The sequence below is a fragment of the Citrobacter sp. wls708 genome, from assembly GCF_005281255.1.
Classification (GTDB): Bacteria; Pseudomonadota; Gammaproteobacteria; order Enterobacterales; family Enterobacteriaceae; genus Citrobacter; species Citrobacter werkmanii.
Window position 1 is genome coordinate 1 of record NZ_SZXE01000009.1, and the last position, 56298, is coordinate 56298.

Below are 56298 nucleotides of genomic sequence, written 5' to 3' on the forward strand. Positions count from 1 at the left end.
CTGTGTGAAATGAAACCTGCCGGATGCGGGGCACCGCCTTATCCGGCCTACGTTATACTGAACGTATTTTGTAGGCGCTGATAAGCGCAGCGCATCAGGCACATTGCGGCACCGTGGTTATCTTCTTACCCATTGCATAACAAAATCAGCAATTTGCTGTATATCATTAATATCTAATGATGGAACATCCACAGGTAACGGAACATCACTGGCAACCGCGATAACAAACTCATCCATCGCCAACTCTTTAGAACTATGCCCGCAGCCCTCGCGAAAAAGCAGGATCTTCGCAACAGGTTCATGCTTAAATCCCTCAACCAGTACCATATCCAACGTCGAAGCATCCATCCTGCTTACCAGATACGCTAAATCCAGTTCGGGTTCTTCCGGTGTTTCTACCATTAACGCCCAACGTTGCTGACTGGCGACCAGTGTTTGTGCCGCCCCTGCCTTGCGCAGCTCATAGCTATCTTTGCCGGGCTTGTCGATATCCATATTATGGTGAGTATGCTTAATCAATCCGGGTCTAATACCTCTGGCGCGCAGCTCAGGGATCAGTTTCTTTAGCAGCGTGGTTTTTCCCGTACCGCTCCATGCCGCAATGGCAAGTAATGGGATCATGATTTTTCCTGCCATTTTGCGAGTTCTTCAGGTGTGTTCACGTTTACGAATGCATCTTTATGATCGCTGAAATCGACGGCATGACCGCCAGCCTGACGCATAAAAATCATGACGCGTCGTTCACCTGACTGAAGATAATCCTGTAGCAAGGGCTGCAAGGAACGGTGCATCAGGGCAATGGTCGGGTGATCTCTTTCCCCATCATGCACCCAGACGATTGGTGCAGCTTTGCGCTGCTCTTTTAAACGAGAGACCAGATCGTGAGGAATATAGGGCATATCGCACGGGCAGAACAAAAACCAGTCCCCCGCTTGCTGCAGGAATACCGACAGCATCCCGGCCAGTGGGCCAGGGAAATCGGCCAGGGCATCGGGAATCACTTTCAGGCCGCTTTGTTGGTAGATATCCCGGTGGCGATTGGCATTAACGACTACGGTTTCGACCTGCAAAGCGAGGGTATCGGCTACATGCCGCCAAAGCGGTTTACCGTCCAGCTCAAGCAAACCTTTATCCGTTCCGCCCATCCGTCTGGCCTTACCGCCCGCCAGCACAACCCCTGTTATTGCACTATCCAGAATCACTGATATCGCCTCTTTTAATGTGGGATTGACCCTGCTAACGTATCCGTATTGAGCCTAAGGAGCACAACCATGAAATGTAAACGCCTGAATGAAGTTATTGAACTCCTCCAGCCAGCCTGGCAGAAAGAACCCGATCTTAACCTGATGCAATTTTTACAGAAACTGGCGCAAGAGTCAGGTTTTGACGGTGAACTGGCGGATTTAACTGATGACATTCTGATCTATCACCTGAAAATGCGTGACTCGGCGAAAGACGCCGTCATCCCAGGTATTCAGAAAGATTATGAAGAAGATTTTAAAACAGCCCTTCTCCGCGCACGTGGCGTAATTAAAGAGTAAAAGCTTGTAATCGCCGCCACCGAAAGCGCTGCGAAATGATATCCTGAATCATTCGTAGTATTTTCCGGATGATGGGATGAACGACAACGCTTTTACTTTCCAGACGCTACACCCGGATACCATCATGGATGCGCTGTTTGAGCAGGGGATCCGGGTGGACTCCGGGCTTACCCCGCTTAACAGCTATGAAAACCGTGTCTATCAGTTTCAGGACGAAGACCGCAGACGCTTTGTCGTTAAGTTTTATCGCCCTGAGCGTTGGTCCGTCGATCAGATCCAGGAGGAGCACCAGTTTGCTCTGGAGCTGGTGAGCGATGAAGTGCCGGTTGCTGCGCCGTTGGTACTGAATGGCCAAACGCTGTTAAGCCATCAGGGTTTTCATTATGCGATCTTCCCAAGCGTCGGCGGGCGCCAGTTTGAGGCAGATAACATCGATCAGATGGAGGCGGTTGGGCGCTATCTGGGGCGTATGCACCAGACTGGCGGCAAGCGTAATTTCGCTTTCCGTCCCACGATTGGCCTTGAAGAGTATCTGACCGAACCGCGTAAACTGTTTGAACAGGCCCAACTTATTCCATCAGGGCAAAAAGCAGCCTTCCTGAAAGCAACGGATTCACTTATTACAGTAGTTTCCGAATGCTGGCATACGCGTTTTGCCACGTTACGCCTGCACGGTGATTGTCATGCCGGCAATATTCTGTGGCGTGACGGCCCAATGTTTGTCGATTTAGATGATGCCCGCAATGGTCCGGCTGTTCAGGATTTATGGATGCTCCTCAATGGTGATAAAGCTGAACAACGCATGCAGCTTGAAACCATTATCGAGGCTTATGAAGAGTTTAGTGAGTTCGACACGACAGAAATCGGACTGATCGAACCTTTACGTGCTATGCGTTTAGTTTATTATCTTGCATGGCTGATTCGACGTTGGGGTGACCCTGCGTTTCCAAAAAACTTCCCGTGGTTAACCGGGGAAGATTACTGGCATCGTCAGACCGCAACTTTTATTGAGCAGGCAAAAATTCTGCAAGAGCCCCCCTTACAATTAACGCCAATGTATTAATCGGAGAAACTTGAACATGAAAAAAATATGGCTGGCGCTGGCTGGTATGGTTTTAGCTTTTAGCGCATCTGCGGCGCAGTTCCAGGATGGCAAACAATACATCACTCTGGAAAAGCCTGTTGCGGGTGAACCGCAAGTGTTGGAGTTCTTCTCCTTCTACTGCCCGCATTGCTACCAGTTTGAAGAAGTGCTTCATGTGTCTGATAACGTGAAGAAAAAACTGCCGGAAGGTACCAAGATGACCAAATACCACGTCGAGTTTCTTGGGCCTTTGGGTAAAGATCTGACGCAGGCCTGGGCTGTTGCTATGGCACTTGGCGTTGAAGATAAGGTCACTGTTCCGCTGTTTGAAGGGGTTCAGAAAACCCAGACCGTTCAGTCTGTTGCAGATATCCGTAAAGTGTTTGTCGACGCGGGTATTAAAGGTGAAGACTACGATGCGGCATGGAACAGCTTTGTGGTGAAATCACTCGTGGCGCAGCAGGAAAAAGCGGCGGCTGATTTACAGCTGCAGGGCGTTCCGGCGATGTTCGTGAATGGTAAATACCAGGTAAACCCGCAGGGCATGGATACCAGCAGCATGGATATCTTTGTACAGCAGTATGCGGATACCGTGAAATTCCTGGTTAGTCAGAAGTAAAAGCGAAAGCCGGTCATTGACCGGCTTTTTTGTTTGTGGCTTTAATCGCATCTATTTGCGCGTCTTTCTCGCTCCAGAGCGTATTCAACCATAGCTGAAACCGACGCTTGAAACCTTTATCGTTCACGTAATCACCGTGCAACTCTTCTTGAATTTGCTCCAGGTTCACCCGCACGACAATACGCGTTAATTTGCCGCTCAGCATATCGTAGAAAGGGCGGCGGCTATTTTCCGGGTAGCACAACGTGACGTTCAGCAACTTATCAAACTGCGACCCCAGTACATTTAATGCCATAGCGATACCGGCCGCCTTAGGTGGGAGCAGGTTTTGATAGGGGGAGCGGGTTTGCTCACGTTTCTCGTTAGTAAAGCGTGAACCTTCGACAAAATTCACGATAGTTGTCGGGTGTACGCGAAACTTCTCGCAGGAACGACGCGTTGTTTCCACATCTTTACCGCGCCGTTCCGGGTGACGGAGCAGATAGCCGCGTGAATAACGTTTCATAAACGGCATATCCAGCGCCCAGCAGGCCAGGCCAATAAACGGCACCCAGGCCAGCTGTTGTTTGAGAAAATATTTATTCATCGGGATGTGCTTACGGAACAGAACGCAAAGCACAACGATATCGGCCCAGCTGTAATGATTACAAATGAGCAGATACCAGTTTTTTTTGCTAAGACCTTCCAGCCCTTCGACGTCCCACTTCAATCGTGGATTGAGGTGTAGAAGTAGCGCCAGACCTTCACACCAGCAATACATCATGAAATTACAGAAGATGGAAACCTTGCGCCAGACGACAGGAACAGGCAAAAGGAGTTTTACAACCCCGGCAAGGATGATCGGCACAGAACAAAAAATCGTGACCAATATGGTCAATACGATACTCAGCAACAGCGTTATCGCAGCGAGTATTCTTGTCATAATTAAATTATTCAAAAGGTTAGCCATAGACAGTGCGCTAAAGAGGCGCAAGGGGCTAATTTTATCAGAAAACGAACCAAATGATGGATCTTCCCTGAATAGAAAAAAAAGGAATATCTATCCACATCAGGAGACAAGCGATAAAAATGGGATAAAATGCTGTAAGTTTCTTTAATTAACTGAAATATATGAAAAAATGTAATTGTTCAATAATTAACTTGCTATATTTAAAGCGCTGAAAATTATTTATTCACAAAGTTATCCACAGTTTGATTTGCGATCAAAGCAGAAGAACTGCAAAAGTTTTTCGACAAAAACGGCGAAAAACTCATGTTTTCATCCCGTCTGTGGCATCCTTTACCCATAATCTGATAAACAGGCACGGACATTATGGTTCAGATCCCAGAAAACCCACTTATCCTTGTAGATGGCTCATCTTACCTTTATCGCGCATATCACGCGTTTCCGCCGCTGACTAACAGCGCAGGAGAACCTACTGGTGCGATGTACGGTGTTCTCAACATGTTGCGTAGCTTGATTCTACAATATCAGCCGACCCATGCTGCTGTGGTATTCGACGCTAAGGGTAAAACCTTCCGTGATGAATTATTCGAGCATTACAAGTCACATCGCCCGCCAATGCCTGACGATCTGCGCGCGCAGATTGAACCTCTGCATGCGATGGTAAAAGCGATGGGGCTGCCATTACTGGCTGTTTCAGGCGTGGAAGCCGATGATGTTATCGGTACGCTGGCGCGTGAAGCGGAAAAGGTTGGTCGTCCGGTATTGATCAGTACCGGTGATAAAGACATGGCTCAGTTGGTGACTCCAAACATCACCCTGATCAACACCATGACTAATACGATCCTCGGCCCGGATGAAGTGGTGAATAAGTATGGTGTGCCGCCTGAGCTGATCATTGATTTCCTGGCGCTGATGGGCGACTCCTCCGATAACATTCCAGGCGTTCCTGGCGTGGGTGAGAAAACGGCTCAGGCTCTGCTTCAGGGGCTGGGTGGGCTGGATACCCTCTATGCAGAATCAGACAAGATCGCGGGGCTGACTTTCCGTGGCGCAAAAACCATGGCGGGCAAACTTGAGCAGAATAAAGAGGTGGCGTACCTCTCTTATCAATTAGCGACCATTAAAACGGATGTGGAACTGGAGTTAACCTGCGAGCAACTGGAAGTGAAGCAGCCCGCAACAGATGAACTGCTTGGTCTGTTTAAACAGTACGAATTTAAGCGTTGGGTTGCAGACGTAGAATCCGGTAAATGGCTACAGGCGAAAGGAACGAAGCCAGCGGCTAAACCGCAGGAAACAATCGTCGTCGAGGCTACGCCGGAAGAACCTGCGACGGCTCTTTCCTACGATAACTACGTGACGATTCTGGATGAAGCGACGCTGGAAGAGTGGATCGCAAAGCTGAAAAAAGCGCCCGTCTTCGCCTTTGATACAGAAACTGACAGCCTGGACAATATCTCCGCGAATCTGGTTGGACTGTCTTTTGCCATTGAACCGGGCGTGGCGGCGTATGTTCCTGTTGCCCATGACTACCTGGACGCCCCCGATCAGATCGCGCGCGACCGCGCGCTGGCGCTGCTGAAGCCGCTATTGGAAGATGAGAACGCGCACAAAGTTGGGCAAAACCTGAAGTACGATCGCGGTATCCTGGCGAATTATGGCATCGAGCTGCGCGGCATCACCTTTGACACCATGCTCGAATCCTACATTCTTAACAGCGTTGCCGGTAGACACGATATGGACAGCCTGTCGGACCGCTGGCTGAAACATAAAACTATCACCTTTGAAGAGATCGCCGGAAAAGGCAAAAACCAGCTGACCTTTAACCAGATAGCGCTGGAAGAGGCCGGTCGTTACGCTGCGGAAGACGCCGACGTTACGCTACAGCTGCATCTGAAGATGTGGCCAGAATTGCAGCAGCATAAAGGGCCGCTGAACGTCTTTGAAAATATTGATATGCCGCTGGTGCCGGTTTTGTCTCGCGTTGAGCGCAACGGTGTGAAAATCGATCCGGCTGTTCTGCACAAGCATTCAGAAGAGCTGACGCTGCGTTTGAACGAGCTGGAGCAAAAAGCGCACGAGATTGCCGGCGAAGCGTTTAACCTCTCTTCCACCAAGCAACTGCAAACCATCCTGTTTGAAAAGCAGGGCATTAAGCCGCTGAAGAAAACGCCTGGCGGCGCACCATCAACGTCGGAAGAGGTACTGGAAGAGCTTGCGTTGGATTACCCATTGCCGAAAGTGATCCTGGAATATCGCGGGTTAGCAAAACTGAAGTCGACCTATACGGACAAGCTTCCGTTGATGATTAACAAGAAAACCGGGCGCGTACATACCTCCTATCATCAGGCGGTTACCGCGACCGGACGCTTGTCTTCAACGGATCCGAACCTGCAAAACATCCCGGTACGTAATGACGAAGGTCGTCGTATTCGCCAGGCGTTTATTGCCCCGGAAGACTACGTGATTGTTTCCGCGGACTACTCGCAGATTGAACTACGTATCATGGCGCACCTCTCGCGTGATAAAGGCTTGCTTACCGCATTTGCCGAAGGGAAAGATATTCACCGCGCAACGGCCGCTGAAGTCTTTGGCTTACCGCTGGATTCAGTAACTAACGAACAACGCCGCAGCGCGAAAGCTATCAACTTCGGTCTGATCTACGGGATGAGCGCCTTTGGTCTTGCTCGCCAGTTAAATATTCCGCGCAAGGAAGCACAGAAGTACATGGATCTCTACTTCGAACGCTATCCTGGCGTGCTGGAATATATGGAACGCACGCGTGCACAGGCAAAAGAGCAGGGTTACGTTGAAACGCTGGAAGGTCGTCGCCTCTATTTGCCGGATATTAAATCCAGTAATGGCGCTCGTCGCGCGGGTGCTGAACGTGCCGCAATCAACGCCCCGATGCAAGGTACTGCCGCAGACATTATTAAGCGAGCCATGATAGCCGTAGACGGATGGCTGCAAACCGAGCAACCGCGCGTGCGCATGATCATGCAAGTTCACGATGAACTGGTGTTTGAAGTGCACAAAGATGACCTGGAAAGTGTGTCGAAAAAGATCCATCAACTGATGGAAAACGAGACCCAGATTGACGTGCCGTTATTAGTGGAAGTCGGTAGTGGTGAAAACTGGGATCAGGCGCACTAAGGGGTGACTGAATAACGGCCATTTTTCGTAACTAAGCAACATAAGATAGAACTTTTTGTGATGTCCATTAGAATTCCCTATGTAAGGAATGAAAAAAAATTACAAAAAGTGCTTTCTGAGCTGCTCAAAAAAGAGTAAAGTTATTCTCGTAGGGTACAGAGGTAAGATGTTCTATCTTTCAGACCTTTTACTTCACGTAATCGGATTTGGCTGAATATTTTAGCCGCCCCAGTCAGTAATGACTGGGGCGTTTTTTATTGTGCGCAAGAAAAGTTTCGCTCACGCCGTAGGCCGGATAAGACGCGCAGCGACGCCATCCGGCATAGCGGGAGATTATTCCCCGTCCTGAATCTCTTCAACCGGTGCCAGTTCACTAAACCAGCTATCCAGCTTCTGACGCAGTTTGTCTACGCCCATTTTTTTCAGTGATGAAAAGGCTTCTACCTGCACATCGCCATTAAATGCCAGCACGGCTTCACGCACCATATTCAGTTGAGCTTTGCGCGCGCCGCTGGCCAGCTTGTCTGCTTTGGTCAGCAGCACCAGAACCTGAACGTTGCTCTCTACCGCCCATAGGATCATCTGCTGGTCCAGATCTTTAAGCGGGTGACGAATATCCATTAACACGACCAGGCCTTGCAAGCTCTGACGCTTTTCCAGATATTCCGCCAGTGCGCGCTGCCATTTGCGTTTCATCTCTTCCGGCACTTCGGCGTAACCGTACCCCGGCAGGTCAACCAGACGTTTGCCGTCAACGACTTCAAACAGGTTGATGAGCTGAGTACGGCCCGGTGTTTTAGATGTACGCGCCAGACTCTTTTGATTAGTCAGGGTATTTAGCGCACTGGATTTGCCTGCGTTGGAACGGCCAGCAAAAGCCACTTCGATTCCGGTATCGGAAGGTAAGTGGCGAATATCAGGCGCACTCATCACAAAATGCGTCTGTTGATAATTCAAGTTAGTCAAAGCGGTCCTCTCCATCAATCAAGGCTTTGCAGCGATTATACCTGAACACCAGCAAAAGGCTGGTTTTTCGACGCGTAGCCAGTGTAAGTAAAAACCACTCACTTTGTGAGACATTGCCGATAGTATCTATACGAGATGACAGGGTAAAAAATGACATAGCCTAAATAAATCATAGTGTTACGGTTAGGCGGTATTCTTAAAATCCGAAATTGTTACCTTGGTTACTTGTACGTTTAAGCCAAAACGGTAAAGTAGTGTCCATAGCGAGGAAGCTGACAGGATAGACGACTCAGGATGAGGGTCAGGAGCGCCAGGAGGCGAAGACACAGGATTGTCAGGAAGACAAACGTCCGGAGACGTTAGTAAAAGGAAATGGAAACAACACGGAATGTTTCAGGCTAAGGGAAAAACAGGGTGTGTTGATAGCCAACAGGGATAGTAGAGCCCGTAAGGGTTGAGAGTCAGGAAAAAAGGCGACAGATTACTCTGTCGCCTTTTTTCTTTATTTCTGCTAGATTCCGGCGCAAATATATACTGAATAAAAACAGCCAAAGACGAATCATGATGAAACCAACTTCTACACCACGCGGTAAAGGTCCTGCAAAAGCGCGTCGTAAAACACGCGAAGAAATTAACCAGGAAGCTCGCGACCGTAAGCGCCAGAAAAAACACCGTGGCCATGCGGCGGGTAGCCGTGCGTCCGGAAGCGATGGCGCATCTGGTGGCGGAAAGCAAAATAAGCAACAAGATCCTCGTATTGGCAGTAAAACCCCCATTCCATTGGGCGTGACCGAAAAAGTCACCAAACAGCACAAACCGAAGAGTGAGAAACCTATGCTTTCACCACAGGCTGAGTTGGATTTACTGGAAACGGATGAGCGCCTGGATGCGCTGTTGGAACGTCTTGAAGCAGGAGAAACCCTGAGTGCGGAAGATCAGACCTGGGTTGATGCCAAGCTGGATCGCATTGATGAGCTGATGCAAAAGCTGGGTCTCTCTTACGATGATGAGGAAGACGAGGAAGAAGAAGAAAAACAGGAAGACATGATGCGTCTGCTGAAAGGCGGCAACTAACGGTTTTACACCGTGGGTCTTCCCGTCCTGCTTATAACCCTTCCGGTTATATGTTATCTGGTGTGGTTATTCGTTAAACTACAGCGGTTGTCGCGGCGACAGAAGTGGCTGCGCAACCGGCTTATTACTCGCACAGGGGTTAAGCCGGTACGCCGTACCCGCCAGAGACGCCATCGGAAGGAGTGAGCATGTCAGAGCAGCTAATAGACTGGGACCTGGCCCTGATCCAGAAATATAACTATTCCGGGCCACGATATACCTCGTACCCAACCGCGCTGGAGTTTTCTGAAGACTACGGCGCCGAGGCGTTTTTAAACGCTGTGGCGCGTTACCCTGAGCGTCCGCTCTCGTTGTACGTTCACATCCCGTTCTGCCATAAACTGTGTTACTTCTGCGGCTGCAACAAGGTTGTGACGCGTCAGCAGCATAAAGCCGATCAATACCTCGATGTGTTAGAACAAGAGATCATTCATCGCGCACCGCTGTTTGCCGGACGCCATGTCAGCCAACTGCACTGGGGCGGCGGCACGCCAACGTACCTGAATAAAGCGCAAATCAGCCGTTTGATGTCGTTGCTGCGTGGCAACTTCAACTTTAATGCGGACGCGGAAATCTCGATCGAAGTTGATCCACGTGAAATTGAGCTGGATGTACTCGATCACTTACGTGCTGAAGGTTTTAATCGCCTGAGCATGGGCGTACAGGATTTCAATAAAGAAGTTCAGCGTCTGGTTAACCGTGAGCAGGATGAAGAATTTATCTTTGCGCTGCTGAATCATGCGCGGGAGATTGGCTTTACCTCGACGAACATCGATCTGATTTATGGCCTGCCAAAGCAGACGCCGGAGAGCTTCGCCTTTACCCTGAAACGTGTGGCTGAGCTAAATCCAGACCGATTGAGCGTTTTTAACTACGCGCATTTGCCAACGCTGTTTGCTGCTCAGCGCAAAATCAAAGATGCTGACCTGCCCAGCGCGCAACAGAAGCTGGATATCCTGCAGGAGACCATCTCGTCACTGACCGAAACCGGTTATCAGTTCATTGGCATGGATCACTTTGCTCGCCCGGATGACGAACTGGCGGTTGCTCAACGCAAAGGTGTGCTGCATCGTAATTTCCAGGGGTATACCACCCAGGGGGATACCGATCTTTTGGGGATGGGCGTATCGGCCATCAGTATGATTGGCGACAACTACGCGCAGAACCAAAAAGAGCTGAAGCGCTATTATCAGCAGGTAGACGAGCAAGGGAACGCGTTATGGCGTGGAATTGCGCTGACCCGCGATGACTGTATTCGTCGGGATGTGATTAAGCTGCTGATCTGCAACTTCCGCCTCGACTATGCCGCCGTGGAACAGCAATGGGATCTGAATTTTGCTGACTATTTTGCCGAAGACCTGAAACTGCTGGCGCCGCTGGCGAAGGATGGGCTGGTGGATGTGAATGAGAAGGGGATTCAGGTTACGCCTAAGGGCCGCCTGCTGATTCGGAATATTTGCATGTGCTTTGATGCCTATCTGCGCCAGAAAGCGCGGATGCAGCAGTTCTCACGCGTCATTTAGCCGGGTTGCCCGGTGGCGCTGCGCTTACCGGGCCTACGAAATATCAATACGTAGGTCGGGTAAGCGCAGCGCCACCCGACAAACCCACTAGCTGAACAGTCCAACCAGCGCCGCGCACAGCACTGCGGCAACCGCAGTTTGTGGCGTATGGCTTTCGACCGCACCGCTCGACAGCAGATTAATCATTGATTCCAGCATGATGACTTCCCCCCGTTAGCCGGGCACGATCATACTTAACTCATCGGAACAGTAAAGCGCAAAATAGCAGCAATTTGCGCTCAATTATCAATCTTTACACAGCGACCGATCGTCACTCCATTCCGAGTTCTTTTAACTTACGCGTCAAGGTATTACGGCCCCAGCCGAGCAAACGCGCTGCTTCCTGTTTATGCCCCTGGGTATGACGCAGCGCGGTGGTCAACAGCGTGCGCTCCATCTCTGGTTGAGCTTCAGAAAGCAAGTTTTGATGACCGGAACGTAATGCCCGGTCTGCCCACTGCGCTAACAGCGTTGCCCAACTGTCCGGCTGCATAGTGGACGGCGCGTCTGGCACGCTGGTTTCAAAAAGCTCGGTCGGCAAGTCCTGAATCAATACTTCCTGTCCGGCAGCCATGACGGTTAACCAGCGGCAGGTGTTTTCAAGCTGGCGTACGTTGCCTGGCCAGGCCAGACGCGTAAGCGCTGCCTCGGTTTCGGGATGTAATTGCTTGGCTTCCACCCCCAGCTCGCGGGCCGCTTCCTGCAGGAAATGACGTGCCAGGCGAGGGATGTCTTCCCGACGTTCACGCAGCGGGGGCAAATGAACGCGAATGACATTCAGACGGTGGAATAAATCTTCACGGAATTTGCCTTCCTGTACGCGCAGTTCCAGATTCTGATGCGTGGCGGCGATGATGCGAACATCCACTTTCACCGGCGCATAACCGCCCACACGGTAAAACTGTCCATCGGCTAATACGCGCAGTAAACGCGTTTGCACGTCCAGCGGCATATCGCCGATTTCGTCGAGGAACAGCGTACCACCGTCAGCCTGCTCAAAACGCCCCTGACGAATGGTATTTGCCCCGGTAAACGCCCCTTTCTCATGACCGAACAGTTCAGACTCGATCAAATCTTTCGGGATAGCCGCCATGTTCAGCGCGATAAACGGCGCTTTGACGCGTGGGCTGTGGCGGTGTAGGGCATGAGCGACCAGCTCTTTACCGGTGCCGGACTCTCCATTAATCAATACGCTGATTGAAGAACGTGAAAGCCGGCCAATAATGCGAAAAACATCCTGCATCGCCGGCGCTTCGCCAATGATGTCGGTCGTTGGACCGTGGATTTGTACATTACGCGGCTGCTGCTGTTCCTGATAATGACTGATGGCGCGTTCGACCAGCGCCACAGCTTCGTCAATATCAAAAGGTTTGGGCAGATAATCAAACGCCCCTTGCTGGTAGGCGCTGACGGCGGCATCCAGATCGGAATGCGCCGTCATTATGATGACCGGAAGCATCGGATGACGCTGTTTGATCTGTTTTAGCAGGGTCAGACCATCCATACCCGGCATGCGAATGTCTGACAACAGTACGTCCGGTGTTTTGCTGGCCAGTGCATCCAGTACTTCTTTACCGCTTTCAAATGCGGTACAGCTCAGACCAGCTCCTGCGAGCGCACGTTCTAGCACCCAACGGATGGAACTATCGTCATCAACGACCCAGACTATTCCTCGTTGCATAAACGTCACCTTTATTTCCTGATAGGCAGGTAAACCGAGAACTCGGTATGACCCGGCCAACTGGTAAATTCAATTTTGCCGGAATGCTGATCAATTAAATTACGGGCGATGGATAACCCAAGGCCGGTACCGCCCTCGCGACCGCTGACCATTGGGTAGAACAGCGTGTCCTGCAAATGAGGGGGAATACCCGGGCCGTTATCCTCAACATCGATCCGCGCCGCCAGACGGTAACGCACGCCGTGCAGCGTGAGCTGAAACGCAGTGCGGGTACGCAGGACGATCTCGCCGCCTTCCGGCCCTAACGCTTGCAGGGCATTGCGCACGATATTCAGCAGGACCTGTTCTATCTGGTCCGGGTCGTGCAATAACTCAGGCAGGCTCGGATCGTAATCACGAATTAGCGTAACGTTTTCTGGCACTTCCATCGAAACCAGCGCCACCACACGCTCCGCCACTTTGTGAATACTTTCCGTGATATGCATGCCCGGTTGTTGCGGTCCTAATAGACGGTCGACCAGATTACGCAGGCGATCGGCCTGCTCAATAATAACTTTGGTATATTCGGTCAGCGCCGGGTCCGGGAGCGCTTTACTGAGAAGCTGCGCCGCGCCGCGTAAACCGCCCAACGGGTTTTTAATTTCATGCGCCAGACCGCGTACCAGATCGCGGGCGGCAATTTGCTGGGCATGCTGGAGCTGTTCCTGACTCAGACGGCGCTGGTTATCCATTGGCGCCATCTCCAGCAGGATAAGCCCATCAGGCAGCCTCTGGGCGGTCACAGAGAGGATATGCGAGTGGCTGTCTATCACCAGCGTCACTTCGTTATCCGTAAAGCCCTGACCAGCTTCCAGGCTCTCACGCATCAGTCCGATGTTTAACGAAAAATAACTCAACAGATCGGGCAGCGGTGTACCAAACAGTTTGCGGGAGCTTTGGGCGAGCAGTTGTTGCGCCGCCGGGTTGGCGTAATGTATCGACAGCTCATCGTCGACGAGTAAGATGCTATTGATTAAAGAATTGAGGATCTGCCCAGCATCGGGCAGCGTGCCGGTTGCCATTCAGCAGTCTCCTGAAAAGTGTTGCACCATTTTAGTGCATTATAGCTTTTTATGGATAAAAAGCGCGAGAAAGCAGGTTGTTAGTGGAGAAAAAAGCCCATCCAGAGATGGGCTAAAAGTTCCACGGCAACTAAAACCTTCGTCTTTCTCCCTACAGCTGTGTTGGCTGCTTTCGCTCACCCCAGTCACTTACTTATGTAAGCTCCCGGGGATTCACTCAATTGCCGCCTTGCTGTAGCAAGAAATCCATTGGTTATTACACCCTCTGCACGTTTTTATGTGAGAGTGTAAAAGTTAAATTAAACGCTGTAGTACAGCTCAAACTCTACCGGGTGCGGCGTCATGCGCACACGGTCATCTTCTTCACGACGCAGCGCAATGTACGCATCGATCGCTTCATTGGTGAACACGCCGCCTGCAGTCAGGAACTCGCGGTCCAGATCCAGTTCTTTCAGTGCTTCTTCCAGAGAACCTGCAACCTGTGGGATCTCCTTCGCTTCTTCAGGCGGCAGGTCGTACAGGTTTTTGTCCATCGCTTCACCCGGGTGGATCTTGTTCTTAATACCGTCAAGACCCGCCATCAGCAGCGCGGCAAAGCACAGGTACGGGTTAGCAGCCGGGTCCGGGAAGCGCACTTCGATACGACGTGCTTTCGGAGAAGCCACTACCGGAATACGGATAGAAGCAGAACGGTTACGGGCAGAGTAAGCCAGCATTACCGGCGCTTCGTAACCCGGGACCAGACGCTTGTAGGAGTTGGTGGTCGGGTTCGCCAGGGCGTTGATCGCTTTAGCGTGTTTGATAACGCCGCCGATGTAGTACAGCGCCTGCTCAGACAGACCCGCATATTTGTCACCGGAGAATAGGTTTACGCCGTTCTTGGACAGGGACATGTGGCAGTGCATGCCGGAACCGTTATCGCCAAACATTGGTTTTGGCATAAAGGTCGCGGTTTTACCGAAACGGTGAGCGACGTTGTGAACCACATATTTGTAGATCTGAATTTCGTCCGCTTTTTTGGTCATGGTGTTGAAGCGGGTCGCGATTTCGTTCTGACCAGCAGTCGCTACTTCGTGGTGATGCGCTTCAACGACCAGGCCCATTTCTTCCATGATCAGACACATGGTTGAACGGATGTCCTGAGAAGAATCTACCGGAGGAACCGGGAAGTAACCGCCTTTCACGCCCGGACGGTGACCTTTGTTACCACCTTCGTACTTGGTGGAGGAGTTCCATGCGCCCTCGATATCATCGATAGCCACGTGGGAACCGGAAATGGACGCGCCGAAACGGATGTCGTCAAACAGGAAGAACTCTGGCTCTGGCCCGAACAGAACGGTGTCTGCGATGCCGGTAGAACGCAGGTACTCTTCAGCGCGTTTAGCGATGGAGCGCGGGTCGCGGTCGTAGCCCTGCAGCGTACCGGGTTCCAGGATATCACAACGGATGATCAGGGTGGACTCTTCATAGAACGGGTCAATGAGTGCAGTAGACGCATCTGGCATCAGAACCATGTCTGATTCGTTAATGCCTTTCCAGCCACCGATTGAGGAGCCGTCAAACATTTTGCCTTCTTCAAAGAATTCGGCATTTACCTGATGAGCAGGAATAGTGACGTGCTGTTCTTTACCTTTAGTATCAGTGAAGCGCAAATCAACAAACTTCACTTCGTGTTCGTTCAGCATCGTCAAAACGTGTTCAGCGGACATACTTACTCTCCCGGATTGGTCATGGTCGTCGTGGTAACGAAGTCTTCAATTCTGCAAAAAATTGGCCGTGTCGCCGTAAAAAAGATAAAGCGAAATCTGTGCCAACTTTTAAATTGCCCCTAAAAGGCGTTATCATGCGCACTATCGTGCAAAGGGGCTGCACCATGAAGGATGCATTGCACCATTATAGTGCTTTAATGTGAACATTAAGCACCATATTGGTGCAACGCACCCCAGATTACCCCTTTTAACGCTCCGTGAATGTGATCACAAAGAAACTCTGCAATACTTGTTTGCGGAGGATGTTTGTGATCCTGTTTTGTACTGCGATTAATCCGTGTACAATAACGCGCTATTTCTAAAATGCCTGAGGCAAAGTTGTGATCGAAAATTTGCGTAACATCGCCATCATCGCGCACGTAGACCATGGTAAAACGACCCTGGTAGACAAGCTGCTCCAACAATCCGGTACGTTCGATGCACGTGCTGAAACCCAAGAGCGCGTGATGGACTCCAACGATTTGGAGAAAGAGCGTGGGATTACCATCCTCGCTAAAAACACCGCTATCAAATGGAATGACTACCGTATCAACATCGTTGACACCCCGGGGCACGCCGACTTCGGTGGTGAAGTTGAACGTGTAATGTCCATGGTCGACTCCGTGCTGCTGGTGGTGGATGCAATGGATGGTCCGATGCCGCAGACGCGCTTCGTGACCAAAAAAGCCTTTGCCCATGGCCTGAAGCCAATTGTTGTTATCAACAAAGTTGACCGTCCTGGCGCGCGCCCTGACTGGGTTGTTGATCAGGTATTCGACCTGTTCGTTAACCTCGACGCTACCGACGAACAACTGGACTTCCCGATCGTTTACGCTTCCGCGCTGAACGGTATCGCAGGTCTGGATCACGAAGATATGGCGGAAGACATGACTCCGCTGTATCAGACCATCGTTGATCGCGTACCGGCTCCGAACGTAGACCTTGACGGCCCGCTGCAGATGCAGATCTCTCAGCTGGACTACAACAACTACGTTGGCGTTATCGGTATCGGCCGCATCAAACGCGGTAAAGTTAAACCGAACCAGCAGATCACTATCATTGATAGCGAAGGCAAAACCCGCAACGGTAAAGTCGGTAAAGTTCTGACCCACCTGGGTCTGGAACGTATCGAGAGTGATATTGCCGAAGCAGGCGATATCATCGCGATCACCGGTCTGGGCGAACTGAACATCTCCGACACCATCTGCGACCCGCAGAATGTCGAAGCGCTGCCGGCTCTGTCCGTTGATGAACCGACCGTAACCATGTTCTTCTGCGTAAACACCTCTCCGTTCTGTGGTAAAGAAGGTAAATATGTTACCTCTCGTCAGATCCTTGACCGCCTGAACAAAGAGCTGGTGCACAACGTTGCGCTGCGCGTTGAAGAAACCGAAGATGCGGATGCGTTCCGTGTGTCCGGTCGTGGTGAGCTGCACCTGTCTGTTCTGATCGAAAACATGCGTCGTGAAGGTTTCGAAATGGCGGTTTCCCGTCCGAAAGTTATCTTCCGCGAAATCGATGGCCGTAAACAAGAGCCGTTCGAAAACGTAACGCTGGACGTTGAAGAGCAGCATCAGGGTTCTGTGATGCAGGCTCTGGGTGAGCGTAAAGGCGACCTGAAAAACATGAATCCAGATGGCAAAGGCCGCGTACGTCTTGACTACGTGATCCCAAGCCGTGGTCTGATCGGCTTCCGTTCAGAATTCATGACCATGACCTCCGGTACCGGTCTGCTGTATTCCACCTTCAGCCACTACGACGACGTCCGTGCGGGTGATGTGGGTCAGCGTCAGAACGGCGTACTGATCTCCAACGGCCAGGGTAAAGCAGTTGCGTTCGCACTGTTCAGCCTGCAGGACCGCGGTAAGCTGTTCCTGGGTCACGGTGCTGAAGTTTACGAAGGCCAGATCATCGGTATTCACAGCCGCTCTAACGACCTGACCGTAAACTGCCTGACCGGTAAGAAACTGACCAACATGCGTGCGTCCGGTACTGACGAAGCAACGGTTCTGGTTCCGCCGGTTAAGATGACTCTGGAGCAGGCTCTGGAATTCATTGATGACGACGAACTGGTAGAAGTGACTCCAACCTCTATCCGTATCCGTAAGCGTCACCTGACTGAAAACGATCGTCGCCGTGCAATGCGTGGCGCGAAAGAAGAGTAATTAACGCTCTTTCTCAGGTAAGCATAAAAAAGCCGCTGGTTATCAGCGGCTTTTTTTTATCTCGGGAGCATCAGAAGAAATACTTTGCCCCAATACGAATCTGATTTTGCTCGCGATGATAGGGTTCCACATTGCGATCTAACCAGCGTAATTCCAGATAGGGTAGCCAGTGTTCATTGATACGATACTTAAAGGTATTTGTAATTTCCCAGTGATGATCTTTTCCGTTACTGCTGTTGAAGTCATTAACTCGTATAAAATAGTGCGGCTCAAAGGTATAGGAAAACTTATCGGTGATAGTAAAATTCCAGTAGTTACCTATTTCATAGGTATCGTTATTATCCTGATTACCGTTTAGATCGGTTGAACTGTAGTTATTATGGTTATAACGATTACGCACGGTAAGATTAAACCACGGGGTAAACTTATAGTTAACATCCAGGTAGGCAGCGCCACCGGAACCCGTACTCTTATCGTTGATCAACCCGCCGGGCTGGATAGTTAATTTATCCGTCGGTTTAAATAAAGGATACCAACCTTCTATTTCGTTATAGCCGTGTTTTAACTCATCCTTGCGTTGCATGGTGTAGGTGTTGGTGAGCATGATACCTGCGCCCATATCGGAGTTATAGCCAACGCGCATCATCACTTCTATCTGATCGGATGCCAGATTATATGCCTCGCGGTTCTCGACATAGGCGCCTGCAAAAACAGAAGTAGACATAACAGAGGATAAGAGAATTATTGTTGTTAACTTTTTCATAATAAATCCATTTTTTAAGCGTAGGGAGGCCGCCATCCATTAAGATGGAATAAGCGGCAATTATTTTTATACGTTTACAGCAGAGGTATTATTCTTAGTGGTAACAGGATCCGCTTGAGTGTTGTTTTTCTTCCGTTGGCTGATTTCCTCAATAATAAAAGCAAAACGCGTTTCATTGAGTTTATAAAATAAACCCATCGTGAATGCAGCGATAATAGCCAGCCCGCAAGGCCACAGAAAAATAAGCTGACGCAGGCCAAGCAGGGTGGCATCGCTCTGGGTTATGTTGGGAATATAACCGATTTGCGTCAGCATGATGCCTGGCAGGAAGCCCGCGAGCGCAGCGGAAATTTTGCGAGAAAAGGTATAACCCGTATACACCGAACCTTCCGCGCGGATCCCCGTTTTCCATTCGCCATAATCGACCGTATCCGGAACCAGCGCCCAGTTCAGGCTGTTGACGAATGCTGTCCCGAAGAAGGCCATACAGGAGAATGTTACAAACAAAAATGACGTACTGCCCCAGAAAAAGTTCAGAACATCACCGACAGCCCATAATGCCAGACCGCCGAGATAAACTTGCTTTTTACCGAAGCGTTTCACAGTCGCGGGAACCAGTAGCACGCCGACCAGAATGCATCCCATGCTGAAAAAACCCATCCACGACAGCAGATGAATATCATTGAGCACGTACTGGGTGTAATACACCTGGATTGCCAGTTTGATGTTGAATGCGGCCAGTGTGCACAGGTTGGCAACACACAGCACCAGCAGCGGGGGATTACGGAAAATGGCACAGAATGATTTGAGAATGCTGGGCTTATGGTGATCTGGCACGATTTCGATATAACGTTCTTTCACACCGCTAAAGCACCACCACATGCTGAACAGCCCGCAGACTGAAAAGAGCAATGCGGCAATCAGATAACCCAATGAGGGGGAACTGACAAATAGCGCCTGAATCGGCATAAAGCCAACGGTACACAATAGCAGGCCCATGGTTGCACCGCCCTGACGCCAGGCGGCGAGCTGAGCGCGTTCATGTGGGTTTTTCGTGATAGCAGGCACCATCGCGCCGTAGGAGCAGTTCATCAGACTATAGAACAGACCAAACAGCATAAACAGCACCGTCGCCAGCCCGGTTTTCACCGTGAGCGTAAAATCTGTCGCTAAAAACTGCGCGCTGGCAACGATTGCGACAGGGAATGACGCATATAAAATAAAGGGTCTGAATTTTCCTTTTGTGCCAATATTTCGCCTTGAGTCCAGCAATACACCGGTCAGCATATCGGTAAAGGCGGTGAAGAACTTCGCCACCAGAAAGATAATCCCACCGTAATATGCAGGCATCCCTAGTTCATCGGTATAAAATTTAAGCAGATACAGCGTGCCGATACACAGCATCAAATTTGAGCCGAAGTCACCCACTCCGTAGGCGAATTTTTCACGCAGGCTCAGTTTTAGCGTTAGCGGATCATGAAAAGACATAATCGCTCCTCAATAGCGCCCCGTAGAGCGCTATTCATTATTATCAAACGGGTTGTTTACGTGCTTCTATCTCTTCAACGATACGGACATACATCTTTTCGTTGAGATTGTAGAAACAGCCCATTGCCACGATGGTGATAACTGCCAGGGCACACGGATAAATAAAGATAAGCTGCCGCAAACCTTCGACCGTGCTCGCAGATTGCACCACGTTGGGGACGTAGCCGATTTGCGTCAGCATCCAGCCAGGGAAGAAGCCTGCCAGCGCCTGTGAAACTTTACGGAAGAAGGTGAAGCCAGTGTATACCGTGCCTTCAGAGCGTACGCCGGTACGCCATTCGCCATATTCCACCGTATCGGAGACCAGCGCCCAGTTCAGACTATTAACGAAGGCTGAGCCGAAGAACGCCAGACAAGAGAAGGCGACAAAGCTGACTGAGCCACCGCCAAGGAAGTAGTTAAGCAGATCGCCCGCGACCCAAATCAGCAATCCGCCAATATAAACCTTCTTCTTACCAAAACGTCTGACCATCCCAGGCATCAGGAAGACGCCAATGAAGATACAGCCCATGCTGAAAAAGCCCATCCAGGAAAGGAGGATCGGATCGTTCAGTACGTACTGGGTGTAATAGACCTGAATCGCCAGCTTGACGTTGAATGCGCCCAGCGTACAAAGGTTGGCAATGCACAGAATAAATAGCGGGCGGTTACCGGCGATGGCGCGGAAGGATTGCAGCAATCCCGGTTTTTGCGCGGCATCCACGGGTTTCACTTCCACGTAGCGTTCTTTTACACCGGCATAGCACAACCACATGAATAACAGGCCAAACAGCGAAAACAACGTGGCGGCGAAAATATAAGCCAGCTGTGAATTGCCTTCGATCAGGTTCATTACCGGTACAAAGCCGACGGTGCACAGCAGCAGCCCGAGAGTTGCGCCTCCTTGTCGCCAGGCGGCCAGCGACGCGCGTTCGTCCGGGTTTTTCGTGATTGCAGGCACCATCGCGCCGTAAGAGCAGTTCATCATGCTGAAGAACAGCCCGTACAGCATAAACAGCACCGTTGCCATGACCGTTTTACCGGTGACTTCAAACGGTGTACCGACAAAGTTGGCAATCGCCAGCAAGGTAACCGGAAATGCGGCATAAAGGACGAATGGACGGAATTTTCCTTTCGGGCCGATTTTGCGGCGCGAATCGAGCATAATCCCGGTGCCCATATCGGTAAACGCGGTAAAAAACTTGGCGATAAGGAAAATGATACCGCCATAAGTTCCCGGTAAACCAAGGACATCAGTATAAAACTTGAGTAAATAGAGCGTACCAATGTCCAGCAGGATATTGGAGCCTAAATCACCCATCCCATAGGCGAGTTTTTCTTTGAACGGCAAGCGTAGGGTTGCCGGATTAGAGGAAGTCTGACTCATTATTATTCTCCATGTGCCCGCGAGTTGCCCCGCGGGCGAGCCGTGTTAGATGTTGCGTAAAGTGGCAAACAGTGATGCCCATTCACTCTTCGCGCGATAAAACACCGGAGGCTGGCCAATAGGCGCATCCACGGTAATTTCACCCCCCTGGTAAGTTTCCCCGGTCCAGACGTTGATCCAGCTATCCTCTGGCAGATACAGCGTCCAGTCGCTGCGTCCCTGTTCGTGAACTGGCGCTACCAGCAAATCTTGTCCCAGCAGGTACTGATACTTCAGGGTGTAAGTACGCGCATCGTCTTCGTAATGCAGGAACAGCGGGCGCATCACCGGCAGACCGGTGGCGCTGTTTTGCGCGACGGCCTGTTTGAGATACGGCTTCAGGGTGGTGAAGACGGTGGTCATGCGGGCAAAGTGGGCAATGGTTTCTACATCGCCATCAAACTGCCAGTTATCGCCCGGGCGGTTACCTTCATGGGTGCGCATCATCGGGGTGAAGGCGCTGAAATCACACCAGCGTAGCAACAGCTCTTTGCTGCGTTTCATGTCAAACAACGTGGTGTAACCACCGATATCGCTGTGGTGCAGACCGTGGCCGGTCATCGCCAGCGACAGCGCGGCAGGAACGACCGAGGCCAGACCATCGTCGAGGCTCCAGTCAACGTTCTGATCGCCCGCCCACATCATGGTGGAGTATTTCTGGCTGCCGGTGTAGCCCGCACGCATAAAGAACAGGATCTCGCCGAGCTTGCCGGTCTCCTGTAGCGCTTCGTAGTTACATTTCGCCCACAGTGCGGGCCACGCGTTATGCATAATTTCGGCGCTGACGCCGTTGTGCAGGTAAGTGTCGGTTGGCAGGTATTCGCCAAAGTCGGCCATCCAGCCGCCACAGCCCAGCGCGATCATGTTCTTTTTGATCACTTCTTTGAACCAGCCGTAAGCTTCGGGGTTGGTCAGATCGACTACGCCGCCGTAAAACTCGCCGAACTCAACCAGATAGTCATCGCCAGAAGCATCTTTCGCCAGATAACCGTGTTTGGCTGCTTCAGCGCAGAGATCTTTGTCGCTGGCGACGTACGGGTTGATATAGGAGAGGAACTGCACGCCTTCTTCTTTCCACTGCTTAATACGACTGTCCAGTTGCGGGTAGTTGTCGCTGTTCCATTTCCAGTTCCACATCACGCGCTTACCAAAGGAGGTCATGCGGATCCCGGACCAGTCCTGTGCCCAGATGCCGTTAACTTTCACGCCAGCGTTACGCATGGTGTCCAGTTTGTTCTGGCAAATCTCAGTCCCGCCCTGAATGCCCAGCGTGACGCCGTCGTAAATCCAGTCCGGCAGCTCCGGCTGGCGGCCTAACAATGCGGTTAATTTCTCCAGCAGGGAGATGTAAGTGTCAGCGCACTCAAAGCGCAGGGTGGTTTTATCCTCCCACAACGCCAGTTCGTGATACTCCGGCGCGCTGAAGTCGAAATTCATATAGCAGCTGTTATCAACGTGGCAATAATACTTCTGCGTACTGACAAAGGTTGGTTGTGGGAAGAAGGTCCAGTAGTAGTCACCGCCAGCATTTTCTTTGCAGTCGGCCTGCCAGGTGACATAGCTTTTTTTGTTGCGGCCCACGCCCTGTTCGCTGGTCCACAGTGGGAATGGCTTACCGCGCAAATCGAAATAAGAGAACTGTTCGCCGCAGCCGTAAATATGGTCGTCTGGGTTAGCGGCCAGACGCAGCCAGATACGGTTATGGCTGCGTTCCTCGTTATGAAGGTCGAGCTTCAAACGACCCTGTTCATCGGTAGAGATGTGCAACGTGGCGTTGATAGTATTACCGCGGCTGAAATCTACCCGCCAGCCTTCAGGAGACTCGCTTACCGTGGCGTCGGTCAGGGCAATCTTCTCATTGAGCTTGTCTTTAATGCTGAAGTTACCGCGGAACATATCAATGTCGGCAACGCCAGCGCCAATCCACAGGCAAGGGGTCTCTGCGCTGTGACATAAGATCGGGCGCTGGTGGTACGTCAGTGTAAATCCATTTTGTAACGTCGTCAGTTCTAATGCGGTGGACCGTTGTTGTAGCGAATTCATTTTCGTCTCCGTAAAAATAGGGTATTTCGGTAATTTGTCGGAAATCTGTTATTCACTGCCGATTAAAAAATGCATTTGATGCGTTTCTCCGGGCGCGAGATGAATCAGGCTAATCCCGGAGTTAAAGGCGTCGGGCGGGCAGGTCATCGGTTCTACCGCCAGGCCGCGGCGTGCTAATTTTTCGCCGGTATACACCTGCAGCCAGGGCTGGTGGCTGCGTAAATACGTCGACATGTTTTGAGCGGGGCTGGTCATCCTGACCTCCCACCCAGCGTCAGGCTGCAAGCTCCTGAATGTATGATCGAGAGTGGTTTGCGCGATTAAGCGCGGCGTTGTGAAATTGCGTTCATCACACATTTCTGCACTCATCGGGAGCGTTAATTCGCAGCTATCAATGGGTTGCAAATTGCAGGTCAGGTAGGGATGTGCTCCCGCGCCATACGGTGCAGTTTCATCGCCCACATTCTGGGTACGAATAAAGACGTGCAGTCCGCGGGGAGCATCCAGCCGGTAATTCACCTCTGAATACAGCGCGAAGGGATAACCATAAGAAGGCGGTAGAAAAATCGTCAGCGACACTTCCGTGTTCGACAGTTGGTTAATCTGCCAGTCGCGCCAGGCCAGTAATCCATGAATGGCGGTATGCGAAACAGGGTCGTTAACGGCAAGCTGATAGGTCTTGCCGTTATGTTGATAGCAGCCGTCTGCAACGCGGTTTGGCCAGGGAATTAACACTTTTCCCAAATGCGCCAGCGGCATCTCTTCCGGCTTATGTGGAATAACGACGTGACGCCCACGGTGCGTCAATTCTGCTAACCCAGCGCCAACCGTGACGATTTTCGCCTGGTAATGGCCAGCCTGAAGATGAAGGGTTTTTCCACCGCTATGCATGACTGCTCACCTCGTGACTTATTTGGCGTTGATATCCAGCAGACCGGCTGCCACCGCCGGAGCAAGACCCGGAGCCAGCGGCAAACGTGGGATCACGAGGCAGTGCAGCAGATGGTAAATATCCTGCTTACCGTCCCAGACTTTGGTAGTTACCTTGTTATCGGTATCCAGCTCCTGCCACCATGAACCGGTCTCGTAGTCCATCAGATACGTGATGCAGTAATCCCACCACTTCTGATACCAGGCTTCGTACTGGCTGTCGCCGGTGAGGGTGTAGAGGGCGTAAGCGGTGCCCATGGCCTCGACTATCGGCCAACGCACTCTTTCACGCACGATGGGTTTTCCGTCCCAGTCCACCGAGTAGACAAAGCCGTCTGCGCCGTCCGGCGCCCAGGCATCGCGGATAGTGGCGTGGAACAGACCCTTGGCATCTTCCAGCAACCAGGTGGGAGGCGTTTCAAAGCGGGCCTCCAGCGCGGCATGCAGATGCAACATCAGGCGGCCCCATTCGATCCAGTGGCCCGGCGTGCCGCCGTAGGCGCGGAAACGATGCGCTGGATTATCTTTGTTGTAATCGCGGATTGGGTTCCACTGTGAATCGAAGTGTTCGTTGACGCGATACTCACCCCTGCGAGCCACATCGTGAATAATTACCGATGCGATACGTAGCGCGCGATCAAGCCATTTGCGGTCATGGGTAACGTCATAAACGATCAGGAAGGCTTCAACCGCGTGCATGTTGGCGTTGCCGCCGCGGTAATCTTCCGTCTGGCTGAAGGCTTCGTCCCAGGACTCCAGACACATCTGCTCATCTTCGCTCCAGAAGTACTTCTCAATCACTTCGATAGCGTCATCCAGCAATTGTCTGGCCTGTGGATGCCCGGTAGTGACCGCGCTGGCTGCACCAAGCAAGACGAAGAAATGCTGATAGCCCTGTTTGGAGGCATCCATCACGCCTTCGTCATTTACGCAGGCGTACCAGCCTCCGTAACGTGTGTCGCGTAGCGCGCCATTCAGCGCTTTAATTCCGTGATCGACTAGCTGATATGCGCCGGGGCGACCCATGGATGCGGCAACGGAGTAAACGTGCAGCATGCGGGCGGTGATCCACAGATGTGTTCCCATATCCGCTCTGACCTGACCACTATTTCCCAGCCAGCCAAAACCGGTAGGAACAGCAGCATTTTTACCAAAGTTAAAGATGCGGTCAGTTTCCTGCTCCAGCCAGCGATTGTGGCTTAAGGTGTTAAACCATTTCATGTTTTGATCCTCGATTAACGGCGGGCCATCATTTCGTCGACGATATCGCCCAGACGCTGCAACTTAGGTGCGGAAACGTCGCGCAGCATCAGTTCGGTGTCCGGCAGGCCAATAACTGATGACCAGACAGCACGCCCGGCCAGGAAGCCGGATGCGCCAGCGGTCATCGCCACACTGACCGCGCGTGGGAACAGTTTTTCATCCACACCAGAGGAGAGGATGACCCACGGCATGTTGATGTTTTCATGCAGACGCTGAGAGGCGCTGAGCAATTCCTGTTGGGGCCCTTTGCCGTACAGCGGCATCTCGACCTTGTAGAGATCGGCACCGCTATCGCCCAGCTCTTTCGCGGCATCGATAATGGCCTGTTCGCGATCGAACTTATCGCCACGACGCGGTGGACGAACAACCGGCTCAATGATGCTCAGCAGACCATTGGAATGGCATAGCTCATTGAATTCTTTGACCATATCCAGACGCTGCTGGGCATCTTCATCACTACGCCACAGCACCAGCAGTTTGAGAGCCTTGGCGCCATCTTGCTTCACGGCCTGTGGATTAATTTTTTTATCAATCACCACGCTATCGACCGGAATGCCATTACCCGGAATAAAGTCATCAGCGGCAACAATCATGGCGCAGCTTTTGGCGACCGCGTTTTGCTCTACGACCTGGCGGTAGCAGAACTGCTGATCGACCAGAATGGCGGATGCATAGGGAGAAAGGATCTTCGCCGCATTGACTTTAAAGTCGGTCAGCACGCTGTCATTGATCGGGGATTTTGCACCCGCTGCGGCAAACATTAAGCGCATGGCTTCGCGCTGATCGACCGCCAGCATGGCAAAACCGCCGGAAGCGCGGGTGATATCTTTCAGGGTGTACTTCGTCATTGTTCAGTCCTTACTTATCTGTGTGTTTATTTAGCCCGGCGGATGCGCGAACCTGTTCAAGAATTGCGGTCCAGTCTTCCCGTCCACGGCCAGCGGCGCGTGCCTGGTTATAGACTTCGCGGGAGGCGGCGCCGAGCGGCATCGGCACATGCAGAAGGTTTGCGACATCCAGCGCGATGCCAAGATCTTTGTGAGCTAAATCGATCATGAAGGCGGGAGAAAGATCGCCTTTCAGCACTTTGTTCGGCCAGGAGGTAGTGAAATGACCTTTTCCGGCAGGGGTGCCGCTCATTACCTTCAGAGCCACATCGAAGGAGAGACCGAGCGCTTCGCACAACACGGCTGCTTCGGCTGAGAGGGCGTTCAGCGCGATACTCATGTAATTGTTGATGAGCTTCACGCGGATCCCCATGCCGGGCCCCCCTGCGTTGATCAGCTCATTCCCCATCGCCATCAGCACCGGTGTGGCGCGTTCCACCTGTTCTGGCGTTCCGCCCGCCAGCAGCAGCAGCGTTCCCGCGATGGCGTGATCGGAGGTGCGTCCAACCGGGCAATCCATCATGTCAAAGCCTTTGGCACGCATATCGGTAATCAGTTTGTCGGTTTGCAGCGGGTGAATGGTGGACATATCAATCACCAACGCCTGCGGGGAGAGGCTTTCGCAGATGCCCTGTTCGCCGAACAGTACGCTGCGCACCAGATCGCCGTTGGGGAGCATAGTGATGACAAATTCCGCCCCTTTTGCTGCCTGAGCCGGGCTGCTGGCAGGCTGTGCACCTTTTTCCACCAGGCGCTGAACGGCATCCGGGTTAACGTCAAAGACGCTGAGTTGATGGCCCTGCTTCAGCAAGTTGCTCGCCATGGGGGAACCCATCTGACCTAATCCGATAAATGCTATAACTGCCATAACGTTCTCCTGAGACGTGGATGTCATTTTTTGTCATTTAAGGTCGTTTGTTTTTGTCTGTTTTTGATCGTATTTGTAATTTATGGTCAAAAAATTGACAGCCGTCACTTTTTAAACATTTTGTGAAATTAAAATGATCCCATCTTGAAACGCCTAAGGAATGACCATGATTCGTATTGCTTGTGTAGGGATTGCCGTAATGGATCGCATCTATTACGTAGAGGAGTTACCGACTGAAGGGGGGAAATATGTGGCGAAGCGTTATACGGAAGTGGGCGGCGGGCCTGCGGCAACGGCCGCTGTGGCTGCAGCGAAACTGGGGGCGCAGGTGGATTTTATTGGCCGTGTGGGCGACGATGACACCGGAAATAGCCTGCTGGCGGAGCTGGAATCCCTGGGGGTGAATACCCGCTACACCCGACGCTATGTGGGGGCGCAATCCTCCCAATCGGCAATTCTGGTTGATGCACAAGGGGAACGAATTATCGTTAACTATCCCAGCCCAGATTTACTGCATGACGCTGACTGGCTCAATGAGATCGATTTTTCCCAGTGGGATGTGGTGTTGGCGGATGTTCGCTGGCACGAGGGGACTAAACAGGCGTTCACGCTGGCACGCCGGGCGGGAGTCATGACGGTACTGGATGGCGATGTAACGCCGCAGGATATCCGTGAGCTGGTGACGTTAAGCGATCATGCCGCGTTCTCTGAACCAGGTCTGGCGCGTATGACCGGGATAAACGATCCACTGGTAGGACTGAAAAAAGCAAAAACGCTCACAAATGGACATGTCTATGTGACAAGGGGCAGTGACGGTTGCGACTGGATAGAAAATAATACATTGCAGCATCAATCAGGTTTTACCGTTGACGTTGTTGACACCACCGGGGCCGGAGATGTTTTTCACGGTGCGCTCGCATTCAGTCTGGCCAACGGAAATACTCCGGAAGACGCTGTCAGGTTCGCCAGTGGTGTTGCGGCGCTTAAATGCACGCGCCCGGGAGGACGAGCCGGAATCCCTGACTGTGATCAAACCCGATCTTTTCTGTCACTTTTTGTATAAAATGCCAAAGCAATGGTTTTTCGAGGAAATTTCATGAGTCTTACCGAACTGACCGGTAATCCGCGACACGATCAGCTACTGATGCTGATTAGCGAGCGCGGTTATATGAATATTGATGAGCTGGCCAGCCTGCTGGATGTGTCCACGCAGACCGTGCGTCGAGATATTCGTAAACTCAGCGAGCAGGGATTAATTACGCGTCATCATGGTGGCGCGGGCAGAGCCTCCAGCGTGGTGAATACGGCGTTCGAGCAGCGTGAAGTCTCGTGGACGGAAGAGAAAAAAGCCATCGCGGAAGCGGTGGCCGACTACATTCCTGATGGGTCAACGGTGTTTATTACTATTGGCACCACCGTTGAGCAGGTGGCGCGGGCGCTGTTAAACCATAATCATTTGCGCATTATCACCAACAGCCTGCGTGTGGCACACATTCTGTATAACAATCCACGTTTTGAAGTTATGGTGCCAGGTGGAACGTTACGCCCGCATAACAGTGGCATTATCGGTCCTTCCGCCACGGCATTTGTCGCTGATTTTCGCGCTGATTACCTGGTAACCAGCGTGGGAGCGATCGAAAGCGATGGTGCGCTGCTGGAGTTTGATGTCAACGAGGCCAGCGTCGTGAAAACGATGATGGCCCATTCAAGGCATATTCTGCTGGCTGCGGATCATACGAAATACACGGCTTCTGCCGCGGTAGAGATTGGCAATGTGTCTCAGGTGACCGCGTTGTTTACCGATGAATACCCTGGTCCCGCATTGCATAATTTACTCCAGTCTCAGCAGGTGGAAATTGTGCAGGTGAGTCCGTCACAGGATGATGCTCAGGTCGGGTAATTCTCTCCAATGGTGGCTCGATAAATTCGCAGCCATCATTCGCGCATAGTCAAACTTCTCCTTTCCCGCTACAGTTATTCATCCACGGCGAATAAGGAGAAGGGCATGCTCTATATCTTTGATTTGGGTAATGTGATTGTCGATATCGACTTCAATCGCGTGTTAGGCACATGGAGCGATCTGAGCCGTGTACCGCTAGCTTCGCTAAAGCAAAGTTTCAGTATGGGCGAGGCTTTTCACCAGCATGAGCGAGGTGAAATAACCGATGAAGCGTTTGCTGAGGCACTATGCCACGAGATGGCGCTGCCGCTAAGCTACGAGCAATTTTCCCACGGCTGGCAGGCGGTTTTTGTCGCGTTACGCCCAGAGGTTATCGATATCATGCACAAACTGCGTGAGCAGGGGCATCGGGTAGTCGTCTTGTCGAATACCAACCGTCTGCACACAACGTTTTGGCCGGATGAATACCCCGAGATCCGTCAGGCTGCTGACCATATTTATCTTTCCCAGGATCTGGGCATGCGTAAACCGGAAGCGCGGATTTACCAGCATGTCCTGCAGGCTGAAGGTTTTTCTGCGCACGATACGGTCTTTTTTGACGATAACGCCGATAATATTGAAGGGGCAAACCGGTTAGGTATTACCAGTATCCAGGTCATCGATAAAGCGACCATTCCAGACTATTTCGCGAAGTTGTTATGCTAAAAAATGTTCAGCAACAAGCCAGGCATCATACGCGGCCCGTACGAGCCTGGCTGAAGCTGCTATGGCAGCGCATTGATGAGGACAATATGACGACGTTGGCAGGAAATCTTGCCTACGTTTCATTGCTTTCATTAGTACCGCTTATTGCCGTCGTTTTTGCGCTTTTCGCCGCATTTCCGATGTTTTCCGACGTCAGTATTCAGTTACGCCATTTTATTTTTGCGAACTTTATCCCGGCGACGGGAGACGTCATCCAACGTTATATCGAACAGTTTGTCGCCAACTCGAACAAAATGACCGCCGTCGGGGCATGTGGGCTGATTGTGACGGCGTTATTACTGATGTATTCCATTGATAACGCGCTGAATACTATCTGGCGTAGTAAGCGTACTCGGCCCAAAGTTTACTCTTTTGCCGTTTACTGGATGATTTTAACGCTGGGACCTCTACTGGCGGGGGCCAGCCTGGCGATCAGCTCTTATCTGTTGTCATTGCGCTGGGCCAGCGATCTCAACACGGTGATTGATAACATTCTGCGTATTTTCCCGCTGGTGCTTTCCTGGCTTTCATTCTGGCTGCTTTATAGCATCGTGCCGACCACGCGCGTCGCTAACCGGGATGCGGTTATTGGCGCCTTTGTAGCCGCCGTATTGTTCGAGGCCGGAAAGAAAGGATTTGCGCTCTACATCACGATGTTCCCGTCTTATCAGCTCATTTACGGTGTCCTTGCGGTGATCCCCATTTTATTTGTCTGGGTGTACTGGACGTGGTGTATCGTCTTGCTAGGCGCGGAAATAACTGTCACTCTCGGGGAATACCGCAAACTTAAACAAGCCGCAGAACAAGAAGAAGCAGAGCAACCATGATTGCATTAATTCAGCGCGTAACCCGTGCCAGCGTCACCGTGGAGGGCGAGGTGACGGGTGAAATTGGCCCAGGACTTTTGGTCCTGTTAGGTGTCGAAAGGGATGATGACGAACAAAAAGCGAACCGCCTGTGCGAACGCGTACTCGGTTATCGAATCTTTAGCGATGCCGAAGGCAAAATGAACCTGAATGTGCAGCAGTCAGGCGGCAGCGTGCTGGTGGTCTCGCAATTTACGTTGGCGGCAGATACTGAGCGCGGTATGCGCCCGGGCTTTTCAAAAGGCGCCGCGCCCGATCGGGCAGAAGCACTGTATGAGTACTTTGTTGAGCGTTGCCGCCAACAGGAAATGAATACGCAAACCGGTCGATTCGCTGCGGATATGCAGGTTTCGCTGGTTAATGATGGCCCCGTGACGTTCTGGTTACAAGTATGAACCAGCTACCGGTGTGGCCGCGGGCAACAAGAGAGAGTACAGCTATGTATCACCTTCGAGTACCGCAAACAGAAGAAGAGTTGGAGCGTTACTACCAGTTTCGCTGGGAGATGCTGCGTAAACCGTTACACCAGCCAAAAGGCTCCGAACGGGATGCCTGGGACGCAATGGCGCATCACCAGATGGTGGTGGACGAAGAGGGGAATCTGGTCGCGGTAGGACGTCTGTATATCAATGCGGATAACGAAGCCTCTATACGCTTTATGGCCGTTGACCCTTCCGTGCAGGAGAAAGGACTGGGTACGCTGATGGCGATGACCCTGGAATCTGTAGCGCGTCAGGAAGGGGTAAAGCGCGTAACCTGTAGCGCCCGTGAAGATGCGGTCGAATTTTTCGCCAAACTGGGGTTTGTGAGCCAGGGAGAGATCACCACACCGCAAACCACGCCGGTGCGCCACTTTTTGATGATTAAGCCCATCGCTACACTGGACGATATTCTCCATCGCGGCGACTGGTGCGGACAGTTACAGCAAGCCTGGTACGAACATATTCCCTTGAGTGAGAAAATGGGCGTGCGTATTCAACAGTATACCGGGCAGAAATTTATTACGACGATGCCCGAGACGGGGAATCAGAATCCGCACCATACTCTGTTTGCCGGGAGCCTGTTTTCCCTGGCCACGTTAACGGGGTGGGGGCTGATCTGGCTGATGCTGCGCGAACGTCATCTGGGGGGAACCATTATCCTTGCCGATGCACATATCCGCTACAGCAGGCCGATCACCGGGAAGCCTACCGCCATCGCCGACCTGGGCTCGCTGAGTGGCGATCTCGACCGTCTGGCGAGAGGGCGTAAGGCGCGCGTGAAGATGCAGGTCGAGGTATTTGGCGATGACTCGCCAGGCGTCGTGTTTGAAGGCACGTATATTGTGCTACCCGCGAAACCGTTTGGCGCGTATGAAGAGGGCGGGAATGAGGAAGAGTAGCTCCTCTAGCTGAAATGTAATATTGGATTCATTTGCTGATGTAAAATGCGGATTATGAGAATGCCATAATCCGCATTTTGATAAAAAATCGCATGTTGTCGATGATTGTATTGACGGGTACCTTCCTTAATCTCAGAACGGTTGCGCCCCATCAAAGCGTTTTTCTCTAACAGTAAAAAAAGCTGTTCCATCTCAGTAGTGTATTTATCTGCCTGTTGATAACCGAATTTTCTCCAGGTGTATTCATAGATAGATTCAAAGTCTTCGACTGCCTGATTAGAGAGTTTATACATTCAGGCTGCGCTTTTTCCTTTGCGCGACCTCCTGTAGAGTCAGGTCGCTTGTGCCGCTGTGTATCCCATCCTCCAGCGCGTCGCGTAATGCGCTATTTCGCAATTCTTGTTCCTCCAGTAAACGTAATGCCGAACGGACAACTTCGCTGGTGGAACCATAGCGCCCACTTTCAATCATTTCGTTAACAAAACGATCGAGATGCTCGCCAATTGTAATGCTGGTAGTTCTGGGCATAGGTTTGTCCTCTGTGTTATCTATTCACACAAGATAGCACCCGTGGACGAAAATATGAACAAACTTACTGACCAAGCCGCCAGGCCACATCTCGCATGGCGCTTCGTGCCGCCTGGCTCACACCTGCGAGCTGGAAAAAGCCATGAATGACACCGAGATAGCGCTGGCAAGTGCATTCCACACCCTGTTCCTGGAACCGTTGATACAGGACCTCGCCTTCATCGCGCAGTGGGTCGAATTCGGCAGTAATGATGTGCGTGGGTGGCAGACCGGTGAAGTCTTCACGCCAGAGCGGACTGGCTTCAGGATGCAGTGGATCGGTTCGCGGCATATACATCTCGTAGCCTGAAAGCAGCGTGTCACGCGTGATAATGTAATCCTGCCCGTTACGGGCGTAGCTCTCAAATCTGGCGGTGGCGTCCAGCATGGGATAGATCAGCATCAGCTGTGCAGGTTGCCATTGACGGGCGGCTTTCAGGCGTAGCGCGGTGACCAGCGCCAGATGCCCGCCCGCGCTGTCACCGGCAAGCGTAATGTTTGCGCGGTCTATCCCCAGTTTATGGGCATATTTCCAGATAGTATTGGCTCCGGCTTCGGCATCGTTATGTGCTGCCGGGAAGGTGTGTTCTGGCGCAAGACGGTACTGCACCGCAATTACGCGACAGCCGCTGTAAAAAGCTAACTGCCTTAGCTGGTTATCGTGAGTAGCAAAACCACCGCTGACAAAGCAGCCGCCGTGATAATAGATAACACAGGGTAGCTTTCCCATGGTGTCCCGTGGCGAAACCACGCGAAACGTCATGGCATCGAGTTCAATATCTTCAACCTGGACGCGGGTTTCTGTTTCCCCTGCCAGCATCGTACTGGCGATGTAGCCTGCTCTCCGGTCATCAATATTCTGCTCGCGAGAAGAGGGGCGCCCCACCGCGATAAATTCCTCCACTAACTGCGCAATCCCGCTTTCCAGTGTCATTTTTATTCCCTTTATCTGTATGGATATACAGTGTTATAGCCTGGTTTGGTACGAATGGAAATGGGAAAAGTGGGCTGCGTACGATTCTGGAAAGCGGCTCGCAAAAATAGAAATCGTTCGCGTAATAACTATTTTCTCGTCAGTCTCAGGTGTATGTTGTTTGAAAAATAAGCGCGAATGATATACTGGAGGTATATGTGAGTATGATGGCTGGGATGGATATGGGCAGAATTTTACTCGATTTATCAGACGACGTGATTAAACGGCTTGACGATCTCAAGGTGCAACGCAACCTACCTCGTGCAGAACTCTTGCGGGAGGCCGTTGAGCAGTATCTGGAAAGACAGGATCGGGCTGAAACCACAATTTCGAAAGCATTGGGGCTCTGGCAAGGCTGTGAGGAAGATGGTGTTGAATACCAACGTAAACTTCGTGAGGAATGGTAATGGTCAAAGGGGCTGCGCTTTTTGATACCAATATCCTCATCGACCTGTTTAGCGGGCGAAGTGAAGCAAAACTGGCGATAGAAACATGGCCGCCACAGAACGCAATCAGTCTCATTACATGGATGGAGGTGATGGTAGGCGCAAAAAAATACCATCAGGAGGCCCGTACTCGCATTGCGCTAGGCGCTTTTAACATTATTGGTGTTTCACAGGATATTGCTGAGCGAAGCGTGAATATCAGGCAAGAATACGGGATGAAATTGCCGGATGCCATTATCCTGGCTACTGCGCAGATTCATCATCTGACACTGGTTACGCGTAATACCAAAGATTTTGCAAGCATATCCGGCGTGGTAACGCCGTATACGTTATAGTCCGGGCGACCAGCGTCGCCCGGCAGTACTGGGGTTTTATTCCCCTTCACCCGGGAACAGGAACGGGTTGATGGAGCTGCGGGCAAAGCCTTCTTGCTCCATGTGGGCGTCCAGCATAAGTGACGCGAGGTCGTCGGCCACGGCCTCGACTTTCGGGTCTTTTTCCTGGTAGAGAATCTTCAGGTAAGTCCCGCAGTCGCCGCAGCTTTCCGCTTTAATTGCCGCCTGCTCGTTATCCAGCGACCAGTAGTTCAAATCGCGGCTCTGTTCACAGTTGCTGCACTTCACGCGCACCACGTGCCATTCGGTTTCGCACAGGTTGCAGTGCAAATAACGTAGTCCCTGCGTTGTGCCGATTTGCACCACGCTGGAGACCGGCATCGAACCGCATACCGGACAGAACTGGCGTTGTTCGCCGTACTCAGCGCGCGCTTTGCCGGGGATCAGGCTTGCCATCTGTGCCCAGTAGAGCGACAGTGCAGCCCAAATAAACGGGGCTTTGTCGCTGCTGACGGAGGCAAAATCTGAGGCAAACAGCGCGCTGGCCATCAGCTCCAGTTCCTGCTCAGAGGCTTTTTCCAGATTCTCGATTACGGCCAGTGCAGGGCCGCTCATCTCCGGCTTCAGCTCAGCAATTAGCGATTGCAGCAGTTTTTGCCAATGTTTGTCGCGTGGCAGGACGTGGATATCCAGCGGCGGCTTGCCCTGATCGTTCGCTTCTTTGATACGAGCGGTCAGATCCATCTGCAGCGGATGATCGTACAGCACCACTTCTTGTGCGTGGGCGATCAGCGCGGCAAAGCGCAGATAATCGCCCAGCGGGTTGTTTTCGGCCAGCTCGCGCAGACGTTCAGCACGGCGGTTATACAAATTTTTGAGTCTGGGGAACAATAACGGCGGAATCATATCCGCCGTGCGTTTCTCGCTCGAACCCAGCTCATCTTGCGGGATTATGCGAATACTCATTCAGATGATTTTTCCTGTTTCTGGCGGACTTCACGGTACCAGCGCGGATGATGTTTCTTCGCCCACGATTTAGTAACCCATCCCTCCACCATCGCGGTAATGGTGCCTTTCACCCAAAGGGCGGCGTAAATGTGCACCATGATAACCACAATTAACGCTACTGCGGCAAATGAATGCAGCATTAACGCGAATCGGATCACCGGGATTGAGAAAGCAGGCGCAAAATACGGACGCCAGATGATCACTCCGCTCACCAGTAACAGCACCAGGAAGATAATCGCCGCCCAGAATACGCATTTCTGGCCGAAGTTATAACGTCCCGTGTCACCTACTTCCTCGTTGACGACAATCTTACGAATATTCTTCGCCCAAAAGATATCATCCCGATTGATTAGATTGTGGTGCCAGTAACGGAAAAACATGATGATAAACGAGGCAAACATGATCACGCCGACAAACGGGTGCACAATTCGCGCCAGTTGCGGCGTGCCCATGATGTGCATCAGCCAGTTAAAAGACGGGAAGAGAAAACCCATCCCGCTCACTGCCGCCAGAATAAAGCAGAAGGCGGTTACCCAGTGGTTGATGCGTTCCGGCGCCGTGTAGCGCACGATGGTGTCACGTCGTTTCATTTGCGCACCTCGTCTTTCTCTTCATGCAGATTGTCTTCTTCCTCTTCCGCACGGTTTGGACCCACACCGACGTAGTGGAAGATACTGGCCGCAAACGTCGCTGCGAAGCCGACCGCTGCCAACGGTTTCCAGATGCCTTTCCAGAACTTCACGGTGGCGCTGATTTCCGGGTTCTCCGGCAGACCGTGGTACAGATTCGGCTTGTCGGCATGGTGCAATACGTACATCACATGCGTACCGCCAACGCCTGCCGGATCGTACAGGCCCGCGTTTTCGTAGCCACGCGTTTTCAGTTCCGCCACGCGCTCACCGGCCAGCGTTTTCATCGACTCTTTGGTGCCGAAATGAATCGCCCCGGTTGGGCAAGTTTTCACGCAGGCCGGTTCTTGCCCGACCACCACACGGTCGACGCACAGCGTACATTTGTAGACGCGGTTGTCTTCCGGGTTGAGGCGCGGCACATCGAACGGACAGCCAGCAATGCAGTAGCCGCAGCCGATGCACTGCTCGGACTGGAAGTCGACGATGCCGTTGGCATACTGAATGATTGCGCCTTCAGCCGGGCATGCCTTCAGGCAGCCTGGATCGGCGCAGTGCATACAGCCATCCTTGCGGATCAGCCACTCAAGTTTGTCGTTCTGTTCCACTTCCGAGAAGCGCATCACCGTCCAGGATTTGGCGGTCAAATCAGCCGGGTTATCGTACACCCCAACGTTGTTGCCCACTTCATCACGGATGTCGTTCCACTCGGAACACGCAACCTGACAGGCTTTACAGCCGATACAGGTCGTGACGTCGATAAGTTTCGCCACCTCTTCCTGGTGATCCCGCGCCTGAGGCGCGGGGGTGAAACCGTTAGTGGCGGATCGACGAATGATGTCTTGCGATTGATAAGCCATAGGTCGTCTCCGTTACACCTTTTCCACGTTCACGAGGAAGGACTTAAATTCCGGCGTCTGCGTGTTCGCATCACCGACGAATGGCGTTAACGTGTTAGCGATAAAGCCTTTTTTCGCCACACCTTCGTAGCCCCAGTGAATCGGAATACCGATGGTATCGATATCCTTACCGTTGGCCTGTAGCGTACGAATACGTTTGGTCACCACTGCTTTGGCCTTGATGTAGCCGCGGTTAGAGGAAACTTTAACGGTATCGCCATGGGAGATGCCGAGCTTATTCGCCAGCTTCTCGCCAATTTCCACAAACTGCTCCGGCTGGGCGATGGCGTTTAGCAACGCATGCTTGGTCCAGTAGTGGAAGTGCTCGGTCAGACGATAGGTTGTACCGACATACGGGAACTTATCCGCTTTACCCAGCGCTTCCGCGTCACCCTTAAAGATACGCGCGGCAGGGTTAGAGATAACGTTCGGGTGCAGCGGGTTAGTGCCGAGCGGCGTTTCAAACGGCTCGTAGTGTTCCGGGAATGGACCTTCCGCCATCTTATCAATAGCAAACAGGCGTCCCATCCCTTCCGGCTGCATGATGAACGGCCCAACGTCAGTACCCGGTGCGGCGGCGCTATAGTCTGGAATATCCATCCCGCTCCATTTCGCGCCATCCCATTTCAGGATCTGACGTTTTGGATCCCACGGATTCCCCTGCGGGTCTGCGGAAGCACGGTTATAAAGAATGCGGCGGTTAAGCGGCCATGCCCAGGCCCAACCCAGCGTATTGCCAAGGCCCGACGGGTCAGCGTTATCGCGTCGCGCCATCATATTACCTTCCGGCGTCCAGCTACCGGCAAAAATCCAGCAGCCGCTGGAGGTCGTGCCGTCATCGCGCAGTTGGGCGAACGAGCTGAGCTGTTGGCCTTTCTTGACGATTACCGCGCCGGTTGCCGGGTCGATAATATCAGCCAGCGCTTTCCCGTTGCTCTCCATCGCCACTTCTTCCGAAGCCGGTTCATGCGGTGTGGAGTAGTTCCAGGTCATGCTCAGCACCTGTTCCGGGTTCGCGCCACCTTGTTCGGCATACATCTTGCGCAGACGCAGGAAGATACCGGCGAGGATTTCGCCATCGGTTGCGGCAATCCCTGGGGCATCCGCGCCTTTCCAGTGCCACTGCAGCCAGCGACCAGAGTTGACGATCGAACCGTTCTCTTCGGCAAAGCAGGTGGACGGCAGACGGAATACTTCGGTCTGGATTTTCGACGGATCAACATCGTTCGACTCACCATGGTTCTGCCAGAAGGTGGAGGTTTCCGTGTTGAGCGGGTCGATAGTGATCAGATACTTCAGTTTGGACAGTGAAGCCACGACCTTGTTTTTGTTCGGGAATGAGGCGACCGGGTTAAAGCCCTGGCAGATATAGCCATTCACTTTGCCCTGGTTCATCATCTCGAAGTACTGCAGGACGTCGTACCCTTTATCCCACTTCGGCAGCCAGTCGAAGCCCCAGCTGTTTTCCGCTGTCGCTTTATCGCCAAAGAAGGCTTTCATCATCGAAACGAAGAATTTCGGGTAATTGCCCCAATAGTTTACCTGGCCTTCCAGCAGCGGTTTTGGCGTGTTGGCGGCAAGGTAGGTTTGCAGGTCGGTCTGTTTTTCGCTTGGCAGCGTCAGATAACCCGGCAGACTCTGTGACAGCAGACCAAGATCGGTCAGTCCCTGAATGTTGGAGTGACCACGCAGGGCGTTAACGCCGCCGCCGGCCATGCCCATATTGCCGAGGAGCAACTGGATCATCGCCATCGTACGGATGTTTTGCGCACCCACGGAGTGTTGCGTCCAGCCCAGCGCGTACAGGAACGATGCGGTTTTGTCTTTGGCGCTGGTTTCTGCAATGTATTCACAGACCTTCAGGAAATCGGCCTTCGGCGTACCGCAGATATTCTCTACGACTTCCGGCGTATAGCGGGAGACGTGCTGTTTGAGCAGGTTCCATACACAGCGCGGATGTTGCAGAGTCACATCGCGTTTGGCGAAGCCGTTTTCATCCAGCTCATAGTTCCAACTGGTTTTGTCATACTTGCGTTTGTCCGCGTCGTAGCCGGTAAACAGGCCATCTTCGAAGCCATAATCCTCACGCACGATCAGGCTGGCGTTGGTATAGGCCTCGGTATATTCGCGGTTGAATTTTTCGTTATTCAGCAGGTACAGCATGACGCCTGACAGGAAGGCAATGTCAGTACCGGAACGAATGGGGGCATAGAAATCAGCCACCGCTGCGGTGCGCGTAAAGCGAGGGTCAATGACAATCAGCTTGGCGCCGTTGTGAATTTTCGCTTCCATCGCCCAGCGGAACCCGACCGGGTGAGCTTCAGCGGCGTTACCGCCCATCACCACAACGAGGTTGGCGTTTTTAATGTCGACCCAGTGGTTGGTCATCGCACCGCGACCAAATGTTGGAGCAAGACTTGCTACCGTTGGTCCGTGTCAGACACGCGCCTGGTTGTCGACCGCGAGCATACCCAGCGCGCGGGAGAATTTTTGCGTCAAATAGCCGGTTTCGTTACTGGAAGCGGATGCACACAGCATCCCGGTAGAAAGCCAGCGGTTAACGGTTACGCCTTCGGCGTTTTGTGCAACGTAGTTAGCGTCGCGGTCTTCTTTCATCAGCTTAGCGATGCGGTCGAATGCTTCATCCCAGCTAATTTGCTGCCACTTATCTGAGCCTGGTGCGCGGTATTCCGGGAATTTCAAACGGCTTTCAGAGTGGATGAAGTCCACAAGACCTGCGCCTTTCGGGCACAGCGCGCCGCGGTTCACCGGATGATCCGGGTCCCCTTCAATATGGAAGATGGATGCTTTGGCGTTTTTTGCTCCGTCACCGAGGCTGTACATTAACAGCCCACAGCCAACGGAACAGTAGGTGCAGGTGTTACGGGTTTCGCGGGTACGCAGCAGTTTATATTGCCGTGTTTCCGCGAGCGCTACACCGGGTGCAAAGCCCAGTGCCGCTGCCGTGGTGCCTGCCATACCGCCAGCGCAGATCTTAAAGAACTGCCTTCTGCTGACCTGCATGGTTTGCTCCTTGTTTCGACATTGTCACGTTCCCTTCGCATTTCTGCCATGCCAACGCGTGGGAAGTGGTTGTTATTTTTCTTTGCGGACGGGACCGCAAAGGTCCAGAATTGGGTGAATTTCCCTCCGTCCAGGAGGGATTTGTAAAGAATACCACAATGTTGGTATGCGTGTTCCAATATGGTTAAAAGAAAGTGAATAAGATTATTCAAGAAAACATTAAGAATGTGACATCTCCGACAGGATCGCGCCAATTGACGCTCTGGAAGCGCGAGGATTTGCAACATCCTCAGCCTGATGAAGTCGCTGAAGAAGTGCCTGTTGCGCTGGTCTATAACGGAATTTCACATGTGGTGATGATGGCGTCACCGAAAGATCTTGAGCATTTCGCGATGGGTTTTTCACTTTCTGAAGGCATTATTGAGTCCCCGCAAGATATTTACGGGATGGACGTGGTTCCTTCCTGCAACGGATTAGAAGTTCAGATTGAGCTATCCAGCCGCCGTTTTATGGGGTTGAAGGAGCGTCGTCGCGCACTGGCTGGTCGCACCGGTTGTGGCGTTTGCGGCGTGGAACAGCTCAATGACATCGGCAAACCGGTCCAGCCTCTGGCATTTACCCAGACATTTGATCTGGCGCTCCTCGATAACGCCTTAAGGCATCTCCATGATTACCAGCCCGTGGGGCAACTGACCGGCTGTACGCACGCGGCGGCATGGGTACAGCTTTCAGGTCATCTGGCAGGTGGACATGAAGACGTTGGGCGTCATGTCGCGCTGGATAAACTGCTGGGGCGCCGGGCGCTCGAAGGGGAAACCTGGCAACAGGGCGCGGTATTAGTTTCCAGCCGCGCCAGCTACGAAATGGTGCAGAAGTCGGCAATGTGCGGCGTGGAGATTTTGTTTGCCGTTTCTGCGGCGACAACGCTCGCGGTGGAAGTTGCCGAACGCTGTAACCTGACGCTGGTGGGTTTTTGTAAACCGGGCAGGGCGACGATCTATACGCATCCGGAGCGTCTGATCGCGAAGTGACGCCACCAGGCGGCCAGGATACTGCCTGAAAATGCCAGTTCCATTATTACGGCAACGGGCGAGCCGACAATCACATTGTTCAGTAGCCAACACAGACTGCCGCACAATGTGTATCCGCGTAGTTTCCCACTGCGTTTTTGAAACGACGCAAAGGTCATCAGCAGGCTTCCCATCAGCGGCAAAATGCTCGACAGGTTTTGCCAAAGATAAACGCTACACAGCAGCGACCCCAGCATAAAACCCCACATAGCCCAGCGGTGAAACGTGACGATGGCCGTCGCGTAGCGGCATGCGGCGATGACCATTAACCCAGCCGCAGCATCTTGATCCAAAAGGGAGAAATGGATAGCGAGCAGGGAAGTGGAGGTGGTGAGCAGAGATAAGGTGATGGCCCGGCGTTGAAAATGAAAAGCGGAAATATCCAGCAAGAAGCTGATACCGGCCAGAATCTGAGAGAGAAGAAATGCGTTCATAATGTGCGCCAACCGTTGCAGAGTGGCGGGACAATACTCGACGCATTCACATAAGGCGTTAGCTTTTGTTAAGACGCTGGCGAATACGAGACAGGCTAACGGGATTAATACCGATATAGTTGGCGAGATCGCGCTGAGTGAGCTGCGACTCCCAGTCCGGGAAGTGTGTTTGTACATACCGGTAGCGCTGCTCTGGGGTATTGAGCAGCAGCATTTGCTCTTTTTTCTCTTTGTAGATCAATTGCTGAATCAGTAGCTGGGTCTTAATATCCTGATTTTCCGGCGCATCCAGCAAAGCCAAAGAAATTTCACTGGTTTCTCCTGCGGTAATCATTTGCAGACTGTAATCAGCAGGCGTTTTGGTCAGCCAGTTCAGGTACAGAAAGCAGTACTCCCCGGCAAAGTAGAACTCTTTAACCCGTTCTGAGCCATGTGGAGAGTGGTAAACCGCGCGAGCAACGCCTTGATGTAAAAAGTATATCTTGTTTTGAGGCTCACCCTGGCGATGCAACCAGGCACCCGCAGGTTGTCGCTTTTTTCGATGGCCTGGCAATAATGTTTGCGTGTGTTCAATTGACATTTTATCACTCAAATAATTTGAATAAGACAGGCAAATCCTTCCGCTTTAAGTTGTGTGATGAGATGGCTATTATTTATCACATCAAGGCACGGTGCCTTACTCAAACAACTAAGTTAAAGGGTTTATATCATGAAAAGCATCAAAACTTTTGTCGCAGTTATCGCTCTGGCTACTTCTTTCGGTTCATTCGCTGCTCAGACTGTTACCGCAACGGGTTCTACGCTGGAAAGTGCTGAAGCAAGCATTGCCGCTCAGGCTGAACGTGCAGGCGCCAGCGATTATAAAATCACCCAGGCTTACACCGGTAACCGCGTGCACATGACCGCTGAACTGCTGAAATAAGATACCTCAGTACTGTAGAAAGAGCGCCTTTGAGGCGCTTTTTTAGTTTATCCCCGCCATCCTCAACAGCGCGGTCACCACAGCGGCGGCAACGATCACCACGATCAGCGGCATTTTGCGCCATGCGAGAAAGACCGCGAAGCCAACCCCAAGAACACGCGCCATTCCAGCAAAGTGTTCACCTTCATAAAAGGTGGTTGCCAGCGCGACGGAAAACAGCAATACCGTTGCGGCATCAGAAAGCAGGGCCTGCGAGCGTTCCGAGAACGCTAAACGACTCCCCAGTTTTGCTCCGCCTAAACGCATTAAATACGTTCCCAGAGATAATATGGCGATACCAACGATAAACAGCGTCATGTTGCCCATTATTTTTTCCTCGTCAGTAAACCAAACAGTGAGAGCAGTACCGGCAGGCCCACCGGCGCGAAAGGTATAGATGCGAGCGACAGCGCGGCACCGCTACAGGCGCGGATCAGCGTGGTCCGATTTTTAAAGGCCGGAACCACTAACGCCAGCAAAATAGCCGGGAAAACGGCATCCAGACCGATGGTTTCCGGGGCCGGGAGCAGTTTGCCGACACCTGCGCCAATCAGCGTGCCAATTGGCCAGAAAATGGCGACGCCCAGGCCGCATAGCCAGTAGGCGGCTTTACGCTGTTCCGGCGTTTTTTGCGACAGGCCGAACACTACGCTTTCGTCGTTCATGATATGGCAGCCGAGGAAACTGGCGGCCCGGGAGCCCACCAGGTCACGCACCGTGACGCCAAACGGCACGTGCCGGGCGTTCACCAGTAAACCGGCAGCCGCAGCCGCCAGGGGGTTACCGCCGCTGGCGACGATGCCGATAAACATAAACTCGGACGCGCCGGCCAGTACCGTAATAGAAAGCACAAACGGTACCCACAGCGGGAAACCGTAAGCCATCGCCAGCGAGCCATATGACATGCCGACAACGCCGACGGCCAGACAGACGAGAAATATTGCTTTCAGCGTGTCGCCTTTGAGACAGGAAAAATAATGTTTCATACCATTTTAGCCATATCGAACGAATTTCCATTATAATGAACGCAACCCTTTAGCTTTACAAGTCGAACGATTTGTTCGATATAAAAAACATGGAGTCGTGAATGACCCAGCCCATCAGTATGATCGCGAAAAGCCTGGTGCGTGAACGTCAGCGCACCGGTTTGTCACTGGCAGAGATTGCCCGCCGCGCGGGGATTGCAAAATCGACGCTCTCACAGTTGGAAGCAGGAAATGGCAACCCTAGCCTGGAAACGCTGTGGTCGCTGTGTGTGGCGTTGGATATCCCTTTTGCGCGCCTACTGGAGCCGCAGGAGCAAAAAACGCAGGTGATTCGCCGCGGCGAAGGGACAAAAGTGGTGGCGGAACAGGCCCACTACCAGGCCATTTTACTGGCCGCCTGCCCACCGGGAGCGCGGCGGGATATCTATTTGCTGCTGACGCAGCCGGGCGCGGATCGTATTTCACAGCCGCATCCACCGGGATCGGTTGAACATATTATCGTGACGCAAGGTAAGGCGATGGTGGGATTGACGGAAGCGCCGGAAGAGTTAGGTGAGGGCGACTACATTTGTTACCCCGCCGATCGGGCGCATATCTTTAAAGCGTTGGAGCCGGATACTCAGGCGATTCTGGTTTCTGAGCAGAACTAACTGCTATGTTGCGTTGTGCCGGATGCGGCGCATCCGGCCTACAAGATTATTGCAGATAAAACACTTCTTTTAGCTCTGTGCTGACCGGGCTGTTGTCCGGGTTGGCTGGCATCACGTCGCGCATATGTTTCCACCAACGCTGGCAAACGTCGGTGCTGGCAACGGCATTCCAGCGCTCCTCGGACTCAATCTCAACGGTGGCGAACAGCAGATTACGCTCCTGATCAAGATAAATCGTGTAGTGATGGGCGCCGTGTTCTTTCAGTACTGATTCCAGTTCTGGCCAGATGGGATTGTGCCGACGTTGGTACTCCACGTGCGCGTCGGCGTTTACCTGCATCACAAACGCTTTGCGGATCATAACGCCTCCAGATACAGCTCGCGGACTTCATCGCGGCTGGCGATGCGCGGGTTACACGGCGCGCATGGATCGGCCAACGCTTTATCTAACCAGCCTTCAATATCCTCTTTGGTCACGCCAAGCTGGCTGAAACCGGCTGGAATACCTACCCGCTTGCTCAGGGCGCGAATGGCGTTGATGGCTTCCATGCTTGCCGCTTTATCGCTCATGCCGCGGGTATCGACGCCCATCGCCTGCGCCACGCGGGCAAAGCGAGCCTCGGCGTTCGGTCGGTTAAAATTTTCGATTATCGGCAGCAGGATGGCGTTGCAGACGCCGTGCGGCAGGTTGTGGGTTGCGCCCGGCTGGTGCGCCAGCGCATGCACCAGACCAAGACCGGCGCTGTTAAATGCCATACCCGCCAGATACTGACCAAATGCCATTTGCTCACGGGCTTCGAGGTTGTGGCCATCATCGACCGCTTTCGGTAGCCACAGATTAATCAGGCGAATGGCCTCCAGCGCATTGGCGTCAGTGAGTGGGTGCGCGCCGACGGAAACATAGGCTTCCACCGCGTGAGTCAGGGCGTCCATGCCGGTTGCGGCGGTAACGGAAGCCGGGATTTCCAGCATCACGCTGGCATCATCCACGGCGATATCCGGGATGATGTTCGGGTCGATGATCACCTCTTTAACCTTGCGAGCAGAGTCGATAATCACCGCATTGCTGGTCATTTCTGCAGCTGTACCGGCGGTAGTATTGATGGCGACCAGCGGAACGCCGGCATTTTTCACTTTGCCCACGCCGGAGTATGCGGTAGAAGGGCCTGGGTTGGCGGTCAGGATTTTCACCGCTTTAGCGGTATCGATCGGACTGCCGCCGCCAAAGGCGATAATGTAGTCACATTCTGCGCTCTGATACGTCGCAAAACCTTTCTGCACCAGCTCTTCTGTCGGGTTTGGGAACACCTCATCAAACAGGTGGTAAGACATTTGATGTTCATCCAGCGCGCTAAACAGGCTATCCAGCAGGCCCAGTTTCACCAATTGACCATCGGTAACGATCAGCGCTTTGCCCCATTGCTTATTCGCCACGAGGTTCACCATATCGGCAATCGCTCCAGCGCCATGCAGGCTAATTTTGGGTAGTGCCAACATAAAGCTCATTACTATTCTCCTTATAATGCTAGTGCGCTTGCCAGCGGAGTCACGCCAAAACGTTTGCCGAGTGCGACCAGTTCTTCACGCGTGATGGTCTGCTTCATACCGCCCATCGAATAGATTTTGACTAAAACCTCAGCGGATTTCTCAGCGGTATCGATCAAACCGAATGCTTCATCGAGGGAGGGGCCGCTGCCGAACACACCATGAAACGGCCACAGAACAAGCGAATGCTTCTGCATTTCCTGCGCGGTCGCCTGGCCGATTTCATCCGTACCCGGCACCATCCACGGCAAAATGCCGACGCCATCCGGGAACACCACCAGGCACTCGGTGCTGCCTTCCCACAGTTTGCGGGTGATCAGCGCGGTGTTGTTTTCCAGCACATAGGTCAGGGCGATCAGGTTGGTGGCGTGGCAGTGCATGATCACGCGATCTTTGCCGTTCGTCGCTTTAATGCGTTCGCAGTGAGAGAGGAAGTGGGCTGGCAATTCGGAGGTTGGCACCGCTTCGTGGGTCAGGCCCCAAAGGATGTGATAGCCCGCACCGTCGCTGTCCACTTTCACTACGCCTAAATTTGCCGCCGGATCGAGCTGAACGTTACGGAAAAATTTACCCGAGCCGGTGACGATAAATGGCGTATTCGCCAGCAATGGCATGGGTTGACTCAGCGCGATATAGCGCGGATTTTCGTGGAAATCGCCGCTAAATGGCGTGATGTCTGCTTCATCCAGGCGCAGCGTCAGGTTGCCGCCGTTACGTTCATCCCAGCCTTTCAGCCACGCATCGGATGTGGCTTTGATCATCCCCTGGACAAACCAGGAATGAGTAATGTTCTGCATGTTCGGTGCTCCCATTTATTGCCCGAAGGTTATCGGGTCTTACGTAGGCCGGATAAGCGCAGCGCCATCCGGCAATCGTGTTTTATTTATTGCCGGATGGCGACGCGGGGCGTCTTATCCGGCTTACAGATCAGGTGTCGCTATTAGCTACGTTTGCTTAGGATCTCTTTTTCATAGGCGCGAACGCTATCCAGCCACTGGCTGCCCGCTGGCGTGTCGTGGCGCTGACAATACATTTCCCAGACGGCCTGCCACGGCAGTGATTTTTGTTCTTCCAGCAGGGCCAGACGTGCGGTGTAGTCGCCGCTGGCTTCGAGCTGACGCAGTTGCTCGGTTGGTTCTAACAGCGCGCGCAGCAGGGCTTTTTTCATATTGCGGGTGCCGATAACCCATGCCGCGATGCGGTTAATGGAAGCGTCGAAGAAGTCGAGACCGATGTGTACGCGATCAAACAGGTTGTGGCGGACGATTTCGCTGGCAATAGCCTGAGTTTCATCATCCAGCAGCACCACGTGATCGCTGTCCCAGCGCACCGGACGACTGACATGCAGCAGCAGGCGCGGTACATACAGCATGGCGGCGGAGATTTTGTCGGAAATCACTTCAGTCGGATGGAAGTGTCCCGCATCCAGGCACAGCGCGGTCTGGCGGCTGGTGGCGTAGCCCATATAGAACTCGTTGGAGCCGACGGTGTAACTTTCGGCGCCGATGCCAAACAGCTTGCTCTCAACGGCGTCAATATGGTGCGCCGGGTCGAGTTTCTCGCTGATCACTTCGTCCAGTGCTTCCAGCAGGCGCTGGCGCGGCGCTAAACGGTCAACGGTGATATCTTTCATACCGTCCGGGATCCAGATGTTCATTACCGACGGCGTACCCAACTGTTCACCAAAATACGCCGAAACGCGACGGCTGGCTTTGCAGTGGTCAATCCAGAACTGGCGAATGTGGTCATCGGCATGGGCCAGCGTGAAGCCGTCGGCGCTCAGCGGATGAGAAAAGCAGGACGGGTTGAAATCCAGCCCTAGCTGGTTTGCTTTCGCCCACTCAACCCAGTTTTTGAAGTGTTCCGGTTTGATTTGGTCGCGGGCAACCGGCGTATCGGATTCCAGATAGATCGCATGCAGATTCAGGCGTTTTGGGCCCGGTATCAGGCTCAGCGCCTGCTCCAGATCGGCACGCAGTTCGGTCGCGTTGCGCGCTTTGCCCGGATAATTGCCGGTAGCCTGAATTCCGCCTGTGAGCGAGCCTTCCGGGTTTTCGAAACCGGCGACGTCATCGCCCTGCCAGCAGTGCATGGAGACCGGCAGACGATCGAGCTGGCGTAAGGCCGCCTCGACATCAATACCTACCGCGGCGAAACGCAGTTTTGCCAGTTCCCAGGCTTGTTCAAGTTGAGTGGTCATGCGCAAAGCTCCTTTGTCTGTCGTAGTGATTGAAACTGCGCCTGGTAGTGGGCAATTTCACTTTCCGGATTGGGAATGAAGGTGGTCAGGTCGTAGTTGGCACGCACTACCTGACGGAAATCATCGACGTTGTTAAGCTCGTCCAGCGTCATCAACTGGATGCCGATGTTGCCGAGCGTGGAGGCCTCAATCGGCCCGGACATAACGCGAATACCGCAGGCATCCGCGCACAGCTGATTCAGTAACGCGTTCTGGCAACCGCCACCAACAATGTGCAATTGGCTAAACGCTGCACCACGCAGGTCCGCCAGTTCTTGTAGAATGTCGGCATACAGCAGCGCCAGGCTGTCGAAGATACAGCGCGCCAGTTCGGCGTTTTGCAGAGGAACAGGTTGGCCCGATTCACGACAGGCCGCCTGAATTTCCGCACTCATATCGTCGGGGTTGATAAAGCGATCGTCGTTCGGGTTTATCAGGAACTGGCAAGCCGGCAGCGTTTGCGTTTCGGCGATAAGCGTTGGCAGGTCGTCGATCTGACGCTCTTTTAATACGCGCTGGAGCAGCCATAGTCCCATGATATTTTTCAGTACCCGGTAGCGCCCTTCCGCGCCGCCTTCGTTGGTAATATTCGCCGTCAACGCCGCATCGTTGGTATACGGCGTTCTGCTCTCAAAGCCCATCAGCGACCAGGTGCCGGAAGAGAGATACGCGCTGTTTTTATCGGCGAGCGGCGAAGCAATGACCGCGCTGGCCGTGTCGTGACTGGCAACCGCCACGACCGGAATTTGATTTTTCTGCGGGCAAATCCAGTGGCCAATGACGTTCCCCGGATGCGTCGGGCGACCAAACCAGGCTTTGTCTGCCCCGGTCCACGCCAGCAGCGTGTCGTCCCAGTCGTCGGTATTGATATTGACTAACTGGGTGGTGGTGGCATTGGTGTATTCCCAGTTCATTTCACCGGTCAGGCGAAAACTGAAGTAGTCGGGGATCAGCAGGGCATGCGCCACCTGCGGGAGCAATTCTGGTTGCTGTTCAACCAGCGCGCGCAACTGATACAGAGTGTTAAAGGGGAGAAATTGAATACCGCTACGCCGGTAAATCTCGTTTTTACCCGGTTGCACCATCGCCAGCGACATAATGCCTGTCGTGCGATTATCACGGTAAGAGATCGGCAGACCGACGCGCTGACCGGCGTTATCGACCAGCACGTAATCCACACCCCAGGTGTCAATGCCGATGCTGTCTATCCGAATGCCTTCATCGCAGACTTTCTTCAGACCCAGACGAATGTCGTTTTCCAGGCTGTCGATGTCCCAGGTGTCAAAACCGTCCGTTTTTTGTAGGCAGTTAACGAAGCGGTGGATTTCACGCAGCGTCAGGGTGCGGTGTTCACTGTCGTAACGCGCCAGCATTACGCGCCCGCTGGATGCGCCGAGATCGACAGCGACACAATGGCGAAAAGTCATAGCGAGGTCCTTCTGAGTTTTATTGCACTCAGTCTAAGAACCCCCGATAAGACGTACCTTCTTAACAGTGACAGGCACAATTAGCGGCTGGCAACATGGCAAAGGTGAACGTGATGATGTTCACAGTTTCTACTCATGGGGCGGATTCGGGCAGATGTGACGCCTTCCGCAATTCCCGATCTTTACCACCGTATCTTGAAGAATTGACCATGTTTACGCACTTTGGCGTCAAAAATTTAAGGTGAGGGTAGTAACCCTTAATTACTATTCAGCCATATTCGCTAAACAGGGGGAGCCGTCATGACTGTACTGCATTGCGTAGACTTTTTTCCGACCGGTAAAGCGCCAGTGGCTATTGAACCGCGGCTTCCTCAACCCGCGTTTCCTGAACATCATCATGATTTTCATGAAATTGTGGTGGTCGAGCATGGTACGGGGATCCACGTGTTCAACGGGCAACCGTATGCCATCAGCGGTGGTACGGTGTGTTTCGTCCGCGATCATGACCGGCATTTATATGAACATACTGACAATTTGTGTCTGACCAATGTCCTGTATCGCTCCCCGGATGCGTTTCAATTTTTAGCCGGGCTGAATCAGCTTTTACCTCAGGAACAGAATGGGCAGTATCCATCCCATTGGCGGGTAAACCAGGGGGTATTACAGCAGGTCCGACAGTTGGTGGGGCAAATGGAAGCGCTCGGTGAAGGAATGGATACGCCGACGGCGGCAAATCGTGAAATTCTGTTTATGCAGCTACTGGTCGTGTTGCGTAAAAGCAGCCTGATGGCAGCGGCAACCGATAACGATGCGCGGCTTAACCTTCTGATGGCGTGGCTGGAAGATAACTTTGCTGACGAGGTGTGCTGGGAGGCGCTGGCCGAAAAGTTTTCGCTCTCTTTGCGCACACTGCATCGCCAGCTTAAACAACAAACGGGATTGACGCCCCAGCGCTACCTTAATCGCCTGAGGCTTATTAAAGCGAGACATCTGCTTCGTCATAGTGAGGACAGCGTGACGGATATCGCGTATCTCTGCGGTTTCGGCGACAGTAATCACTTTTCGACGCTTTTTCGCCGGGAGTTTAATTGGTCGCCACGCGATATTCGTCAGGGGCGCGATCTCATTGCGGGAAGCAGCCTGCAGTAACGCGAAAGCTATCAACGTTTTTTACCGCCGAATCTCAGATAATCATGTTCCTTAACGCCGGATGGCAGGGAATATTGTGATGGCGAATCAGCTAATCCTTCTGACATCAGACTTTTTCGCGCATGAGCAGCAGGCTGTCGCCGTGGCTGACCGTTATCCGCAGGATGTCTTTGCGGAACATACCCATGAATTTTGCGAGCTGGTCCTGGTCTGGCGCGGCAATGGTCTGCATGTTCTTAACGATCGTCCGTACCGGATAACCCGTGGCGATCTGTTTTACATTCGCGCTGAAGACAAACATTCCTACACTTCCGTAAATGACCTTGTTTTGCAAAATATCATCTACTGCCCGGAGCGGTTAACGCTGAATGTTGACTGGGAAGGGGCGATCCCCGGATTTAACGGTACGCCACGGCAGCCGCACTGGCGACTCGGCAGCGTTGGCATGACTCAGGCCAGGCAGGTGATAAGCCAGCTTGAGCATGAAAGCAATCAACGCGATGCGCAGGCTTTTAACATGGCGGAACTGCTGTTCGGGCAACTGGTGACCCTCCTTAAACGCCATCGTTATGCGACAGATACGCTCCCGGCAACGTCGAGTGAAACGCTGTTGGATAAACTCATTACCGCATTAGCCGGGAGTCATGAGCATGCTTTCGAACTGGATAAATTTTGTGAGCGCGAACAGTGCAGCGAACGCGTTTTGCGCCAGCAGTTTCGCAGCCAGACCGGGATGACCATCAACCAGTATCTCCGCCAGGTGCGGGTTTGCCATGCTCAGTATCTGCTCAAGCACAGCCGGTTAATGATTAGTGAGATTTCCATGCGCTGTGGCTTTGAGGACAGTAACTACTTTTCGGTGGTGTTTACGCGGGAAACCGGGATGACGCCGAGCCAGTGGCGTCATCTGGCTGAGTGAGTAACCATGATTACGTCGGATATCAAGATGATAAAATCTGACAGCGATCCCTCCAAAAATTGAAAATTTCGCGATGGCTCACTTCTGTAAATAAAGCCTAAAATAGGAATAACGACCATTATCAGGAGAGAATGATGAGCGTATGTTGAAATAATTTGCCAGAAATTATTGGGCGTTAAAAAATGCAGGCTTCTGACTATTTAAGAATGAAATTTCAAAATGACAGGCGGCTGGCGCTAACCACTCAGAATGCGGTTGGTGGAGTTTTGCAGTCAGCCCGGGGAGTTGCTTCAGATATATATTCGGGTATGGAGCGAGCTAGTTGGTATTCATCATGCTTTATACCGCAATACAATGATGTTTGTCAGGAGTTAAAGACTGAAGAAATAAGAACACTCTATTCCATAGAGTCTATATATAGATATCGTGATGTAATTGCATATATGCTCTATTTGTACTTCAAAATGATAAGTGATGATGTTGATGAAGGTAATCCAGAAGGTTCGGCGCGTCAGTTAATCAGAAAAATGTCAGCAATAGCCTCTCATATGAATATTGCAGGAGGGACCAGGTACGCTTTTGCTTCCGCGGCTTCTCTTGCGTTGTCTCAGTCTGGTTTCATGTCTAAAATCATTGTTGAACGTCTATCTGCAAAGCTACCACAAGCAGTATTCGTGCTTCAGTTTTTCGGCGTTCAACAAAAGTGTGCGCTTGCTGCCCGTCATCTAAAAGCAGTGGATTCAGATTATTATTGGATTTTATATCAGGCAAAGCTTGAAATGCTTTATTATTTTGTCGAACCAGCAATTTCCAAAATGATTAGCAGAGCAAAGTCTCAACTCTTCTCAAATCTTGATGACTTAGCTGATTTTTTACAGGGGGATTTTAGTGTTTAAGAGTTTGATAACACTTTTATTAGAAGGTGTAGTGTTTCCAGTTCTGGTAATAGGCTTTGGTTTATTATGGCTTCATCTGTTCCCTAAATATTGTTTATTGCTAACATTAATTACACTTATTATTCTGATGTGGTTGTTTCCCCGATTGACTTCACGGTTCACCAAGTTTAAATAAAAGGAGTTTAAATGTCTAACCCAGCTTATTTGTGGCTAACAGATGAAAATGGTTCTCCTATGTCAGGCTCATCTCTGGTTGTCGGACGTGTCGGAGCTATTGAAATAAAGTCACTGACACACAACATCAATATCCCGGTTGATAGTAATACAGGGCGCCTAACGGGTACGCGAATTCATGCACCCATCATGTTTCAAAAAGAATTCGACCGGGTTACACCTTTTTTGTACAGAGCATTAAGTACCGGAGCTACGCTCAAATCAGCGACGATCAAAATGTACTCAATTAATGAAGCAGGGATTGAAAAGGAATATTTCAACATCATTCTTCACAACGTAAAGCTTACGTCCATCACGCCTGATTTGTATCCCGGCTCATCAACAGGTACACATCTTGAAACGGTACTGCTTCGCTACGAGAAAATCACCTGGAAGCATTGCAATGGTAATATCATCTATACCGATGAATGGAATCACCGTACTACCTATTAAAAAATTAATCTGGCAAATAAAAATTTGTGTGTATCTATCTAACGATAGATGACGCCGAGCCAGTGGCGTCATCTCAGTACCCAACATGCTTAGCTGGCCATTCCCAGACCAACAATGTTTGCCGCGACAATAATTACCACGCAGCCAAGACTCAGTACGCTGACCGGACGTCGACCCGCGTTTTTCCACTCTTTCAATACCAGACCAACAATCCCGCCGCACAGGACATAGAAACTCATGTGCAGCATCCAGCTTACATAGTCATACTGTGCCGGAATACGCGCGTGACCCCAGGCGTAGAAGAAAAATTGCAGATACCACATCAAGCCACCGAGCGCGGAGAGTAGCACGTTGCTGATGATCAGCGGTTTTGCCAGCGAGAAGTCGGCTTTTATCGACAAGTTCTTCACTTTTGCCAGATGAATGAAGCAAAAACCCAGGTTGACCAGCGCACCACCGCCCATGATAACCACATAGCTGGGCAGAGCGACATACAGTGGGTCCACACCCAATGCGGCGGCGGCATCGTGCATCGGTTTCGCGGCGTTCATCGCAAATGACATCCCCGCGGAGAAAATGCCGCACATGACCGCCAGAACCAACCCTTTTTTCAGGTTGAACTCTTCGGCTTTGATGCCCATTTTGCGTTCTTTTAATTGACCCGCACGGGTAACAATGCCCACGCCAATCAGTGCGACCAACACGCCAAGCAGCGTCATGCGTCCGCCGGAGGTGTTGATCAGCACATCAAAGTTGCCGTTGATAATCGGGGTCATCAGCGTGCCGACAATCAGCGTAATACCTATCGCAATGCCGATACCCATCGACATACCGAGATAGCGCATGGTCAGGCCATAGTTAATGTTGCCAATCCCCCACATCGCCCCGAAAAGAAATACCGGGGCTAGTGTGGAAAGGCTGAAGGAGCTGAAGTAGGCCCAGAAATTGGGAAGTAACATAGCGCTAATAGTCCACGGAAGGATAAGCCAGGAGACGATCCCGCCTACCGACCACATCGTTTCCCATGACCAATGTTTGACCTGCTTGAACGGGGCATAGAAACAAGCTGCACTGGCTGCGCCTATCAAATGCCAAAAGATACCCATCGTAATCGCGTTACTCATGACTTAATCCTCGTTATTTTTTATCGTCGGTAATGACCCCTCCGACCTGACGAGTTTAAAAATTACGCAGGGTATTAACCTTTTAACGCTTGCCGCCATTTTGCGCATGTTGGCAATCATCACGTTAAGTGGGTGATTCGGTTCACATCTTTTACAATAAACTGATCGATTAAAACCTTGTAAAAAGTACGGCATTGATAATCATTTTCAATATCATTTAATTAACTATAATGACCCAACTGCTTACGCGGCGTTAACACTGGCCGCCCGACAACACTGGAGATGATTATGAGTTATACACTGCCATCCCTGCCGTACGCTTATGATGCCCTTGAACCGCACTTCGATAAGCAGACGATGGAAATTCACCATACCAAACACCACCAGACTTACGTAAACAACGCAAACGCTGCGCTGGAAAGTCTGCCTGAATTCGCCAGCCTGTCGGCTGAAGAGCTGATCACCAAACTGGATCAACTGCCAGCGGACAAGAAAACCGTACTGCGTAACAACGCCGGCGGCCACGCTAACCACAGCCTGTTCTGGAAAGGCCTGAAAACCGGCACTACGCTGCAGGGCGACCTGAAAGCGGCTATCGAACGTGACTTCGGCTCTGTTGACAACTTCAAAGCTGAATTTGAAAAAGCAGCGGCCACCCGTTTCGGCTCCGGCTGGGCGTGGCTGGTTCTGCAAGGTGACAAACTGGCTGTTGTTTCCACCGCTAACCAGGATTCCCCGCTGATGGGTGAAGCAATTTCTGGCGCTTCTGGCTTCCCTATCGTCGGTCTGGACGTTTGGGAACACGCTTACTACCTGAAATTCCAGAACCGTCGTCCGGACTACATTAAAGAGTTCTGGAACGTGGTGAACTGGGACGAAGCAGCAGCGCGTTTCGCCGCTAAAAAATAAGTTCTACGCTTAAATAATGCCCCTGCAAGCACTGCTTGTGGGGGCTTTTTTGTGATCAAAATCAACATGGGAACGACGATCCATTTAAATTGAAACAATGTTTTATTGTGCGGGTGGGATCACTTTTATAATTCCTCTGAATGTCTATCTTCTGTTCATCAAGACGGGCGCATCTCAAAAGCAAGATGCAATCGCCCATAAAAATTGCCCCATTTTTATGTCTACAGGTGATGGAAATGCAGATCAAACGAACGATAGAGAGAATCCCTGGCGGGATGATGCTGGTGCCGCTTTTCCTCGGCGCGTTATGTCACACCTTTTCACCCGGCGCCGGGAAATATTTCGGCTCATTTACCAACGGTATGATCACCGGTACGGTGCCTATTCTGGCGGTCTGGTTTTTTTGTATGGGCGCGTCGATTAAGCTAAGTGCAACCGGCACCGTGCTGCGTAAATCCGGCACGCTGGTCATCACCAAAATTTTGGTGGCGTGGGTGGTGGCGGCAATTGCCTCACGCATCCTGCCGGAACACGGTGTGGAAGTCGGGTTCTTCGCCGGGTTGTCCACGTTGGCGCTGGTGGCCGCCATGGATATGACCAACGGTGGGCTGTACGCCTCGATTATGCAGCAGTATGGCACCAAAGAAGAGGCCGGGGCATTTGTCCTGATGTCTCTGGAATCAGGCCCGCTGATGACCATGGTGATTCTGGGAACCGCCGGGATTGCTTCGTTTGAACCGCACGTGTTTGTAGGGGCTGTATTACCATTCCTGATTGGCTTTGCGCTGGGTAATCTGGACCCTGAACTGCGGGAGTTCTTCAGCAAAGCGGTGCAGACGCTGATCCCGTTCTTCGCCTTCGCGCTGGGTAACACCATTGATTTGAGCGTGATTGCGCAGACCGGCGTGCTGGGGATTCTGCTGGGCGTGGCGGTGATTATCATCACCGGGATCCCATTGATTATCGCCGATAAACTGATTGGCGGCGGCGATGGAACGGCGGGGATTGCCGCTTCCAGTTCAGCGGGTGCGGCGGTTGCCACGCCGGTACTGATTGCTGAAATGGTTCCGGCATTTAAACCGATGGCGCCAGCGGCAACCTCTCTGGTGGCGACCTCGGTGATTGTGACCTCCATTCTGGTACCGATTATCACGTCCATCTGGTCGAAAAAGGTCAAAGCCAGGGCGGCGGAAATTGATCTTCGT

At 52.2% G+C, this 56298-nt stretch carries 57 protein-coding genes and 1 pseudogene (1 of these 58 only partly in view); 25 read left to right on the top strand and 33 right to left on the bottom strand.

What is annotated here, in order from left to right; all coding sequences use genetic code 11:
* Positions 1-117: 117 nt before the first annotated feature.
* Positions 118-621 (bottom strand): molybdopterin-guanine dinucleotide biosynthesis protein MobB, encoded by a 504-nt coding sequence (gene mobB / locus FDW97_RS04315; protein WP_085049694.1) that lies wholly within the window; start codon positions 619-621, stop codon positions 118-120.
* Positions 618-1202: a molybdenum cofactor guanylyltransferase MobA gene (gene mobA / locus FDW97_RS04320; protein WP_085049695.1), complete on the bottom strand. Its 585-nt coding sequence runs from the start codon at positions 1200-1202 to the stop codon at positions 618-620. The genes mobB and mobA overlap by 4 nt, the downstream gene beginning before the upstream one ends.
* A 69-nt stretch (positions 1203-1271) precedes the next feature.
* Here mobA and FDW97_RS04325 point away from each other — a divergent pair, with 69 nt between their 5' ends.
* The 3 genes from FDW97_RS04325 (at position 1272) to dsbA (ending at position 3244) form a co-directional block, all read left to right on the top strand.
* A complete protein-coding gene (locus FDW97_RS04325; RefSeq protein WP_003028616.1) occupies positions 1272-1541 on the top strand; it encodes a YihD family protein in 270 nt (89 codons plus the stop codon).
* 76 nt (positions 1542-1617) lie between these two features.
* Complete coding sequence (locus FDW97_RS04330) at positions 1618-2604, top strand: serine/threonine protein kinase (protein WP_061382604.1); 987 nt, start codon at positions 1618-1620, stop codon at positions 2602-2604.
* A gap of 16 nt (positions 2605-2620) precedes the next feature.
* Positions 2621-3244 (top strand): thiol:disulfide interchange protein DsbA, encoded by a 624-nt coding sequence (gene dsbA, locus FDW97_RS04335; protein WP_038635827.1) that lies wholly within the window; start codon positions 2621-2623, stop codon positions 3242-3244.
* Between the two features lie 13 nt (positions 3245-3257).
* On the opposite strand, the gene FDW97_RS04340 is transcribed toward dsbA, so the two are convergent.
* The gene (locus FDW97_RS04340; RefSeq protein WP_085049697.1) at positions 3258-4193 is read right to left on the bottom strand and encodes an acyltransferase; all 936 of its coding nucleotides are present in this window, start codon (positions 4191-4193) and stop codon (positions 3258-3260) included.
* A gap of 363 nt (positions 4194-4556) precedes the next feature.
* Between FDW97_RS04340 and polA the strand changes: the two genes are divergently transcribed.
* Complete coding sequence (gene polA, locus FDW97_RS04345; protein ID WP_085049698.1) at positions 4557-7343, top strand: DNA polymerase I; 2787 nt, start codon at positions 4557-4559, stop codon at positions 7341-7343.
* Positions 7344-7676: 333 nt separating this feature from the next.
* Here polA and yihA read toward each other — a convergent pair whose 3' ends face one another.
* A complete protein-coding gene (yihA, locus tag FDW97_RS04350; protein ID WP_069324898.1) occupies positions 7677-8309 on the bottom strand; it encodes a ribosome biogenesis GTP-binding protein YihA/YsxC in 633 nt (210 codons plus the stop codon).
* Between the two features lie 209 nt (positions 8310-8518).
* Here yihA and FDW97_RS04355 point away from each other — a divergent pair.
* The 3 genes and pseudogenes from FDW97_RS04355 to hemN all read left to right on the top strand — a co-directional run bounded on the left by FDW97_RS04355 (position 8519) and on the right by hemN (position 10945).
* Positions 8519-8767, top strand: a pseudogene (locus FDW97_RS04355) (hypothetical protein).
* A gap of 103 nt (positions 8768-8870) precedes the next feature.
* Positions 8871-9383, top strand: a complete 513-nt coding sequence (gene yihI / locus FDW97_RS04360; RefSeq protein ID WP_038635839.1) for a Der GTPase-activating protein YihI — start codon at positions 8871-8873, stop codon at positions 9381-9383.
* A 188-nt stretch (positions 9384-9571) separates the two neighbouring features.
* Positions 9572-10945, top strand: coding sequence for an oxygen-independent coproporphyrinogen III oxidase (hemN, locus tag FDW97_RS04365; RefSeq protein WP_121529775.1), 1374 nt, complete (start codon positions 9572-9574; stop codon positions 10943-10945).
* Positions 10946-11032: 87 nt separating this feature from the next.
* On the opposite strand, the gene FDW97_RS04370 is transcribed toward hemN, so the two are convergent.
* The 4 genes from FDW97_RS04370 to glnA all read right to left on the bottom strand — a co-directional run bounded on the left by FDW97_RS04370 (position 11033) and on the right by glnA (position 15435).
* Positions 11033-11143 (bottom strand): YshB family small membrane protein, encoded by a 111-nt coding sequence (locus tag FDW97_RS04370; protein WP_003028631.1) that lies wholly within the window; start codon positions 11141-11143, stop codon positions 11033-11035.
* Positions 11144-11255: 112 nt separating this feature from the next.
* Positions 11256-12665, bottom strand: coding sequence for a nitrogen regulation protein NR(I) (gene glnG, locus FDW97_RS04375; protein ID WP_038642954.1), 1410 nt, complete (start codon positions 12663-12665; stop codon positions 11256-11258).
* An 11-nt stretch (positions 12666-12676) separates the two neighbouring features.
* Positions 12677-13726 (bottom strand): nitrogen regulation protein NR(II), encoded by a 1050-nt coding sequence (gene glnL, locus FDW97_RS04380; RefSeq protein ID WP_038635845.1) that lies wholly within the window; start codon positions 13724-13726, stop codon positions 12677-12679.
* 299 nt (positions 13727-14025) lie between these two features.
* The gene (glnA, locus tag FDW97_RS04390; RefSeq protein WP_038635848.1) at positions 14026-15435 is read right to left on the bottom strand and encodes a glutamate--ammonia ligase; all 1410 of its coding nucleotides are present in this window, start codon (positions 15433-15435) and stop codon (positions 14026-14028) included.
* A 380-nt stretch (positions 15436-15815) separates the two neighbouring features.
* Here glnA and typA point away from each other — a divergent pair, with 380 nt between their 5' ends.
* Positions 15816-17639, top strand: coding sequence for a ribosome-dependent GTPase TypA (gene typA / locus FDW97_RS04395; RefSeq protein ID WP_003028641.1), 1824 nt, complete (start codon positions 15816-15818; stop codon positions 17637-17639).
* Positions 17640-17709: 70 nt separating this feature from the next.
* Here typA and ompL read toward each other — a convergent pair whose 3' ends face one another.
* The 8 genes from ompL to yihU all read right to left on the bottom strand — a co-directional run bounded on the left by ompL (position 17710) and on the right by yihU (position 27346).
* Positions 17710-18402, bottom strand: coding sequence for a porin OmpL (gene ompL, locus FDW97_RS04400; RefSeq protein ID WP_137350701.1), 693 nt, complete (start codon positions 18400-18402; stop codon positions 17710-17712).
* 66 nt (positions 18403-18468) lie between these two features.
* On the bottom strand, positions 18469-19890 hold the full coding sequence (locus tag FDW97_RS04405) for an MFS transporter (RefSeq protein WP_038635853.1): 1422 nt from the start codon (positions 19888-19890) through the stop codon (positions 18469-18471).
* A gap of 43 nt (positions 19891-19933) precedes the next feature.
* On the bottom strand, positions 19934-21316 hold the full coding sequence (locus FDW97_RS04410) for an MFS transporter (protein WP_038635856.1): 1383 nt from the start codon (positions 21314-21316) through the stop codon (positions 19934-19936).
* Positions 21317-21361: 45 nt separating this feature from the next.
* Positions 21362-23398, bottom strand: a complete 2037-nt coding sequence (locus FDW97_RS04415) for an alpha-glucosidase (RefSeq protein ID WP_137347105.1) — start codon at positions 23396-23398, stop codon at positions 21362-21364.
* Positions 23399-23446: 48 nt separating this feature from the next.
* The gene (locus FDW97_RS04420) at positions 23447-24289 is read right to left on the bottom strand and encodes an aldose-1-epimerase (RefSeq protein ID WP_137350702.1); all 843 of its coding nucleotides are present in this window, start codon (positions 24287-24289) and stop codon (positions 23447-23449) included.
* Positions 24290-24307: 18 nt separating this feature from the next.
* Positions 24308-25549 (bottom strand): sulfoquinovose isomerase, encoded by a 1242-nt coding sequence (gene yihS / locus FDW97_RS04425; RefSeq protein WP_038635866.1) that lies wholly within the window; start codon positions 25547-25549, stop codon positions 24308-24310.
* A gap of 14 nt (positions 25550-25563) precedes the next feature.
* The gene (yihT, locus tag FDW97_RS04430) at positions 25564-26439 is read right to left on the bottom strand and encodes a sulfofructosephosphate aldolase (RefSeq protein ID WP_087856642.1); all 876 of its coding nucleotides are present in this window, start codon (positions 26437-26439) and stop codon (positions 25564-25566) included.
* Between the two features lie 10 nt (positions 26440-26449).
* Positions 26450-27346, bottom strand: a complete 897-nt coding sequence (gene yihU, locus FDW97_RS04435; RefSeq protein WP_085049707.1) for a sulfolactaldehyde 3-reductase — start codon at positions 27344-27346, stop codon at positions 26450-26452.
* Between the two features lie 166 nt (positions 27347-27512).
* Between yihU and FDW97_RS04440 the strand changes: the two genes are divergently transcribed.
* The 6 genes from FDW97_RS04440 to fabY all read left to right on the top strand — a co-directional run bounded on the left by FDW97_RS04440 (position 27513) and on the right by fabY (position 32237).
* Positions 27513-28409 carry a sugar kinase gene (locus FDW97_RS04440; protein ID WP_137350703.1) on the top strand — a complete coding sequence of 299 codons (897 nt, stop codon included), beginning with the start codon at positions 27513-27515 and terminating at the stop codon, positions 28407-28409.
* Between the two features lie 33 nt (positions 28410-28442).
* Positions 28443-29246, top strand: coding sequence for a DeoR/GlpR family DNA-binding transcription regulator (locus FDW97_RS04445; protein WP_038635877.1), 804 nt, complete (start codon positions 28443-28445; stop codon positions 29244-29246).
* Positions 29247-29351: 105 nt separating this feature from the next.
* Positions 29352-29951, top strand: a complete 600-nt coding sequence (yihX, locus tag FDW97_RS04450; protein ID WP_069324890.1) for a glucose-1-phosphatase — start codon at positions 29352-29354, stop codon at positions 29949-29951.
* The gene (locus tag FDW97_RS04455) at positions 29945-30817 is read left to right on the top strand and encodes a virulence factor BrkB family protein (RefSeq protein WP_085049708.1); all 873 of its coding nucleotides are present in this window, start codon (positions 29945-29947) and stop codon (positions 30815-30817) included. Before yihX ends, FDW97_RS04455 begins: the two co-directional genes overlap by 7 nt.
* A complete protein-coding gene (gene dtd / locus FDW97_RS04460) occupies positions 30814-31251 on the top strand; it encodes a D-aminoacyl-tRNA deacylase (RefSeq protein WP_003825289.1) in 438 nt (145 codons plus the stop codon). The genes FDW97_RS04455 and dtd overlap by 4 nt, the downstream gene beginning before the upstream one ends.
* Before the next feature lie 44 nt (positions 31252-31295).
* Positions 31296-32237 (top strand): fatty acid biosynthesis protein FabY, encoded by a 942-nt coding sequence (gene fabY, locus FDW97_RS04465; protein ID WP_032940213.1) that lies wholly within the window; start codon positions 31296-31298, stop codon positions 32235-32237.
* A gap of 5 nt (positions 32238-32242) precedes the next feature.
* On the opposite strand, the gene FDW97_RS04470 is transcribed toward fabY, so the two are convergent.
* From FDW97_RS04470 to FDW97_RS04480, 3 genes are all read right to left on the bottom strand, one after another.
* Positions 32243-32530: a type II toxin-antitoxin system RelE/ParE family toxin gene (locus FDW97_RS04470; RefSeq protein ID WP_085049709.1), complete on the bottom strand. Its 288-nt coding sequence runs from the start codon at positions 32528-32530 to the stop codon at positions 32243-32245.
* Positions 32523-32765, bottom strand: coding sequence for a type II toxin-antitoxin system ParD family antitoxin (locus FDW97_RS04475; protein WP_069324888.1), 243 nt, complete (start codon positions 32763-32765; stop codon positions 32523-32525). The genes FDW97_RS04470 and FDW97_RS04475 overlap by 8 nt, the downstream gene beginning before the upstream one ends.
* A 64-nt stretch (positions 32766-32829) precedes the next feature.
* Positions 32830-33738: an alpha/beta hydrolase gene (locus FDW97_RS04480; RefSeq protein ID WP_085049710.1), complete on the bottom strand. Its 909-nt coding sequence runs from the start codon at positions 33736-33738 to the stop codon at positions 32830-32832.
* Between the two features lie 203 nt (positions 33739-33941).
* On the opposite strand from FDW97_RS04480, the gene FDW97_RS04485 reads away from it, so the two are divergent.
* Positions 33942-34184 (top strand): CopG family transcriptional regulator, encoded by a 243-nt coding sequence (locus FDW97_RS04485; protein ID WP_001523745.1) that lies wholly within the window; start codon positions 33942-33944, stop codon positions 34182-34184.
* Positions 34184-34558: a type II toxin-antitoxin system VapC family toxin gene (locus FDW97_RS04490; RefSeq protein WP_085049711.1), complete on the top strand. Its 375-nt coding sequence runs from the start codon at positions 34184-34186 to the stop codon at positions 34556-34558. The genes FDW97_RS04485 and FDW97_RS04490 overlap by 1 nt, the downstream gene beginning before the upstream one ends.
* A gap of 36 nt (positions 34559-34594) precedes the next feature.
* On the opposite strand, the gene fdhE is transcribed toward FDW97_RS04490, so the two are convergent.
* Genes fdhE through fdnG form a run of 4 tightly spaced genes read right to left on the bottom strand, consistent with a single transcriptional unit; the run spans position 34595 to position 40118 of the window.
* Positions 34595-35524, bottom strand: a complete 930-nt coding sequence (fdhE, locus tag FDW97_RS04495) for a formate dehydrogenase accessory protein FdhE (RefSeq protein ID WP_006686145.1) — start codon at positions 35522-35524, stop codon at positions 34595-34597.
* Positions 35521-36156 carry a formate dehydrogenase cytochrome b556 subunit gene (gene fdoI, locus FDW97_RS04500; RefSeq protein ID WP_038635897.1) on the bottom strand — a complete coding sequence of 212 codons (636 nt, stop codon included), beginning with the start codon at positions 36154-36156 and terminating at the stop codon, positions 35521-35523. Before fdoI ends, fdhE begins: the two co-directional genes overlap by 4 nt.
* Positions 36153-37055: a formate dehydrogenase O subunit beta gene (fdoH, locus tag FDW97_RS04505; protein WP_003028691.1), complete on the bottom strand. Its 903-nt coding sequence runs from the start codon at positions 37053-37055 to the stop codon at positions 36153-36155. The genes fdoI and fdoH overlap by 4 nt, the downstream gene beginning before the upstream one ends.
* 12 nt (positions 37056-37067) lie before the next feature.
* Complete coding sequence (gene fdnG, locus FDW97_RS04510; RefSeq protein WP_137350704.1) at positions 37068-40118, bottom strand: formate dehydrogenase-N subunit alpha; 3051 nt, start codon at positions 40116-40118, stop codon at positions 37068-37070.
* Positions 40119-40312: 194 nt separating this feature from the next.
* Between fdnG and fdhD the strand changes: the two genes are divergently transcribed.
* Positions 40313-41149: a formate dehydrogenase accessory sulfurtransferase FdhD gene (gene fdhD, locus FDW97_RS04515; RefSeq protein WP_085049712.1), complete on the top strand. Its 837-nt coding sequence runs from the start codon at positions 40313-40315 to the stop codon at positions 41147-41149.
* Here the strand turns inward: fdhD and FDW97_RS04520 are convergent.
* Together FDW97_RS04520 and FDW97_RS04525 are read right to left on the bottom strand one after the other, a co-directional pair.
* Complete coding sequence (locus tag FDW97_RS04520) at positions 41116-41622, bottom strand: YgjV family protein (protein WP_085049713.1); 507 nt, start codon at positions 41620-41622, stop codon at positions 41116-41118. The genes fdhD and FDW97_RS04520 overlap by 34 nt on opposite strands.
* 58 nt (positions 41623-41680) lie before the next feature.
* Positions 41681-42202: a Crp/Fnr family transcriptional regulator gene (locus tag FDW97_RS04525; RefSeq protein ID WP_085049714.1), complete on the bottom strand. Its 522-nt coding sequence runs from the start codon at positions 42200-42202 to the stop codon at positions 41681-41683.
* A gap of 129 nt (positions 42203-42331) precedes the next feature.
* Between FDW97_RS04525 and FDW97_RS04530 the strand changes: the two genes are divergently transcribed.
* Positions 42332-42544 (top strand): DUF1471 domain-containing protein, encoded by a 213-nt coding sequence (locus FDW97_RS04530; protein ID WP_038635907.1) that lies wholly within the window; start codon positions 42332-42334, stop codon positions 42542-42544.
* A gap of 42 nt (positions 42545-42586) precedes the next feature.
* On the opposite strand, the gene FDW97_RS04535 is transcribed toward FDW97_RS04530, so the two are convergent.
* Both FDW97_RS04535 and FDW97_RS04540 read right to left on the bottom strand, forming a co-directional pair.
* Positions 42587-42910, bottom strand: coding sequence for an AzlD domain-containing protein (locus tag FDW97_RS04535; protein ID WP_038635909.1), 324 nt, complete (start codon positions 42908-42910; stop codon positions 42587-42589).
* Positions 42910-43569 carry an AzlC family ABC transporter permease gene (locus tag FDW97_RS04540; protein ID WP_038635911.1) on the bottom strand — a complete coding sequence of 220 codons (660 nt, stop codon included), beginning with the start codon at positions 43567-43569 and terminating at the stop codon, positions 42910-42912. The genes FDW97_RS04535 and FDW97_RS04540 overlap by 1 nt, the downstream gene beginning before the upstream one ends.
* 101 nt (positions 43570-43670) lie before the next feature.
* On the opposite strand from FDW97_RS04540, the gene FDW97_RS04545 reads away from it, so the two are divergent.
* Complete coding sequence (locus FDW97_RS04545) at positions 43671-44219, top strand: helix-turn-helix domain-containing protein (protein WP_003825255.1); 549 nt, start codon at positions 43671-43673, stop codon at positions 44217-44219.
* Positions 44220-44265: 46 nt separating this feature from the next.
* On the opposite strand, the gene rhaM is transcribed toward FDW97_RS04545, so the two are convergent.
* The 5 genes from rhaM to rhaB form a co-directional block, all read right to left on the bottom strand.
* Complete coding sequence (rhaM, locus tag FDW97_RS04550; protein ID WP_085049715.1) at positions 44266-44580, bottom strand: L-rhamnose mutarotase; 315 nt, start codon at positions 44578-44580, stop codon at positions 44266-44268.
* Positions 44577-45725 carry a lactaldehyde reductase gene (gene fucO, locus FDW97_RS04555; protein ID WP_038635920.1) on the bottom strand — a complete coding sequence of 383 codons (1149 nt, stop codon included), beginning with the start codon at positions 45723-45725 and terminating at the stop codon, positions 44577-44579. Before fucO ends, rhaM begins: the two co-directional genes overlap by 4 nt.
* A gap of 11 nt (positions 45726-45736) precedes the next feature.
* Positions 45737-46561 carry a rhamnulose-1-phosphate aldolase gene (rhaD, locus tag FDW97_RS04560; protein WP_085049716.1) on the bottom strand — a complete coding sequence of 275 codons (825 nt, stop codon included), beginning with the start codon at positions 46559-46561 and terminating at the stop codon, positions 45737-45739.
* Between the two features lie 143 nt (positions 46562-46704).
* On the bottom strand, positions 46705-47964 hold the full coding sequence (rhaA, locus tag FDW97_RS04565) for an L-rhamnose isomerase (RefSeq protein WP_042313455.1): 1260 nt from the start codon (positions 47962-47964) through the stop codon (positions 46705-46707).
* Positions 47961-49430, bottom strand: a complete 1470-nt coding sequence (gene rhaB, locus FDW97_RS04570) for a rhamnulokinase (protein ID WP_137350705.1) — start codon at positions 49428-49430, stop codon at positions 47961-47963. Before rhaB ends, rhaA begins: the two co-directional genes overlap by 4 nt.
* A gap of 300 nt (positions 49431-49730) precedes the next feature.
* On the opposite strand from rhaB, the gene rhaS reads away from it, so the two are divergent.
* The 4 genes from rhaS (at position 49731) to FDW97_RS04590 (ending at position 53060) form a co-directional block, all read left to right on the top strand.
* On the top strand, positions 49731-50579 hold the full coding sequence (gene rhaS / locus FDW97_RS04575) for an HTH-type transcriptional activator RhaS (RefSeq protein WP_038635932.1): 849 nt from the start codon (positions 49731-49733) through the stop codon (positions 50577-50579).
* A 79-nt stretch (positions 50580-50658) separates the two neighbouring features.
* The gene (gene rhaR, locus FDW97_RS04580) at positions 50659-51498 is read left to right on the top strand and encodes an HTH-type transcriptional activator RhaR (RefSeq protein ID WP_110496321.1); all 840 of its coding nucleotides are present in this window, start codon (positions 50659-50661) and stop codon (positions 51496-51498) included.
* Between the two features lie 182 nt (positions 51499-51680).
* Positions 51681-52394: a hypothetical protein gene (locus FDW97_RS04585; protein WP_137350706.1), complete on the top strand. Its 714-nt coding sequence runs from the start codon at positions 51681-51683 to the stop codon at positions 52392-52394.
* Between the two features lie 186 nt (positions 52395-52580).
* A complete protein-coding gene (locus tag FDW97_RS04590) occupies positions 52581-53060 on the top strand; it encodes a type VI secretion system tube protein TssD (RefSeq protein WP_137350707.1) in 480 nt (159 codons plus the stop codon).
* Positions 53061-53149: 89 nt separating this feature from the next.
* On the opposite strand, the gene rhaT is transcribed toward FDW97_RS04590, so the two are convergent.
* Positions 53150-54184: an L-rhamnose/proton symporter RhaT gene (gene rhaT, locus FDW97_RS04595; RefSeq protein WP_137350708.1), complete on the bottom strand. Its 1035-nt coding sequence runs from the start codon at positions 54182-54184 to the stop codon at positions 53150-53152.
* 288 nt (positions 54185-54472) lie between these two features.
* Between rhaT and sodA the strand changes: the two genes are divergently transcribed.
* Positions 54473-55093 (top strand): superoxide dismutase [Mn], encoded by a 621-nt coding sequence (gene sodA / locus FDW97_RS04600; RefSeq protein WP_038635943.1) that lies wholly within the window; start codon positions 54473-54475, stop codon positions 55091-55093.
* Between the two features lie 236 nt (positions 55094-55329).
* On the top strand, positions 55330-56298 hold the 5' portion of the coding sequence (gene kdgT / locus FDW97_RS04605; protein ID WP_038635946.1) for a 2-keto-3-deoxygluconate transporter. Its footprint extends 15 nt past the window's final position; only the first 969 of its 984 coding nucleotides appear in the window; the start codon lies at positions 55330-55332; its stop codon lies off the right edge, out of view.

Coding starts and splice junctions, on each gene's coding strand:
- ompL (WP_137350701.1), bottom strand. CDS start 18,402: ATGAAAAAGTTAACAACAATAATTCTCTTATCCTCTGTTATGTCTACT.
- yihX (WP_069324890.1), top strand. CDS start 29,352: ATGCTCTATATCTTTGATTTGGGTAATGTGATTGTCGATATCGACTTC.
- fabY (WP_032940213.1), top strand. CDS start 31,296: ATGTATCACCTTCGAGTACCGCAAACAGAAGAAGAGTTGGAGCGTTAC.
- FDW97_RS04480 (WP_085049710.1), bottom strand. CDS start 33,738: ATGACACTGGAAAGCGGGATTGCGCAGTTAGTGGAGGAATTTATCGCG.
- FDW97_RS04545 (WP_003825255.1), top strand. CDS start 43,671: ATGACCCAGCCCATCAGTATGATCGCGAAAAGCCTGGTGCGTGAACGT.
- hemN (WP_121529775.1), top strand. CDS start 9,572: ATGTCAGAGCAGCTAATAGACTGGGACCTGGCCCTGATCCAGAAATAT.
- FDW97_RS04415 (WP_137347105.1), bottom strand. CDS start 23,398: ATGAATTCGCTACAACAACGGTCCACCGCATTAGAACTGACGACGTTA.
- FDW97_RS04340 (WP_085049697.1), bottom strand. CDS start 4,193: ATGGCTAACCTTTTGAATAATTTAATTATGACAAGAATACTCGCTGCG.
- FDW97_RS04370 (WP_003028631.1), bottom strand. CDS start 11,143: ATGCTGGAATCAATGATTAATCTGCTGTCGAGCGGTGCGGTCGAAAGC.
- FDW97_RS04585 (WP_137350706.1), top strand. CDS start 51,681: ATGCAGGCTTCTGACTATTTAAGAATGAAATTTCAAAATGACAGGCGG.
- glnL (WP_038635845.1), bottom strand. CDS start 13,726: ATGGCAACCGGCACGCTGCCCGATGCTGGGCAGATCCTCAATTCTTTA.
- fucO (WP_038635920.1), bottom strand. CDS start 45,725: ATGAGCTTTATGTTGGCACTACCCAAAATTAGCCTGCATGGCGCTGGA.
- glnA (WP_038635848.1), bottom strand. CDS start 15,435: ATGTCCGCTGAACACGTTTTGACGATGCTGAACGAACACGAAGTGAAG.
- fdoI (WP_038635897.1), bottom strand. CDS start 36,156: ATGAAACGACGTGACACCATCGTGCGCTACACGGCGCCGGAACGCATC.
- mobB (WP_085049694.1), bottom strand. CDS start 621: ATGATCCCATTACTTGCCATTGCGGCATGGAGCGGTACGGGAAAAACC.
- FDW97_RS04325 (WP_003028616.1), top strand. CDS start 1,272: ATGAAATGTAAACGCCTGAATGAAGTTATTGAACTCCTCCAGCCAGCC.
- FDW97_RS04535 (WP_038635909.1), bottom strand. CDS start 42,910: ATGGGCAACATGACGCTGTTTATCGTTGGTATCGCCATATTATCTCTG.
- FDW97_RS04490 (WP_085049711.1), top strand. CDS start 34,184: ATGGTCAAAGGGGCTGCGCTTTTTGATACCAATATCCTCATCGACCTG.
- FDW97_RS04410 (WP_038635856.1), bottom strand. CDS start 21,316: ATGAGTCAGACTTCCTCTAATCCGGCAACCCTACGCTTGCCGTTCAAA.
- yihI (WP_038635839.1), top strand. CDS start 8,871: ATGATGAAACCAACTTCTACACCACGCGGTAAAGGTCCTGCAAAAGCG.
- FDW97_RS04330 (WP_061382604.1), top strand. CDS start 1,618: ATGAACGACAACGCTTTTACTTTCCAGACGCTACACCCGGATACCATC.
- fdoH (WP_003028691.1), bottom strand. CDS start 37,055: ATGGCTTATCAATCGCAAGACATCATTCGTCGATCCGCCACTAACGGT.
- FDW97_RS04440 (WP_137350703.1), top strand. CDS start 27,513: ATGATTCGTATTGCTTGTGTAGGGATTGCCGTAATGGATCGCATCTAT.
- rhaD (WP_085049716.1), bottom strand. CDS start 46,561: ATGCAGAACATTACTCATTCCTGGTTTGTCCAGGGGATGATCAAAGCC.
- sodA (WP_038635943.1), top strand. CDS start 54,473: ATGAGTTATACACTGCCATCCCTGCCGTACGCTTATGATGCCCTTGAA.
- FDW97_RS04485 (WP_001523745.1), top strand. CDS start 33,942: ATGATGGCTGGGATGGATATGGGCAGAATTTTACTCGATTTATCAGAC.
- rhaT (WP_137350708.1), bottom strand. CDS start 54,184: ATGAGTAACGCGATTACGATGGGTATCTTTTGGCATTTGATAGGCGCA.
- yihS (WP_038635866.1), bottom strand. CDS start 25,549: ATGAAATGGTTTAACACCTTAAGCCACAATCGCTGGCTGGAGCAGGAA.
- glnG (WP_038642954.1), bottom strand. CDS start 12,665: ATGCAACGAGGAATAGTCTGGGTCGTTGATGACGATAGTTCCATCCGT.
- FDW97_RS04420 (WP_137350702.1), bottom strand. CDS start 24,289: ATGCATAGCGGTGGAAAAACCCTTCATCTTCAGGCTGGCCATTACCAG.
- rhaR (WP_110496321.1), top strand. CDS start 50,659: ATGGCGAATCAGCTAATCCTTCTGACATCAGACTTTTTCGCGCATGAG.
- dsbA (WP_038635827.1), top strand. CDS start 2,621: ATGAAAAAAATATGGCTGGCGCTGGCTGGTATGGTTTTAGCTTTTAGC.
- FDW97_RS04445 (WP_038635877.1), top strand. CDS start 28,443: ATGAGTCTTACCGAACTGACCGGTAATCCGCGACACGATCAGCTACTG.
- FDW97_RS04455 (WP_085049708.1), top strand. CDS start 29,945: ATGCTAAAAAATGTTCAGCAACAAGCCAGGCATCATACGCGGCCCGTA.
- rhaM (WP_085049715.1), bottom strand. CDS start 44,580: ATGATCCGCAAAGCGTTTGTGATGCAGGTAAACGCCGACGCGCACGTG.
- rhaB (WP_137350705.1), bottom strand. CDS start 49,430: ATGACTTTTCGCCATTGTGTCGCTGTCGATCTCGGCGCATCCAGCGGG.
- polA (WP_085049698.1), top strand. CDS start 4,557: ATGGTTCAGATCCCAGAAAACCCACTTATCCTTGTAGATGGCTCATCT.
- FDW97_RS04525 (WP_085049714.1), bottom strand. CDS start 42,202: ATGTCAATTGAACACACGCAAACATTATTGCCAGGCCATCGAAAAAAG.
- yihU (WP_085049707.1), bottom strand. CDS start 27,346: ATGGCAGTTATAGCATTTATCGGATTAGGTCAGATGGGTTCCCCCATG.
- FDW97_RS04470 (WP_085049709.1), bottom strand. CDS start 32,530: ATGTATAAACTCTCTAATCAGGCAGTCGAAGACTTTGAATCTATCTAT.
- yihT (WP_087856642.1), bottom strand. CDS start 26,439: ATGACGAAGTACACCCTGAAAGATATCACCCGCGCTTCCGGCGGTTTT.
- dtd (WP_003825289.1), top strand. CDS start 30,814: ATGATTGCATTAATTCAGCGCGTAACCCGTGCCAGCGTCACCGTGGAG.
- FDW97_RS04530 (WP_038635907.1), top strand. CDS start 42,332: ATGAAAAGCATCAAAACTTTTGTCGCAGTTATCGCTCTGGCTACTTCT.
- FDW97_RS04520 (WP_085049713.1), bottom strand. CDS start 41,622: ATGAACGCATTTCTTCTCTCTCAGATTCTGGCCGGTATCAGCTTCTTG.
- FDW97_RS04475 (WP_069324888.1), bottom strand. CDS start 32,765: ATGCCCAGAACTACCAGCATTACAATTGGCGAGCATCTCGATCGTTTT.
- FDW97_RS04405 (WP_038635853.1), bottom strand. CDS start 19,890: ATGTCTTTTCATGATCCGCTAACGCTAAAACTGAGCCTGCGTGAAAAA.
- FDW97_RS04590 (WP_137350707.1), top strand. CDS start 52,581: ATGTCTAACCCAGCTTATTTGTGGCTAACAGATGAAAATGGTTCTCCT.
- FDW97_RS04540 (WP_038635911.1), bottom strand. CDS start 43,569: ATGAAACATTATTTTTCCTGTCTCAAAGGCGACACGCTGAAAGCAATA.
- fdhE (WP_006686145.1), bottom strand. CDS start 35,524: ATGAGTATTCGCATAATCCCGCAAGATGAGCTGGGTTCGAGCGAGAAA.
- rhaA (WP_042313455.1), bottom strand. CDS start 47,964: ATGACCACTCAACTTGAACAAGCCTGGGAACTGGCAAAACTGCGTTTC.
- rhaS (WP_038635932.1), top strand. CDS start 49,731: ATGACTGTACTGCATTGCGTAGACTTTTTTCCGACCGGTAAAGCGCCA.